Origin of the sequence: Brevundimonas faecalis (assembly GCF_040549405.1) — a bacterium.
GTDB classification, from domain to species: Bacteria; Pseudomonadota; Alphaproteobacteria; order Caulobacterales; family Caulobacteraceae; genus Brevundimonas; species Brevundimonas faecalis.
This window is the reverse complement of record NZ_JBEPTF010000007.1, coordinates 54,953-112,623: the sequence shown is the minus strand read 5'-3', so window position 1 is coordinate 112,623 and position 57,671 is coordinate 54,953. Positions and strand designations below refer to the sequence as shown.

44 protein-coding genes and 1 tRNA gene (2 of these 45 running past the window's edge) are annotated in these 57,671 nt (G+C 67.9%); 37 read left to right on the top strand and 8 right to left on the bottom strand.

Translation table 11 applies throughout. The features are described from left to right. The 9 genes from ilvD to leuB form a co-directional block, all read left to right on the top strand. On the top strand, positions 1-291 hold the 3' end of the coding sequence (ilvD, locus tag ABIE19_RS17440) for a dihydroxy-acid dehydratase (RefSeq protein ID WP_435521160.1). Its footprint begins 1,464 nt before the window's first position; 291 of the gene's 1,755 nt are visible here — the last part of the coding sequence; its start codon lies off the left edge, out of view; its stop codon occupies positions 289-291. A gap of 3 nt (positions 292-294) precedes the next feature. Next, positions 295-1,308 carry a ketol-acid reductoisomerase gene (ilvC, locus tag ABIE19_RS17435; protein ID WP_354090520.1) on the top strand — a complete coding sequence of 338 codons (1,014 nt, stop codon included), beginning with the start codon at positions 295-297 and terminating at the stop codon, positions 1,306-1,308. 130 nt (positions 1,309-1,438) lie between these two features. After that, on the top strand, positions 1,439-3,058 hold the full coding sequence (gene ilvG, locus ABIE19_RS17430; protein WP_435521162.1) for an acetolactate synthase 2 catalytic subunit: 1,620 nt from the start codon (positions 1,439-1,441) through the stop codon (positions 3,056-3,058). Positions 3,059-3,060: 2 nt separating this feature from the next. Next, a complete protein-coding gene (locus tag ABIE19_RS17425) occupies positions 3,061-3,324 on the top strand; it encodes an ACT domain-containing protein (RefSeq protein WP_354090517.1) in 264 nt (87 codons plus the stop codon). Further along, complete coding sequence (locus ABIE19_RS17420) at positions 3,324-4,580, top strand: 2-isopropylmalate synthase (RefSeq protein ID WP_354090516.1); 1,257 nt, start codon at positions 3,324-3,326, stop codon at positions 4,578-4,580. Before ABIE19_RS17425 ends, ABIE19_RS17420 begins: the two co-directional genes overlap by 1 nt. Next, complete coding sequence (locus tag ABIE19_RS17415) at positions 4,564-5,532, top strand: branched-chain amino acid transaminase (protein WP_354090515.1); 969 nt, start codon at positions 4,564-4,566, stop codon at positions 5,530-5,532. Before ABIE19_RS17420 ends, ABIE19_RS17415 begins: the two co-directional genes overlap by 17 nt. Continuing rightward, entirely contained in the window at positions 5,519-6,931 is a 1,413-nt protein-coding gene (gene leuC / locus ABIE19_RS17410) for a 3-isopropylmalate dehydratase large subunit (protein WP_354090514.1), read from the top strand. Before ABIE19_RS17415 ends, leuC begins: the two co-directional genes overlap by 14 nt. Further along, positions 6,924-7,517, top strand: coding sequence for a 3-isopropylmalate dehydratase small subunit (gene leuD, locus ABIE19_RS17405; RefSeq protein ID WP_354090513.1), 594 nt, complete (start codon positions 6,924-6,926; stop codon positions 7,515-7,517). Before leuC ends, leuD begins: the two co-directional genes overlap by 8 nt. After that, positions 7,514-8,614, top strand: a complete 1,101-nt coding sequence (gene leuB / locus ABIE19_RS17400; protein WP_354090512.1) for a 3-isopropylmalate dehydrogenase — start codon at positions 7,514-7,516, stop codon at positions 8,612-8,614. Before leuD ends, leuB begins: the two co-directional genes overlap by 4 nt. 52 nt (positions 8,615-8,666) lie before the next feature. Here the strand turns inward: leuB and ABIE19_RS17395 are convergent, their stop codons facing one another. Beyond that, the gene (locus ABIE19_RS17395) at positions 8,667-9,260 is read right to left on the bottom strand and encodes a TetR/AcrR family transcriptional regulator (RefSeq protein ID WP_354090510.1); all 594 of its coding nucleotides are present in this window, start codon (positions 9,258-9,260) and stop codon (positions 8,667-8,669) included. 161 nt (positions 9,261-9,421) lie between these two features. Here ABIE19_RS17395 and ABIE19_RS17390 point away from each other — a divergent pair, with 161 nt between their 5' ends. From ABIE19_RS17390 to ABIE19_RS17370, 5 genes are all read left to right on the top strand, one after another. After that, on the top strand, positions 9,422-10,615 hold the full coding sequence (locus ABIE19_RS17390) for an efflux RND transporter periplasmic adaptor subunit (RefSeq protein WP_354090509.1): 1,194 nt from the start codon (positions 9,422-9,424) through the stop codon (positions 10,613-10,615). A 7-nt stretch (positions 10,616-10,622) separates the two neighbouring features. Further along, entirely contained in the window at positions 10,623-13,898 is a 3,276-nt protein-coding gene (locus ABIE19_RS17385) for an efflux RND transporter permease subunit (RefSeq protein ID WP_354090508.1), read from the top strand. Then, on the top strand, positions 13,898-15,337 hold the full coding sequence (locus ABIE19_RS17380; protein ID WP_354090507.1) for an efflux transporter outer membrane subunit: 1,440 nt from the start codon (positions 13,898-13,900) through the stop codon (positions 15,335-15,337). Before ABIE19_RS17385 ends, ABIE19_RS17380 begins: the two co-directional genes overlap by 1 nt. 229 nt (positions 15,338-15,566) lie before the next feature. After that, positions 15,567-16,700 carry a glutamate 5-kinase gene (gene proB / locus ABIE19_RS17375; protein ID WP_354090528.1) on the top strand — a complete coding sequence of 378 codons (1,134 nt, stop codon included), beginning with the start codon at positions 15,567-15,569 and terminating at the stop codon, positions 16,698-16,700. Beyond that, the gene (locus ABIE19_RS17370; protein ID WP_354090506.1) at positions 16,697-17,959 is read left to right on the top strand and encodes a glutamate-5-semialdehyde dehydrogenase; all 1,263 of its coding nucleotides are present in this window, start codon (positions 16,697-16,699) and stop codon (positions 17,957-17,959) included. Before proB ends, ABIE19_RS17370 begins: the two co-directional genes overlap by 4 nt. A gap of 9 nt (positions 17,960-17,968) precedes the next feature. Here the strand turns inward: ABIE19_RS17370 and ABIE19_RS17365 are convergent, their stop codons facing one another. Then, positions 17,969-20,359 carry a membrane-bound PQQ-dependent dehydrogenase, glucose/quinate/shikimate family gene (locus ABIE19_RS17365; protein ID WP_354090505.1) on the bottom strand — a complete coding sequence of 797 codons (2,391 nt, stop codon included), beginning with the start codon at positions 20,357-20,359 and terminating at the stop codon, positions 17,969-17,971. Positions 20,360-20,541: 182 nt separating this feature from the next. Continuing rightward, the gene (locus ABIE19_RS17360) at positions 20,542-23,346 is read right to left on the bottom strand and encodes a M16 family metallopeptidase (protein ID WP_354090504.1); all 2,805 of its coding nucleotides are present in this window, start codon (positions 23,344-23,346) and stop codon (positions 20,542-20,544) included. Between the two features lie 263 nt (positions 23,347-23,609). On the opposite strand from ABIE19_RS17360, the gene ABIE19_RS17355 reads away from it, so the two are divergent. The 6 genes from ABIE19_RS17355 (at position 23,610) to ABIE19_RS17330 (ending at position 33,961) form a co-directional block, all read left to right on the top strand. Further along, positions 23,610-25,043, top strand: coding sequence for an NAD(P)-dependent oxidoreductase (locus tag ABIE19_RS17355; RefSeq protein WP_354090503.1), 1,434 nt, complete (start codon positions 23,610-23,612; stop codon positions 25,041-25,043). Further along, positions 25,040-29,566 (top strand): glutamate synthase large subunit, encoded by a 4,527-nt coding sequence (gltB, locus tag ABIE19_RS17350; RefSeq protein ID WP_354090502.1) that lies wholly within the window; start codon positions 25,040-25,042, stop codon positions 29,564-29,566. The genes ABIE19_RS17355 and gltB overlap by 4 nt, the downstream gene beginning before the upstream one ends. A gap of 38 nt (positions 29,567-29,604) precedes the next feature. Beyond that, entirely contained in the window at positions 29,605-30,936 is a 1,332-nt protein-coding gene (locus tag ABIE19_RS17345; protein ID WP_354090501.1) for an ammonium transporter, read from the top strand. 31 nt (positions 30,937-30,967) lie between these two features. Beyond that, positions 30,968-31,621: a DUF1345 domain-containing protein gene (locus tag ABIE19_RS17340; protein ID WP_354090500.1), complete on the top strand. Its 654-nt coding sequence runs from the start codon at positions 30,968-30,970 to the stop codon at positions 31,619-31,621. A gap of 130 nt (positions 31,622-31,751) precedes the next feature. Further along, entirely contained in the window at positions 31,752-32,171 is a 420-nt protein-coding gene (locus tag ABIE19_RS17335) for a hypothetical protein (RefSeq protein ID WP_354090498.1), read from the top strand. 320 nt (positions 32,172-32,491) lie between these two features. Then, entirely contained in the window at positions 32,492-33,961 is a 1,470-nt protein-coding gene (locus ABIE19_RS17330) for a DEAD/DEAH box helicase (RefSeq protein WP_354090527.1), read from the top strand. Positions 33,962-34,041: 80 nt separating this feature from the next. Here ABIE19_RS17330 and ABIE19_RS17325 read toward each other — a convergent pair whose 3' ends face one another. Next, the gene (locus ABIE19_RS17325) at positions 34,042-35,343 is read right to left on the bottom strand and encodes an OmpP1/FadL family transporter (protein WP_354090497.1); all 1,302 of its coding nucleotides are present in this window, start codon (positions 35,341-35,343) and stop codon (positions 34,042-34,044) included. 401 nt (positions 35,344-35,744) lie between these two features. Here ABIE19_RS17325 and map point away from each other — a divergent pair, with 401 nt between their 5' ends. From map to ABIE19_RS17300, 5 genes are all read left to right on the top strand, one after another. Further along, entirely contained in the window at positions 35,745-36,566 is an 822-nt protein-coding gene (gene map / locus ABIE19_RS17320; protein ID WP_354090496.1) for a type I methionyl aminopeptidase, read from the top strand. 26 nt (positions 36,567-36,592) lie between these two features. Continuing rightward, positions 36,593-37,324 carry a RadC family protein gene (gene radC, locus ABIE19_RS17315; RefSeq protein ID WP_354090495.1) on the top strand — a complete coding sequence of 244 codons (732 nt, stop codon included), beginning with the start codon at positions 36,593-36,595 and terminating at the stop codon, positions 37,322-37,324. Continuing rightward, the gene (locus ABIE19_RS17310; RefSeq protein WP_354090494.1) at positions 37,321-37,845 is read left to right on the top strand and encodes a GNAT family N-acetyltransferase; all 525 of its coding nucleotides are present in this window, start codon (positions 37,321-37,323) and stop codon (positions 37,843-37,845) included. Before radC ends, ABIE19_RS17310 begins: the two co-directional genes overlap by 4 nt. Before the next feature lie 66 nt (positions 37,846-37,911). Next, a complete protein-coding gene (locus ABIE19_RS17305; RefSeq protein WP_354090493.1) occupies positions 37,912-38,154 on the top strand; it encodes a BolA/IbaG family iron-sulfur metabolism protein in 243 nt (80 codons plus the stop codon). Between the two features lie 3 nt (positions 38,155-38,157). After that, a complete protein-coding gene (locus tag ABIE19_RS17300) occupies positions 38,158-39,069 on the top strand; it encodes an aldo/keto reductase (protein ID WP_354090492.1) in 912 nt (303 codons plus the stop codon). A gap of 7 nt (positions 39,070-39,076) precedes the next feature. On the opposite strand, the gene cysQ is transcribed toward ABIE19_RS17300, so the two are convergent. After that, positions 39,077-39,874: a 3'(2'),5'-bisphosphate nucleotidase CysQ gene (gene cysQ, locus ABIE19_RS17295; RefSeq protein WP_354090490.1), complete on the bottom strand. Its 798-nt coding sequence runs from the start codon at positions 39,872-39,874 to the stop codon at positions 39,077-39,079. Between the two features lie 87 nt (positions 39,875-39,961). Between cysQ and chpT the strand changes: the two genes are divergently transcribed. From chpT to ABIE19_RS17280, 3 genes are all read left to right on the top strand, one after another. Then, the gene (gene chpT, locus ABIE19_RS17290; RefSeq protein ID WP_354090489.1) at positions 39,962-40,651 is read left to right on the top strand and encodes a histidine phosphotransferase ChpT; all 690 of its coding nucleotides are present in this window, start codon (positions 39,962-39,964) and stop codon (positions 40,649-40,651) included. Positions 40,652-40,729: 78 nt separating this feature from the next. Next, positions 40,730-41,122 (top strand): response regulator, encoded by a 393-nt coding sequence (locus ABIE19_RS17285; RefSeq protein WP_354090488.1) that lies wholly within the window; start codon positions 40,730-40,732, stop codon positions 41,120-41,122. Further along, positions 41,119-41,934 (top strand): CheR family methyltransferase, encoded by an 816-nt coding sequence (locus tag ABIE19_RS17280; RefSeq protein WP_354090487.1) that lies wholly within the window; start codon positions 41,119-41,121, stop codon positions 41,932-41,934. Before ABIE19_RS17285 ends, ABIE19_RS17280 begins: the two co-directional genes overlap by 4 nt. Before the next feature lie 6 nt (positions 41,935-41,940). Here the strand turns inward: ABIE19_RS17280 and ABIE19_RS17275 are convergent, their stop codons facing one another. Then, positions 41,941-43,302, bottom strand: a complete 1,362-nt coding sequence (locus tag ABIE19_RS17275; protein WP_354090486.1) for a metallophosphoesterase — start codon at positions 43,300-43,302, stop codon at positions 41,941-41,943. A 250-nt stretch (positions 43,303-43,552) separates the two neighbouring features. On the opposite strand from ABIE19_RS17275, the gene ABIE19_RS17270 reads away from it, so the two are divergent. From ABIE19_RS17270 to ABIE19_RS17260, 3 genes are all read left to right on the top strand, one after another. Next, complete coding sequence (locus tag ABIE19_RS17270; protein WP_354090485.1) at positions 43,553-45,799, top strand: TonB-dependent receptor; 2,247 nt, start codon at positions 43,553-43,555, stop codon at positions 45,797-45,799. 116 nt (positions 45,800-45,915) lie between these two features. Further along, the gene (locus ABIE19_RS17265; RefSeq protein WP_354090484.1) at positions 45,916-47,802 is read left to right on the top strand and encodes a M20/M25/M40 family metallo-hydrolase; all 1,887 of its coding nucleotides are present in this window, start codon (positions 45,916-45,918) and stop codon (positions 47,800-47,802) included. Positions 47,803-47,921: 119 nt separating this feature from the next. Continuing rightward, positions 47,922-48,944 (top strand): NAD-dependent epimerase, encoded by a 1,023-nt coding sequence (locus tag ABIE19_RS17260; protein ID WP_354090483.1) that lies wholly within the window; start codon positions 47,922-47,924, stop codon positions 48,942-48,944. Between the two features lie 59 nt (positions 48,945-49,003). Here the strand turns inward: ABIE19_RS17260 and ABIE19_RS17255 are convergent. Then, positions 49,004-49,079, bottom strand: a tRNA-Ala gene (locus ABIE19_RS17255). Between the two features lie 122 nt (positions 49,080-49,201). On the opposite strand from ABIE19_RS17255, the gene ABIE19_RS17250 reads away from it, so the two are divergent. The 5 genes from ABIE19_RS17250 (at position 49,202) to hisS (ending at position 53,910) form a co-directional block, all read left to right on the top strand. After that, positions 49,202-49,507 (top strand): YggT family protein, encoded by a 306-nt coding sequence (locus ABIE19_RS17250; RefSeq protein ID WP_354090482.1) that lies wholly within the window; start codon positions 49,202-49,204, stop codon positions 49,505-49,507. A 135-nt stretch (positions 49,508-49,642) separates the two neighbouring features. After that, positions 49,643-50,521 (top strand): 3-hydroxybutyryl-CoA dehydrogenase, encoded by an 879-nt coding sequence (locus ABIE19_RS17245; RefSeq protein WP_354090481.1) that lies wholly within the window; start codon positions 49,643-49,645, stop codon positions 50,519-50,521. After that, positions 50,521-51,084: a hypothetical protein gene (locus tag ABIE19_RS17240; RefSeq protein ID WP_354090480.1), complete on the top strand. Its 564-nt coding sequence runs from the start codon at positions 50,521-50,523 to the stop codon at positions 51,082-51,084. Before ABIE19_RS17245 ends, ABIE19_RS17240 begins: the two co-directional genes overlap by 1 nt. A gap of 82 nt (positions 51,085-51,166) precedes the next feature. Then, entirely contained in the window at positions 51,167-52,363 is a 1,197-nt protein-coding gene (locus ABIE19_RS17235) for a DUF418 domain-containing protein (protein ID WP_354090479.1), read from the top strand. A gap of 53 nt (positions 52,364-52,416) precedes the next feature. After that, positions 52,417-53,910 carry a histidine--tRNA ligase gene (gene hisS / locus ABIE19_RS17230; protein ID WP_354090478.1) on the top strand — a complete coding sequence of 498 codons (1,494 nt, stop codon included), beginning with the start codon at positions 52,417-52,419 and terminating at the stop codon, positions 53,908-53,910. Positions 53,911-54,261: 351 nt separating this feature from the next. Here the strand turns inward: hisS and ABIE19_RS17225 are convergent, their stop codons facing one another. Beyond that, on the bottom strand, positions 54,262-56,388 hold the full coding sequence (locus ABIE19_RS17225) for a M13 family metallopeptidase (RefSeq protein ID WP_354090477.1): 2,127 nt from the start codon (positions 56,386-56,388) through the stop codon (positions 54,262-54,264). A gap of 154 nt (positions 56,389-56,542) precedes the next feature. On the opposite strand from ABIE19_RS17225, the gene ABIE19_RS17220 reads away from it, so the two are divergent. Next, positions 56,543-57,671, top strand: partial view of a cation:proton antiporter domain-containing protein gene (locus ABIE19_RS17220; RefSeq protein WP_354090476.1) — the 5' portion only. The gene runs 728 nt beyond the window's last position; the window shows 1,129 of its 1,857 coding nt (coding positions 1-1,129); its start codon is at positions 56,543-56,545; its stop codon lies beyond the right edge, outside the window.

Sequence of the window (57,671 nt, the reverse complement as noted above, 5' to 3'; positions counted from 1 at the left end):
TCGCCGGAAGCCGCCGTCGGCGGCCCCATTGCTCTCATTCGCGATGGCGATCCAATCGTCATCGACGTCACCAACCGCCGGATCGATGTGCTCGTCGATCTGGAGGCGCGCCGGGCGGACTTCGCCCCCAACCGGGTCCGTCCGGCGCAAGGCGTTTTCGCGAAGTATCGCGCCGCCGTCGCCTCCGCCTCGCAAGGGGCCGTGACCATTCCCAACCCGCCGCCGGCCCAGATCCCCGCAGATCTGGCGCCCGCCTCCCATTCCAACGCTGCGATCTCCGAGGACGCCTGACCCATGGCTATCACCATCTACACCAATGACGACATCAAGCCCGGCGCCATCGCCGGTCAGCGCATCGCCGTCATCGGCTACGGCTCGCAGGGCCGCGCCCATGCGCAGAACCTGCGCGATTCCGGCCATGACGTGATCGTCGGCGTCCGCGAAGGCGGCACGGGCTGGAAGCATGCGACCGCCGACGGCCTGGCCACGGCAGAGCCCGCCGAGGCGGTCCGCGGCGCGGACATCATCGCCATCCTGACGCCCGACATGATCCAGAACGAGATCTATCGCGACGTCATCGAGCCGAACGCCAAACCGGGCGCCGCCCTGCTGTTCGCCCACGGCTTCTCGATCATCTACGACCGCATCACGCCGCGCGACGACATGGACGTCATCCTGGTCGCGCCCAAGGGTCCGGGCGATCTGGTCCGTCGCGAGTTCGCGCGTGGCCGGGGCGTTCCTTCCCTGTTCGCCATCGAGAAGGACGCGACCGGCAAGGCCCGCGACCGCGCCATGGGCTACGCCAAGGGCATCGGCGGCGCGACCGGCGGCCTGCTGGAGACTAGCTTCCGCGAAGAGACCGAAACCGACCTGTTCGGCGAACAGGCCGTCCTGTGCGGCGGCGCCAAGGAGTTGGTCATCTCGGGCTTCAACACCCTGGTCGAAGCCGGCTACCAGCCCGAGATCGCCTATTTCGAATGCCTGCACGAGCTGAAGCTGATCGTGGACCTTTTCTACGAGGGCGGCATCTCCAAGATGCACCACTTCATCTCTGAAACGGCCAAGTGGGGCGCTGTCGCCTCCGGCCCGCGCGTCGTCACCGACGAGACCCGCGCCCGCATGAAGGAGATCCTGGCCGAGATCCAGGACGGCACTTTCGCCAAGAACTGGATCGCCGAGAACGAGGCCGGCAAGCCGCAATACCAAGCCTGGCTGGACGCCGATCGCCAATCCCACATCGAGCAGACGGGCGCCCGCCTGCGCGAGCGCATGGCCTGGCTGCAGACCCCCAAGTCTGAAGCCGCCTGACCCACACATATTAAAGAGGAAGACCGACCCGATGAGCGCCGCCGCGCCCGCCCTGAAAACCGCCTCCGTCCCGGCGACCGTGCACGACACGGCCACCGGCGCGCGCCTGCTCGTCTCCAGCCTGGAGCGAATGGGCGTGGAGGTGGTCTTCGGCTACCCCGGCGGCGCCATCATGCCGATCTACGACGCCCTGACCGGCACGGGCCTGAAGCACATCCTGGTCCGTCACGAACAAGGCGCGGCCTTCGCCGCCGACGCCTATGCCCGCGCCTCGGGCAAGGTCGGCGTCTGCATGGCCACCTCCGGCCCCGGCGCCACCAACCTGATCACCGGCATCGCCAACGCCATGATGGATTCGGTGCCGATGGTCTGCATCACCGGCAACGTCCCTCAGGGCGTCATGGGCACCGACGCCTTCCAGGAGATCGACATCCTGGGCGTCACCCTGCCGATCGTGAAACACTCTATATTAGTGCGCGACGCGTCGGAGATCCCGGCCGCAGTCGAACAGGCCTTCCACATCGCCGCCTCGGGTCGCCCTGGGCCGGTCCTGGTCGACCTGCCCAAGGACGTTCAATTCGCCGAGACCATCGCCCCATTCGGCTTCAACATCCCCAATGAGATCGTCGAGGTCGATCACGACGCGATCACCGAAGCCGAGCGCTTCATCCGCGCCGCCGAGCGCCCGCTGATCTACATCGGCGGCGGGGTGAAGATCGGCCGCGCTGTTGAGGCCGTCCGCGCCTTCGCCGAGGGCACGGGCATCCCGACCGTCTCGACCCTGAACGCCCTGGGCACGGTTCCGACCGATGCTCCCGGCTATCTGGGCATGCTGGGCATGCATGGCACGCGCGCCGCCAACGAGGCGGTCCAGGCGTCGGACCTGCTGATCGTCCTGGGCGCTCGCTTCGACGACCGCGCCACGGGCAAGTTGGCCGAGTTCGCGCCCCACGCCCGCGTCGTCCACTTCGACATCGACGCCTCCGAGATCGGCAAGCTGCGCGAGACGCACGTCGCGGTCGCCGGCGAACTGAAGCCCGGCGTCGAGGCCCTGACCGCCCGTATGGCCGCCGCCCCTCTGGCCATCGACCCCTGGGTCATCCGCTGCGCCTCCGCAGCCGCCCATCACGCCCCCCGCTATGACGCGCCGGGCGAAGGCGTCTATGCCCCCGCCCTGCTGAAGCAGCTGTCCGAAGCCGCCGGCGACCGCTTCGTCGCCGCCTGCGACGTCGGCCAGCATCAGATGTGGGCCGCCCAACACTGCCGCTTCTCCAAGCCGGAAGCTCACATCACCTCGGGCGGCCTGGGGGCCATGGGCTTCGGCCTGCCCGCCGGTCTGGGCGCCAAGCTGGCCGACCCATCAGCCACGGTCGTCACCATCGCCGGCGACGGCGGCTTCATGATGAACATCCAGGAGTTGGCGACGCTGAAGCGTTACGGCGTCGCCCTGAAGATCGTCCTGCTGGACAACTCATCCCTGGGCCTGGTGCGTCAGTGGCAGGAACTGTTCTTTGAGGAGAACTATTCCGAGGTCGATCTGTCCGACAATCCGGACTTCGTGAAGGTGGCCGAGGCCTTCGGCGTCGAGGCCTTCCGCATCGACCAACGCGATCAGGTCGAGGCCGGCATCGCCCGCCTGCTGGCCGCCGACGGCCCCTGCCTGGCCCACGTGGTCATCAACCCCAAAGAGAACGTCTGGCCCCTGGTTCCGCCGGGCAAGAGCAACGCTGAAATGATGGAAGGCGCATGAGCATGAGCGACACCATTCACATCCAGATCGACCGGGCCGACGGCTCGCTTCAGCGTCTTATCGGCCTGGTGGAACGTCGCGGCTTCCACATCGACGGCATGAGCATGGCCCCAGTTTCTGAAGAAGGGGGCGCCTCGCGCCGCATCGCCCTGACCGTGCGCGGCCGCGACGCCGCGCGCTCCATCGACAACCTGGGCTGCCAGATCGACCGCCTGTTCGGCGTTTCGCGCATCGCGGCCCCCGCCTTCCAGTCCGAGGCCGCGTAATGTCCCGAGTAGAACGAGTATCCAGAACAGCCGAGATCGCGGCGTCCGATCCCAACCGCGTCATCATCTTCGACACCACTCTGCGCGACGGCGAGCAGGCCCCCGGCTTCTCCATGTCGGCCGAGGCCAAGCTGAAGATGGCCCACGTCCTGCGCGACCTGGGCGTGGACGTGATCGAGGCCGGCTTCGCCGCCGCCTCGCCGGGCGACGAGGAATGCATCCGCCGTGTCTGCGGCGAGATCGAGGGACCGGTCTTCGCCTCGCTGTCGCGCGCCAACGAGAAGGACATCGACGCCTCCTTCCGCGCCCTGGCCCCAGCGCCGAAATCGCACCGCCGCTGCCACGTCTTCCTGGCCACCAGCCCGATCCATCGCTCGGCCAAGCTGCGGATGAGCACCAACGAGGTGCTGGCCACGATTTCGCGCACGGTGGAATACGCCGCCTCCATGTTCGACGACGTGGAGTTCTCGGCCGAAGACGCCTTCCGTACCGAGCCGGAGTTCCTGGCGGAGGCCCTGACAGCCGCCGCCGACGCGGGCGCCCAGACGCTGAACGTGCCCGACACCGTCGGCTATGCGACGCCGGAGGAGGCGCGCCAGCGCTTCGCCTATCTGGACGGGATCATCCGCCCACGCCACGCGGACATCATCTTCTCCTCGCACTGCCACAACGACCTGGGCCTGGCCGTCGCCAACTCCCTGGCCGCCGTCGAGGGCGGGGCGCGTCAGATCGAGGGTGCGATCAACGGCATCGGCGAGCGGGCGGGCAACGCCTCGATCGAGGAGGTCATCATGGCCCTGCGCACCCGTGCGGACCGCTATGGCGTCAGCGTATCCGCCGAGAGCCGCCATCTGGTGCGCGCCTCGCAGACTCTGCGCGAAGTGACCGAAACCGTCATTGCCCGCAACAAGGCGATCGTCGGCCTGAACGCCTTCGCCCACGAGGCCGGGATCCACCAGCACGGCATGATGGCCGACAGCCGCACCTACGAGATCATGCGTCCCGAGGACGTCGGGTTCGAGGGCAGCTACTTCGTGCTGGGCAAGCATTCCGGCCGCCACGCGGTCGGCAAGCGGGCCGAAGCCCTGGGCCATGTGCTGGAAGGCCAGCGCCTGGCCGACGTCTTCGCCGGCTTCAAACAACGCGCCGACCAGATCGGCGAAATCAATGACGCGGAGCTGACCGCCATCATCGCAGCTGTGACGGCCGCTGGCGCCTCCGCACAAATGGACAAGACCTATGCAGCCGCTGGCTAAGACCATCTGGATGAATGGCGAACTGACGACGTGGGAAAAGGCCACGGTTCACGTCATGAGCCACGCCCTTCACTACGGCACCTCGGTGTTCGAGGGCATCCGCGTCTACGACACCCCGAACGGTCCGTGCGGCTTCCGCCTGACCGACCATGTGCGTCGCCTGTTCGACAGCGCGCGCATCTATCACTTCCCCATGCCCTTCGCCGAGGACGAACTGGTCCAGGCCTGCAAGGACGTGGTTCGCGCCGAAGGCCTGCGTTCGGCCTATCTGCGCCCGCTGGCCTTCCTGGGCGAGTGCGGCATGGGCGTCAGCCCTTCGCCCGAGGCGATCCGCACCGACGTCATGATCTCGGCCTTCGCCTGGGGCGCCTATCTAGGCGAGGAAGCTCTGGAGAAGGGCGTCGACGCCTGCATCTCCAGCTGGAACCGCGTGGCGCCGAACACTGTCCCGGCAGGCGCCAAGGCAGGCGGCAACTATCTGTCCTCCTATCTGATCGGCCGCGAAGCCCGCGTGCGCGGCTTCGGCGAGGGCATCGCCCTAGGCGCCGACGGCCTGTTGTCCGAGGGCGCGGGCGAGAACCTGTTCATCGTCAAGGACGGAGTGCTGATGACCCCGCCCGCCGCCGCCTCCATCCTACAGGGCATCACCCGCGACAGCGTGATGAAGCTGGCGCGCGGCCTGGGCTATGAGGCGCGCGAACAGGTCCTGCCGCGCGAGGCCCTCTATGTCGCCGACGAGGTCTTCATGACCGGCACGGCGGCCGAGATCACGCCGGTCCGCTCCATCGACGGCATCCCGACGCGCGCCAACGGTCCCGGCCCCGTCACCAAGGCGGTCAACAAGGCCTTCCGCGGCCTGTTCGACGGCACGACGCCCGACCGCTTCGGCTGGCTGGAGCCCATCCACGAGACTGCGACCGCCCCCAGGGAGCGCGTGCATGAGCCAGCCTAGGACTCTGTATGAAAAAGTCTGGGACCGGCACGTCGTCGTGCCGGAAACAGTCGAAACGCCCGGGGTCATGTATGTGGACCTGCACCTGGTCCACGAGGTCACCTCGCCCCAGGCCTTTTCCGAAATCGAGGCGCGCGGACTGAAGGTCCGCCGCCCCGACCGCACCTTCGCCACCCTGGATCACTCCACCCCCACCCTGCCCGTCGGGCCGGATGGTCAACGTCCCTATTTCACGGCCGCCGCCAAGGTCCAGGTCGAGACCCTGGAAGCGAACTGCGCCCGGCACGGCGTCGAATTGGCGGGCTGGGGCTCCGACCAGCGCGGCGTGGTCCATGTCATGGGTCCTGAACTGGGCCTGACCCAGCCGGGCATGACCGTGGTCTGCGGCGACAGCCATACCGCCACCCACGGGGCCTTCGGGGCATTGGCGTTCGGCATCGGCACTTCGGAGGTCGGGCACGTCCTGGCCACCCAGTGCCTGCTGCAGCGTCGCGCCAGGTCCATGCGCGTCACCGTCGACGGCGCCTTGCGTCCCGGCGTATCCGGCAAGGACGTGGCCCTGGCCGTCATCGCCGCCATCGGCTTCGGCGGCGGCACCGGCTACGTCATCGAATACGCCGGCGAAGCCGTGCGGTCGCTGGACATGGAAGGGCGCATGACCCTGTGCAACATGTCCATCGAGGCGGGTGCCCGCGCCGGCATGATCGCTCCGGATCAGACGACCATCGACTGGCTGCGCGGCCGTCGTCACGTCCCCGCCGACTATGAGGTCGCCGCCGCCGGCTGGCTGGACCTGGCCACCGACCCTGGCGCAACCTTCGACAAGGAGGTCGTGCTGGACGGCGGCGCCATCCGGCCCATGGCCACCTGGGGCACCACCCCTGACGCGGGCGCCCCCGTCGGCGCTCCCGTGCCGCAACCGCGCTCGGATTCGGACCGCAAGGCCATCGACTACATGGGCTTCACGGCAGGCGAGGCGACCACTGGACACAAGGTCGACGTGGTCTTCATCGGCAGTTGCACCAATGGCCGCCTGCCCGACCTGCGCGCCGCCGCCGAGGTCCTGCGCGGCCGCAAGGTTCAGCCGGGCGTACGCATGCTGGTCGTCCCCGGCTCCGAGGCCGTCCGTCGTGACGCAGAGGCCGAAGGCCTGGACAAGGTCTTCACCGAAGCCGGCGCCGAATGGCGCATCCCCGGCTGCTCCATGTGTATCGCCATGAACGGCGATTTCGTCGCCCCCGGCCAGTTGGCGGTCTCGACCTCCAACCGCAATTTCGAGGGCCGTCAGGGCAAGGGCGCCCGCACCATCCTGGCCAGTCCGGCGACCGCCGCCGCCAGCGCCGTGGCCGGCGTCCTGACCGACCCGCGCGCCTATCTGTCGGAGGCCACCCATGTCTGAAGCGTTCACAACGCTGACGTCGAAGACCCTGACCCTGAGCCAGGCCAATATCGACACCGACCAGATCATCCCGGCGCGCTTCCTGACCACCACCACGCGCGAAGGCTTGGGGGCCCAAGCCTTCTATGACTGGCGCTATGAAGCCGACGGAACGCCCAAGCCGGAATCCGTGCTGAACCGTATCGATCCTGCCGAGCACCGCATCCTGCTGGCCGGCCCCAACTTCGCCTGCGGCTCGTCGCGCGAGCACGCCCCCTGGGCCCTGCTGGACTACGGCTTCCGGGCGGTGATCTCGACGGAAATCGCCGACATCTTCACCTCCAACGCCCTGAAGAACGGCTTCCTGCCCATCGTCGTCGATCAGGCGACCTGGGACGATCTGGCCGCTCACCCGGAGCAGGCCGTCACCATCGACCTGGAAGCCGGCGAGATTCGGCGCGGCAACGTCGCTCCCGTCCCGTTCAAGGTTGAAGCCTTCGCTCGCCAATGCCTGCTCGACGGCGTCGACACTCTCGGCTGGCTGCAATCCAAGCTGCCCTACATCCAGACCTACGAATGCTTCCGCGAACCGGAGACCGCCGCATGACCGCCCCCCGCACCTTCAACATCGTGGTCCTGCCCGGCGACGGCGTCGGACCGGAAGTCGCCCTGGCCGCCCAGCGCGTCCTGACCAGCATCGGCGACATCTATGGACATCGCTTCGAGTTCGCCGAGCACCTGATCGGCGGCGCCGCCATCGACGCCACGGGCGAAGCCCTGCCCGAAGAAACAAAAGCCGCCTGTCTGGCTTCCGACGCCGTCCTGCTGGGCGCGGTCGGCGGGCCCAAGTGGGACGGAGGCAAGGTTCGTCCGGAACAGGGGCTGCTGGCCATCCGCAAGGCCATGGGCCTGTACGCCAACCTGCGCCCGTTGCAGGTCTCGCCGGTCCTGGCGCACCGCTCGCCGCTGAAGAAGGAGATCGTCGAGGGCGTCGACCTGATCGTCTTCCGCGAACTGACCAGCGGCGTCTATTTCGGCGAGCGCACCCGCACCGAGACCCAGGCCTCGGACCTGTGCGTCTATACGGTCGAGGAGATCGAACGCGTCGCCCGCGCCGCCTTCCAGGCCGCCGGCCAGCGACGCGGCAAGGTCACCTCGGTCGACAAGGCCAATGTCATGGAGACCAGTCGTCTATGGCGCGAGGTCGTGACCCGCATCCACGCCGAGGAATATCCGCAGATCACTCTGGAGCACGCCCTGGTCGACTCCATGGCCATGCACCTGATCCGCAAGCCGCGCGACTATGACGTCATCCTGACCGAGAACATGTTCGGCGACATCCTGTCGGACGAGATTTCGGTTCTGGGCGGCTCCATCGGCCTTCTGCCCTCAGCCTCTCTGGGCGCCGACGGCCCCGGCCTGTTCGAGCCGATCCACGGCTCGGCGCCGGATATCGCCGGCCGGGACCTGGCCAACCCGGTCGGCATGGTGCTGTCGGCGGCCATGATGCTGCGCCACAGCTTCGAACTGGAAGACGAGGCGGATTCGATCGAGGCCGCCGTGGCCGCGGTCCTGGCCTCGGGCGCCGTCACCGCCGATTTGGGCGGGGCCCTGGGCACGGTCGCAGCCACCCGCGCCATCGTCGACGCCATCCGCGCCATCCACTGGGCGGCGGCGCGCCACGTGCCGATGCACTGGGCCTGAGCCAAAACCGGAGAAATGAAGAAGGGCGGATCATTCGATCCGCCCTTTTTTATCAATCGTCGACCAATCCCTGAAGCGCCACGGCCATCCGCCGGGCCATCTCCGTCTTCTGTTCCTCGTCGAGAGAGGCGTAGCCGTCCGACAGTTCGCGGCCGATCGCCATTCCCATGATCAGGCCCGCCGCCAGACGCGCCCGGACCGGGGCGTTCTTTCCCCCGATCCATTGGGTCAGGGGATCGAAGAAGCGGCTGTTGGAGGTCCGCTGCACCACGTCCATCGCCTTGGTCGAACCGACCGAACGCAGCAGGATCAACAGACCCCGCATCTTAGCGCCCGCACCCTCGTCCTGACACGGCATGACCTCGCCGTAGATGATTTCCCGGGCCAGTCGCTCGCCGAAATCCTCACGCGAGCCGTCCATCAGATCCCGCCCGTTCTTGCAGCTGTCCAGGACGGCGACGAACAGGTCTTCCTTGGAGCCGAAGTAGCGACTGATCAGCGCAGCATCGACGCCGACGTCGCGCGCGATGTCGCGCATGCCGACGTCGTCATAGCTCTCGGAACAAAAGCGCTCGCGCGCCGCTTCCAGAATAGCTTGACGGGTAGCGTTTGCGTTACGCGGTCGGGGGGCGTCGCAAATGACCAATTAACCGCACTCCAAATAAACCTTACGGGCCATATGGCTTTGTCATCAGACGTTGACAAGCGCAAGCCTCATCGTCTTAAAGTCACCAATCGTTGACTGGGCGTATCCTCCCCCATGCCTTGTCGCGGCAATTCAAGCTACCTCCCAAGGAGAACGCGCCAATGCGCACGGTGAAGATCGCGGCCGCGTCCGTACTGATGACGGCCGCCCTCTATGGCTGTTCCAAGGGAGGCGAAGCCCCCGCACCCCAGGCTCCGCCGGTCACGGTGGCCACGCCCCTGGCCCGTCAGGTCGTCGACTGGGACGAGGTCACGGGTCGCTTCGAGGCCACGCGCTCGGTCGACGTGCGCGCCCGCGTCGGCGGCTACATCCAGGCTGTCCACTTCAAGGACGGCGACTTCGTCCGTCAGGGCCAACTGCTGTTCACCCTTGACCCGCGTCCGGCCCAGGCCGCCCTCACCTCGGCCCAGGCCCAACTCGCCCAGGCCCAGGCCCAGCTGACCCTGGCCCGCACCGAGTTCACCCGCGCCGAAGGCCTGCTGACTTCGCAGGCCGTGTCCCAGGCTGAAGTCGATTCGAAGCGCGGCGCCGTGGCCCAGGCCCAGGCCGCCGTCTCGGCCGCCAACGCCGCCATCCGCGCCCGCCAGTTGGACGTCGAGTTCACCCGCGTCACGGCTCCGATCGCCGGTCGCGTCTCGGATCGTCGCGTGGATCCGGGCAATCTGGTCGGCGGCGGCTCCTCGGCCGGCGACGTCCTGACTTCCATCGTCTCGTCCTCGCCGATCTACTTCGTCTTCGACGGCTCCGAAGCCCTGGCGCTGAAGTATCAGCGCGACGCCCGTTCGGGCGGCGCGGCTCCGATCCGCATCCGTCTGCAGGACGAGACCAGCTATGACCGCACGGGCACGCTGGACTTCACCGACAACGCCATCGATCCGGCCTCGGGCACCATCCGCCTGCGCGCCGTGGTCGCCAACGGCGACGGCTTCCTGAAGCCCGGCATGTTCGGCCAGGCCCAACTGGCCGGCGCCGGCGCCTATCAGGCCCTGCTGGTGCCCGACGCCGCCATCTCGACCGACGCCGCGCGCCGCGTGGTCATCGTCGTCAAGCCCGACGGCACGACCGAGCCCCGCGCCGTCCAGACCGGTCCCCTGGTCGACGGCTTGCGCGTCATTCGTTCCGGCCTGAAGCCGACCGACCGCGTCATCATCGCCGGCGGTCAGCGTATCCAGATGCCGGGCATGAAGGTCACGCCGAAGAACGGAACCATCGCCCCCGTCGCCCCGCAAGCGGGCGGCGCTCCCGTCACACAGGCGGCGCCGGCCTCCAGCGCCTCCTTCGCCAACGCGGGCTGATCCCCTAATGAACTTCTCCCGCTTCTTCATCGACCGCCCGATCTTCGCGGGCGTGATATCGGTGTTCATCACCCTCATCGGGCTGTTCGCCTATCCGATGCTGCCCCTGTCGCAGTATCCGGAGATCGCACCCCCGACGATCACCATCAACGCGGCCTATCCGGGCGCCTCGGCCGAGACTCTGGCCGAGACCGTGGCGGCCCCCATCGAACAAGAGGTCAACGGCGTCGAGAAGATGCTGTACCTGACCTCCTCGTCCACCTCGGACGGCGCCGTGGCGATCACGGTGACCTTCCAGCCGGGTACGGATCTCGATTCCGCCCAGGTGCTGGTGCAGAACCGCGTCGCCCTGGCCGAACCCAAGCTGCCCGAGCAGGTCCGCCAGATCGGCGTGACGGTCAACAAAGCCGAAAGCGGCTTCCTGATGATCGTCGGCCTGACCTCGCCTGACGGCAGCCTGGACAACGACTATGTCGGCAACTACGCCACCTCGACGCTGCGCGACCGCCTGCTGCGGATCGACGGCGTGGGCCAGGTTCAGGTGTTCGGCGGCGGCAACTATTCGATGCGCGTCTGGATCGACCCGGCCAAGGCGGCCGAGCGCGGTCTAACGGGTCCCGACATCGTCGCCGCCCTGCGCGCCCAGAACGTCCAGGCCGCCGCCGGCGCCATCGGCCAGCCGCCCTTCGCCACCAACGCCGCCGCCTTCCAGCTGCCGGTTCAGGTCCAGGGCCGTCTGTCCGATCCCGATCAGTTCGCCGAAGTGGTCATCAAGACCGACGCTCAAGGCCGCGTGACGCGCGTTCGCGACGTCGCGCGCGTCGAACTGGGCGCCCAGGATTACGGCATCCGCGGCTTCTTCGACGGCCAACGCGGCGTCGGCATCGCCGTCGTTCAGCAGCCGGGCGCCAATGCGCTCGGCACCGCCAACCGCGTCCTGGCCGAGGTCGAGGCCGTCAAAGCGGAACTGCCCGCCGGGATGAACATCTCCATCCCCTATAACCCGACGGAATTCGTCGCCGCCTCGGTCGAGGCGGTGCAGCACACCGTGTTCGAAGCCGTCGTCCTGGTGGCCATCGTCGTCCTGGTCTTCCTGCAGACCTGGCGCGCCGCCATCATCCCCATCGTCGCCATCCCCGTCGCCCTGGTCGGCACCTTCGCGGTGCAACTGGCCCTGGGCTATTCCATCAACTCCCTGTCGCTGTTCGCCCTGGTCCTGGCCGTCGGCATCGTCGTCGATGACGCCATCGTCGTGGTCGAGAACGTAGAACGCTACCTGCGACAGGGGCTGACGCCCAAGGAGGCCGCCTATCGATCGATGCAGGAGGTCTCGGGCGCCCTGATCGCCATCGGCCTGGTGCTGACGGCGGTGTTCGTCCCGACCGCCTTCGTCCCCGGCATCCCCGGTATCTTCTATCGCCAGTTCGCCGTCACCATCGCCTCTGCGGCGCTGATCTCGCTGCTGGTGTCGCTGACACTGTCCCCGGCCATGGCGGCGCTGCTGCTCAAGCCGCACGTCGACCATGCCAACGTCCGCAAGCCGGGCCTGTGGGGCGCGATCACCTACTACGTCCGCTGGGCCGGCGATAAGTTCAACCAGGGCTTCGACTGGCTGTCGGACAAGTACGGCCGCCTGACCGCTCGTCTGGTGCGCTCGCTGATGGTCGTCCTGATCATCTATGCGGGTCTGCTGGCCCTGACCGGCTGGCGCCTGGTCGACACGCCCTCGGGCTTCATCCCCGAGCAGGACCAGGGCTTCCTGATCGGCGTCGTCCAGCTTCCGGCCGGCGCCTCCCTTGACCGCACCGAAGCCGTGATGAAACGCGCCAACGAGATCATCCAGAAGACCGAAGGGGTCGACGGCACCGTCGCCTTCGCCGGTCTGGACGGCTCCAGCTTCTCGTTCGGCTCCAACGCCGCGACCATCTTCGTGCGCCTCGACGCCTTCGAGAACCGCACCAAGGAACAGGCTGCGACCGCCCTGGCCGGCGCCATCACCGGCGCCACCGGCGGCATCGAAGAAGCCAACATCTTCGTCATCGCCCCCCCGGCCGTTCAGGGCCTGGGCAACGGCAACGGCTTCAAGATGATGATCCAGGACCGTTCCGGCGCGGGTTACCGCGCGCTGGAAGGCGCCACCTTCGCCATGATGGGCGGCGCGGCCCAGATGCCCGATCAGGTGCAGCAGGTCTTCTCGACCTACAACACCGGCTCGCCCCGCATCGCCGCCGACGTGGATCGCAACAAGGCCCTGATGATGGGCGTCCAGCCCTCGGCCGTGTTCGACACCCTCGGCGTCTACCTGGGCTCGTCCTACATCAACGACTTCAACCTGCTGGGACGTACCTTCCGCGTCACCGCCCAGGCTGAACCGTCGGCGCGCGACGACATCGCCGACATCGCCAACCTGAAGACCCGCTCCGCCTCCGGCGCCATGGTGCCGATCGGCGCCGTCGCCAACCTGCGCGAGGACTCCGGTCCTGCCCGCGTCGTCCGCTACAACCTGTTCCCGGCTTCCGAGCTACAGGGTCAGGCCGCGCCGGGCGTCTCGTCCGGCCAGGGCATCGCGGCGATGGAGCAACTCGCCTCTCAAGCCCTGCCGCAAGGCTTCAGCTATGAGTGGACCGAACTGGCCCTGCAGGAGAAGCAGGCGTCGGGCGGGGCATCGATGATCTTCATCATGGCCGTGGTCTTCGTCTTCCTGGTGCTGGCGGCGCAATATGAGGCCTTCACCCTGCCGCTCGCGGTGGTGCTGATCGTCCCCATGTGTCTGCTCGCAGCCATGATCGGGGTGAACATCCGTGGACTGGACAACAACATCCTGGTCCAGATCGGCTTGGTCGTTCTGATCGCCCTGGCGGCCAAGAACGCCATCCTGATCGTGGAGTTCGCCAAGCAGGCCGAAGAGGATGAGGGCATGGATCGCTTCGAGGCGGCCGTCTACGCCGCCAAGGTGCGCCTGCGTCCGATCCTGATGACGTCCTTCGCTTTCATCTTCGGCGTCGTGCCGCTGATGCTGGCGACCGGCCCCGGCGCCGAAATGCGCCAGTCGCTGGGCACGTCGGTCTTCTCCGGCATGCTGGGCGTGACCTTCTTCGGTCTGATCTTCACCCCGGTCTTCTACGTCATGATGCGTTGGCTCTCCGCCAAGCTGCCCAAGACGCCGGAGAAGCCGCGCGAGCTGCCGACCACCTACGGCGCTCCGCCGCATGATCCGTACGACCCCAACGACCCCGCGCCGGACTCGCCGCAGCCGACGACCCCGCGCCTGGGAGACGCCTGATGAACCGCAAAGCCCTCTCGCTCCTGACCGCTTCCGGCGCCGCGCTTCTGCTCGCCGCCTGCGCGGTCGGGCCCAAGGCACCGGATCCCACGATCCCCGTCCAGGGCCAAGGCGCCTTCATCGGTTCGCAATCCGCCTCGGTTTCGACCGAGGCGGCCCGCGACGACTGGTGGCGGCTGTATGACGACGCGACTCTGGACGGTCTGATCCAGCAGGCCCTGACCGAGAACAACGAGCTGGAGGCGGCCGCGGCCAATCTGCGCGCCGTCCGAGCCTCGCTGTCCGAGGCGCGCTCGGGTCGTTTCCCGACCACCACGACCTCGGCGAACGCCAACCGCAGCCGGTCGTCGACGATCACCAACCCGGCCGCGAACGGCGCCAAGCTGCCGGAAGTCGAAACCTATGACGTCGGCCTGGACGTCTCCTATGAGGTGGATCTGTTCGGCCGGGTGGAATCTTCCATCCGCGCCGCGCGGAACGACGCCGCCGCCGCCGCCGCCGCCCTGGAGGTCATCCGGGTGACGGTGGCCGCCGAAACGGCCCGGGCCTATGCCGACACCTGCTCGGCCAACGCCCAGATCGCCGTGGCGGAACGCACCATCGACCTGCAGTCCAAGACCGTCGACCTGACCCAGCGCCTGCTGGACGGGGGATCGGGCAACGGCCTGGACGTCGCCCGCGCCCGCGCGGCCCTGGAACAGACTCGCGCGGGCCTCCCGCCCCTGCGAGCCCAGCGCGACGGCGCCCTGTATCGCCTGGCCACCCTGACCGGGCGCACTCCGGCTGAGGCCAGCGAAGCCGCGCGCGCCTGCCAGTCGCCGCCTCGCCTGTCGCACCCGATCCCGGTCGGCGACGGCGTGACCCTGCTGGCCCGCCGGCCCGACGTGCGTCAGGCGGAGGCCCGCCTGGCCGCCGCCGCCGCGCGCGTCAACGTCGCCACGGCCAACCTCTTCCCCAGCATCCGTCTGGGCGGTTCTCTGGGCTCCACGGCCCTGGACGGCTCGGATCTGGGCGAAGACGCCAACTTCCGCTTCAGCTTCGGCCCGCTGATCTCCTGGTCCTTCCCTAATGTCTGGGCGGCCCGGGCCCGGATCAAACAGGCCGACGCGCAATCGGACGCGGCCCTGGCGACCTTCGACCAGACGGTGCTGACGGCCCTGCAGGAGACGGAGACCGCGCTCAGCGCCTACGCCAATGAACTGGATCGCCGCTCGGCCCTGCGCATCGCACGGGATCAGGCGGCGACGGCGGCCCGCCTGTCGCGTCTGCGCTTCGACGCCGGCGCCGACAGCTTCCTGACGGTGCTGGACGCCGAACGGACCCTGGCCGGCGCCGACTCCTCCCTGGCCGCATCGGAGGCCCAGGTGGTCACCTACCAGATCGCCCTGTTCAAGGCCCTGGCTGGCGGTTGGGATCAGGCGCCCGACCCCGAAGCCTGACCGATCAGATCCCTTCTGATCCTGACGCCCGGCGGGTCGCCCCCGCCGGGCGTTTTCTTTTGCCCGTGGCCTCTTCAGCGATCGGACATCGTCGCCGAATATTTCACTGGTTAAGGGGTAAAAATCGTTCTCGTTGAAAATTTTCCACGGATCAAGCGTGACCTTCGCGTCGATCTTGCACTAGGGAGAAGGCGTGACCCAGGCCGCCGCCCTCTCCGATCCCGACGCTGTGACGCGCACCCCCGCCGTCGCCGTTGCGCATGCGCGCCGTCTGGTGATCAAGATCGGCTCCTCCCTGCTGTTCGACGCCGCTCGCCGCGCCGTGGCCGTAGACTGGCTGGCGTCCCTGACGTCCGACATCGCCGCGCTCCGCGCCCAGGGGAAGCAGGTCATTGTCGTCTCCTCGGGCGCCGTGGCCCTGGGACGCGGACGGCTGAACGTCGCGCCCGGCCGCCTGCAGGACAAGCAGGCCGCCGCCGCCGTCGGCCAGACCCTGCTGATGCACGCCTGGGAGGAAGCCCTGGCCCCCCATGGCCTGATCGCCGCCCAGGTCCTGCTGACCCGCGACGATACGGAACGCCGTCGCCGCTGGCTGAACGGCCGCGCCACCATCGAGACCCTGCTGGCCCACGGCGTGGTTCCCGTAGTCAACGAGAACGACACCGTCGCCACCGAGGAAATCCGCTACGGCGATAATGATCGTCTGGCCGCCCGCACGGCCCAGTTGGCGCGCGCCGACCTGCTGATCCTGCTGTCCGACGTCGATGGCCTGTACACCGCCGACCCGCGTCGGGATCCGGACGCGCGCCACCTGCCTCTGGTCGAAACGCTGAGCCCCGACATCCTGAGCATGGCCAGCGGCGCCAACGCCGAAGCCGGCGTCGGCACGGGCGGCATGGCCACCAAGCTGGCTGCAGCCCAGATCGCCCGTTCGGCCGGCTGCGCCACCATCATCGCCTCGGGCCTGACGCCGCATCCGCTGAAAGCCATTGCGGACGGCGCCCGCGCCACCCTGATCACCGCCCCGGCCACGCCCCTGGCCGCCTGGAAACAATGGATCGCCGGCAGCATGGCCCCCGGCGGTTCGCTGACCCTGGACGAGGGCGCCGTGCGCGCCCTGAAGGCTGGAAAAAGCCTGCTGCCCTCGGGTGTGGTCGCCGTCAGCGGCCGGTTTGAAAAGGGCGAAAGCCTGCGTCTGCTCGACCCGTCCGGCGCGGTCGTCGGGGTCGGTCTGGCCGCCTATCCCGCCGACGAGATCGCCCTGATCCGAGGCCGCCATTCAGACGAGATCGAGAGCCTGCTCGGCTATCGCGGCGCCTCGGTCGTGATCCATCGCGACGACTTGGTTCTGGAGGATCGATGACGGACGTCGCCGCCTTGATGTCGGACATGGGCCGCCGCGCCCGAGCCGCCGCCGACGCCCTTCGCGCCACGTCGCCGCAAGCCCGGACCGACGCCCTGACCCGGCTGGCCTCCGGACTTCGCGCCGCCGAGGCCGAGATTCTGGCCGCCAACGCCCGCGACATCGAGAACGCCCGCGCCTCTGGTCTGTCCGACGCCTTGATCGACCGCCTGGCCCTGACGCCCGCCCGCGTAGAGGGGATGGCCGTCGCAGTCGAGACCATCGCCGCCCAACCCGATCCGGTCGGCGCCGAAATGGCGCGCTGGACCCCCGCCAACGGCCTGGACATCGCCCGCGTCCGCACCCCGATCGGCGTCCTGGGCGTCATCTACGAGAGCCGACCCAACGTCACCGCGGACGCCGCCGCTCTCTGCCTCCGTTCGGGCAACGCCGCCGTCCTGCGCTGTGGATCGGACTGTCTGGAATCCTCGCGCGCCATCGCCGCCGTGATCGCCCAGACCGTGGCCGAGGCGGGCCTGCCCGCCGACGCCGTTCAACTCGTCCCCGTCGCGGATCGAGAAGCCGTCGGCGCCATCCTGTCCGGCCTCGACGGCGCGATCGACCTGATCATTCCGCGCGGCGGAAAAAGCCTGGTCGCCCGCGTCCAGTCGGAGGCGAAGGCGCCGGTGCTGGGGCACCTTGAAGGCCTGTGTCACACCTATCTGGACGCAGCCGCCGATCTCGACGTCGCCCGGCGCGTGACCTTGAACGCCAAGATGCGACGCGTCTCCGTCTGCGGCGCGACCGAGACCCTGCTGGTGGATCGTGCGGCCGCCGCCCGCCTGCTGCCGCCCGTCGCCGCCGACCTGATCGCCGCCGGGTGCGAACTGCGCGGCGACGCCGAAGCTCGCGCCCTGGTTCCAAGCATGATCGAAGCGGCGGAAGCCGACTGGACCTCCGAATACCTGGCTCCCGTCCTCTCCGTGCGGATCGTGGACGGAGTATCGGGCGCCGTGGACCACATCCGCCGCTACGGCTCGGGCCATACCGAGGCGATCATCACGACCGACGCCCAGGCCGCCCAACGCTTCGCCGACGGCGTGGACAGCGCCATCGTCCTGATCAACACCTCGACCCAGTTCGCCGACGGCGGCGAGTTCGGCTTCGGCGGAGAAATCGGCATCTCCACCTCCAAGCTTCACGCTCGCGGTCCGGTCGGGGCGGAACAGCTGACGACCTACAAATACCTGGTGCGCGGCCAGGGCCAGACGCGCCCGTAGACGGCGGCGTTATCCTTTCTCCGGCAGGGCGTAGGCGATCAGGTAGTCGCCTTCCGGCGTCTCCATGAAGTGATGCCCGCCGGCCATGATGACCAGATACTGACGGCCGTTCTGCTCATAGATCATGGGGTTGGCCTGGCCGCCCGCGGGCAGGACGTCGGACCACACCGTCTCGCCCGTCTCAATGTCGATGGCGCGGATCAGGTCGTCGGTCGCCGCCGCGATGAAGATCAGGCCGCCCGCCGTCACCGCCGAGCCCCCGTTGTTGGGCGTGCCGATCTCCAGCGGCAGCATGGAGGGAATCCCGAACGGCCCGTTCTTCCTCGCCGTCCCGAACGGGCGGTCCCACAGGGTCCGGCCTGTCTTGAGGTCGATGGCGCGGATTCCGCCGTAGGGCGGCTGCTTGCACAGCAGGCCGGTGAACTTGACCCGCCAGCCCGCATTCACGTCGATGGCGTAGGGCACGCCGATCTGCGGGTCTCCGGCTCCCTCGGCCTTCGGCTTCGACAGACTGCCGCCACGGTTCGCCAGTTCCTTCTCGCGCTCGATGTAGCGGGGATCATCGCGCGGGAACCAGCCCAGCTTGTCGGCCTCGGCGCGCGGCACCAGCCGGTTGTGGTTGGGCATGTCGTTGTAGTTGGCCACGATCACGCCGCGCGCCGGATCCACCGCCACCCCGCCCCAGTCCGAGCCGCCATTGTAGCCCGGATACTGGATGAAGTGCCGGTCCGCGGTCGGCGGCGTGAAGTATCCCTCATAGGACGCCTGGTGGAACTGGATCCGGCAGAACATCTGGTCGATCGGCGACATGCCCCACATGTCGCGCTCCGTCAGATCGGCCTTGCGCAGAGTATGGAACAGAGAGAAGGGCTGGGTCGGACTACGCTGCGACGGCTCCACGCCGCCCTGAGGCACGCGCCGCTCCTCCACCTTGTGCAGAGGCTGCCCCGTGCGCCGATCCAGGACATAGATGTCGCCCTGCTTGGACGGCAGGATGACGGCCGGCACGCCTCCGGGCAGATCGACCAGGGTCGCCTGGGAGCCCAGATCATAGTCCCAGACGTCCTTCCTCACGGTCTGGAAATGCCAGCGCGGCTTGCCCGTGGTCACATCCAGCGCCACCAGGGAGGTCGAATATTCATTCTCGGCCGGACGACGCAGACCGGAATAATAGTCCGCCGCCGAGTTGCCCATCGGCAGATAGACCAGACCCAGGGCCTCGTCCGCCGTCGCCGTCGTCCACATGTTCGGCGTGCCGGGCGTATAGGTCTGACCCTCCGGCGGCAGGGCGGTGATGTCGGGCCGCATCATGTCCCAGGCGAAGCGCAGCTGACCCGTGACGGCGTCAAAGCCTTGAATGACGCCCGAGGCGTTCCAGCGCTTCTGCCCGTCCAGAACCTGATGACCCGTAACCACCACGCCGCGCACGATCACCGGCGCTGAGGTGATGGAGACCATGCCGGGATAGGGGTTTCCCATCCCGGTCTTGATGCTGACGGCGCCATTGGTTCCGAACCCGGCGCAGGGCGCGCCCGTGCGGGCGTCCACGGCGACCAGACGCCCGTCCAACGTGCCTTCGATGATGCGCGTCGCACAGGGTTGGGCCGGATCGAGGTTGGGAACCACATAATGGGTCACGCCGCGACAGGCGGCCGTATAGGGAATCTGGTCGTCCGCGACCTTGGGATCATAGGTCCACTTCTGCTTGCCGGTATTCGCATCCAGGGCGAACAGCCGGTTGCGGCCCGAGCAGAGATAGAGGATGTCGCCGATCTTCAGCGGCGTGGTTTCCGCCCCGAAACGGTCCCCGGGCAGGTCGCCGGTCCGGAAGACCCAGGCCCGCTTCAGCCCCTTCACATTGTCCTTGTTGATCTGGGACAGGGGCGAATAACGCTGGGCGCTCTCCGATCCGCCCCAGGCGGGCCAGTCCGCCCCGACCTTGAGCACGGCGGGATCGACCACCCCGCCCTGCCCCGCCGCCGGCACCGGGCTTTGCACCCGCGCCTTGTCGGCCTGAGCCACCACCACGCCAGAGATCAGAGCCAGAACCACGATCAGGCCGATCCCGCCGAACGCCAGCCTGCCGCCCCCGCCCTCACGTTTCAAAGCGGGGAAGGACAGGACGACGAGAATCAGCAGCACCAGCGGCGCGATCACACGAGGGACCAGGGCCCAGCCGTTCAGTCCCGCCTCCCACAGCGCCCAGACGACCGTGCCGATGAAGATCAGAATGTAGAGCCAGGCGCCGGTCGCCTTCAGTAGGGCCAACAGCCCCCCGGAGAGGATCATCAGCAGACCGACGATCAGATAATAGGGCGAGCCGCCCAACATGATCAGTTGACCCCCGCCGATGGTCAGCGTCAGACCGATCAGGGCGATGACCACTCCCAGCAATCGCACCAGGACGCTTCCGAATCCGCGTCCACGTTCAATGGATGACATGGCTGTCGACTCCCGAGGGTTCAACTTGGCCTTGCCTCAACCCTCCGAAAGCCGGGCCGTTCCCGAAAGCGGCGAAAAAGCGACCAAAGAAAAGGGCGACGCCGCAGCGCCGCCCTCTCCGGTCATTCTGATGTGATCCGTCAGTTGACGGGACGACCCTCGACGTCGACCACCTGAACCTCGCCCAGGTTGAGGGCGCGGATCTTCGGCTCGATGGCGGCGCGATCGCCGACCACCACCCAGGTCGTCGGCCCGTCGCCGACCAGGGCGCGCGCCGCGACGGAGGCTTTCTGCGGCGTGGTCGCGTTCACCGAGGCGGCGTAACCGTCGTAGTAGTTCTCCGGCACGCCATAGACGACCATGCTAGTCAGATCGCCCGCCACGGCGGCGTTGGTCTCCCAGTTGCCGGCCATGCCCAGCACCAGGTTGGAGCGCACGGCGGCGATCTCGTCCTCGGTCAGGGGGCGCGAACCGACCACGTCGCTCAGCTCCTTGCGGATCTCGACCAGGCTTTCGGCGGTCTTGTCCGACTGGACCCCGGTCGAGACTAGGAACATCCGCTCGCCGCGCGTGGTGCGGATACCCGACCCGGCGCCGTAGGACCAGTGCTTGTCCTCGCGCAGGTTCATGTTGATGCGGCTGGTGAAGGCGCCGCCCAGGGCCGTGTTGGCCACATCGAAGGTCCCCTCGGTCGCCGCGTCGAAGGCCGGCGCCAGACGGCCGGCGGTGATCGACGACTGCGGCCCGGCGCGGTCCACGATCAGGACGCGCGGCGCCGACCGCGACGGCAGGGCCGGGGCGGCTGGCTTGACCGGCAACGGCGTCGAGGGCGCGCGCCAGGTACGGAAGGCCTTCTCCAGCGCCGGGGCCAGTTCGGCCTGGGTCGTGTCGCCGACCACCACCAGGGTGGCGTTGTCGGGGCGGAACCAGGTCGCGTGATAGGCCTCGGCGTCGGCGGGCGTCAGGGCCTGAACGCTGGCCTCGGTGCCCGAGGTCGGACGGCCATAGGGGTTTTCGGGACCAAAGACATTGGCCGCCAGAACCCGGCTGGCGATGGCGCCGGGGTTGCGGTTCGACTGCTGGATGCCGGACACCTGCTGAGCCTTGGCCCGCTGGAAGTCCTCGGCTCGGAAGGCCGGATTCTGGATGATGTCGGCGTAGAGGGCCAGCGAGGGCTCCAGCCGCGACTCGATCGCGTTCAGCGAGACATTGGTGTAGTCGACCGCCGAACCCGCGCCGATCGAGGCGCCGAGCAGCTGCATCTGATCGCTGATCTGCAGGGCCGTCAGCCGGTCGGTGCCGTTGGTCATGACGGCCGGCGCCAGCTGGGCCACGCCGTTCTTATCCGCCGGATCGGCCGCCGAACCCGCCTCGACGATCAGGTTCATGCTGACGGTCGGCACGCCAGTGCGCGGCGCCAGCACCACCTTCAGCCCGTTCGACAGGGTGAAACGCTCGAAGCTGGGGAAGTCGGCCTGGGGCGCAGCGCCCGGGTCCGGCATCTTGCTCCGGTCGGCGCCGGTCGCGGCCGTGGTGAAGTCGGGGAAGGGCAGGACTTCCAGGGCATAGCTGCCGTCGGTCAGCCAGTCGCGACCCGCGCCCGTCAGGTTGGCGGGCGTGGCGGTCAGCAGGCGCTCGTAGCTGGTCTTCCAGGCGCCCGGGTCGCCGAGGAAGACCTGGCTCTCGGCCAGGCGGTCGGACTTGCCGCCGAAGCCGCCGATGCGCTCCAGGCCGCGCACCAGACCGGCGCCGGTGACGGTGCGGGCGCGCTCCAGTTCCTCGGCGCTCGGGCCGTCGCGCAGCAGGCGGGCCATTTCCTCATCCACCACGCGCTCGATGGCGCCCAGGTCCTGACCCGGCTTGGCGGTGACCATGACCACGAACTGGCTGCCGATCTCGCTTTCCGAGGTGCCGGCGAAGACGCTGGTGGCGACCTGATCGTCGAACACCAGACGCTTGTGCAGGCGCGAGGTGCGGCCCGACGACAGGACCTGGCCCAGCAGGCCCAGATAGTCAGTGGCGGCGTCGCCCGCCGGCGGCACGTTCCACACCTTGTAGAGGCGCGGCTGGCCGACGCGGTCGTACATGATCTCGCGCTGCGCCCCCTCCATCCGCGCAATCATGCGCTGCGGCTGTGTGACGGGCGGGCCCGAGGGAATGTCGCCGAAATAGTGCTCGACCTTGGCGCGAGCTTCCTCGGGCGTGATGTCGCCGGCCAGGACGATGACGGCGTTGGCGGCCCCGTAATAGTCGCGGAACCAGCCCTTCACGTCGTCCAGGCTGGCGGCGTCCAGATCGGCCATCGAGCCGATGACGGTGTGGCCATAGGGGTGGTCGGCCGGATAGGTGGCCTCGGTGATCGCGTCCCAGACGCGGCCATAGGGCTGGTTCTCGCTCTGGCGCTTCTCGTTCTGGACGACGCCGCGTTGCTCATCCAGGCGCGCCTGGTCGATGGCGCCCAGCAGGTGGCCCATGCGGTCGCTTTCCAGCCACAGGACGCTGTCCAGCGCCGAGGTAGGCACGTTCTGGAAATAGTTGGTGCGATCGGTGTTGGTGGTGCCGTTCTGATCGGTGGCGCCCAGCAACTCGGTCGCCTTGAAGAAGTCGTTGTTGAAGTTCTCCGACCCGTTGAACATCAGGTGCTCAAACAGGTGGGCGAAGCCCGAACGGCCGACCGGCTCGTTCTTGGACCCCACATGATACCAGATGTTCACCGCCACGATCGGCGCCTTGTGATCCTCATGGACGATCAGAGTCAGGCCGTTCGGCAGCACCATCTTGGTGAAGGGGATGTCCACGTCCGGCAGGGCCGGAAGGGCTGCGGCGGCGGCCCGGTTCTGGACGGCGGGCGGCGCGGCGGGCGCCGGAGCGGCGTGAGCGGCGGCGGCCAGAAGGCTGACGGCGGCCCCGCCCAGAAGGGCCAGGCGGCGAGCGGCGATGGTCATGAGGTCCCCCAATGCGATGTCGCGATGGCGAGACCGTAACGACGCTACGCCTTCAGAAACCAACCTTTCCAAAATTTAATCCGCCCCGGCGGCCATCACGCGCCTTCCAGATCGAAATTTCGCGCTGCGACGCACACCGATAATCGGTCGTAACATGCACTACACACAAGCTACACCACGACTTCATGCCCAAACTCATCATTTTCAGGCTTTAGTGAGAAAAATATTTGCACACCTGCCCCATGTTTCGCTTTAATGAGCAGATGCAAAAAGGCGGTCGTTCCAACCCTGGTGGTTTTCTGATTGAGCAGCGTCGGCTGGAGAAACAGCCCGCTGAGTTGCGCGTGCGCGCCTTTACGGAGATCACGCTCAAACCCACCGCCGACAGCGGGACAGTCCAGGCGTCGCGCTGCACCGACTGCGGCGTGCCCTTCTGCCAGAACGCCTGCCCGCTTCAGAACAACATCCCCGACTGGCTGGCCCTGTCGGCCGACGGCGATCTGCGCGAAGCCTGGCGCGTCGCCTCGGCCACCTCGACGATGCCGGAAATCTGCGGCCGCATCTGCCCGCAGGACCGTCTGTGCGAGGGCGCCTGCACCCTGCAGCAGTCGGGCTGGGACGGCGTGACCATCGGTTCGGTCGAGGCCTGGATCGCGGATGCGGCCTTCGACAACGGCTGGGTCGAACCCATCCGCCCCCTGGCGGAACGCGGCCAGAGCGTCGCCGTCGTCGGCTCCGGCCCCGCTGGTCTGGCCGCCGCCGACCGCCTGCGCAGCGAGGGCTACGCCGTCGTCGTCTATGACCGCCACGACCGCGCGGGCGGCCTGCTGACCTACGGCATCCCCGGCTTCAAGCTGGAAAAGCGCATCGTCCAGCGCCGCATCGATCGTCTGGTCGAGGGCGGGGTCGAGTTCGTGCTCAACACCAATGTCGGCGTCGATGTGACGATGGACGAACTGCGGTCGCGCCATGACGCCGTCCTGCTGGCCATGGGCGTCTATCAGGCCCGCACCCTGGCCGTGCCGGGCCGGGGTCCCAACGACACCGTCGCCGCGCTCGACTTCCTGATCGCCCAGAACCGCGTCGACTGCGGCGACGCCGCCGATGCGTCCGCGCCCCACGCCGCCGGTCGCGACGTCGTCGTCGTCGGCGGCGGCGACACGGCCATGGACTGCGTCCGCACCGCCATCCGCCAGGGCGCCGCCAGCGTCGTCTGCCTCTATCGCCGCGACCGTGAAAACATGCCCGGTTCGGCCCGCGAGGTGCAGAACGCCGAGGAGGAAGGCGTCCGCTTCGAATGGCTGGGCGCGCCCAAGGCCCTGATGTCCAAGGGCGAAGCTGTCGTCGCCGTCCGCGCCCAACGCATGGCCCTGACCGAGGCCTCGGCCGGCGGCCGTCGCGACATCGCCCCTGTGCCCGGCTCGGACTTCGACCTGCCCGCCGACCTGGTGATCGAGGCTCTGGGCTTTGAACCCGAGGCCTTCGCCGAGCAGCTCGACGCAGGGCTCGGCCTGACCAGATGGAACACCCTGCAAGTGGCGCGTGGCGGTTTCGCCACCACCCTGCCCGGCGTGTTCGCCGCCGGAGACGCCGTGCGCGGCGCCTCCCTCGTCGTCTGGGCCGTGCGCGACGGCCAGGACGCCGCGGCCGAGATCGACCGCTACCTGCGCGCCCGCACCGAGGAAGCCGCGGCATGACCGACGCCACGCAACAGAACTGGCTGGCCCAGTATGAAGAGAACCGCGCCCGCCTGATCGAGAGCGGCGCCTATGACCCGTCGTCGGAACGCGACGCCTGCGGCGTGGGTCTGGTCTGCGCCATCGACGGCAAGCCGCGCCGCGAAATCGTCGAGATGGCCATCAAGTCGCTGAAGGCCGTGGCCCACCGCGGCGCGGTCGACGCCGACGGCCTGTCCGGCGACGGCGCCGGCGTCATGATCGAACTGCCCCAGGCCTTCTTCGCGGCCCAGGTGCGCGCCGTCGGCCAGACCCTACGTCCCGGCCCCATCGCCGTGGGTCAGGTCTTCCTGCCGCGCACAGACCTGGGCGCCCAGGACCACGCCCGCGCCATCGTCGAGGCCGAGGCCATCCGCTCAGGCTTCTACATCTACGGCTGGCGCCAGACCCCGCTGGACCTGTCGGTCGTCGGCGTCCGCGCCGACGCCACCCGGCCCGAGATCGAGCAGATCATGCTGGCCGCCCCGGAGGGCATGGAGATCGAGGAGCTGGAACGCGAGCTCTTCCTGTGTCGCCGCCGCATCGAAAAGGCGGTGCAGGCGTCCGGCCTGAACGGCTTCTACCTGTGCTCCCTGTCAGCCCGCTCCATCGTCTACAAGGGCATGGTCCGCGCCGAGCTGCTGGGTCAGTTGTATCACGACCTGAACGACCCCACGGTCGAGGCCGGCTACGCCGTCTTCCACCAGCGCTACTCGACCAACACCTTCCCCGAATGGAAGCTGGCCCAGCCCTTCCGGATGTTGGCCCACAACGGCGAGATCAACACGCTTCAGGGCAACCTGAACTGGATGCGCGCCCACGAGATCCGCATGGCCGCATCGGCCTTCGGCGACCGCGACCAGGAGGTCAAGCCGGTGGTCCAGCCGGGCGGTTCAGACTCGGCGGCGCTGGACAATGTCTTCGAGGTTCTGGTCCGCGCCGGTCGCCCAGCCCCCCTGGCCAAGGCCCTGCTGGTTCCCGAGGCCTGGTCCTCGGACGACGTGGTGATGAAGCCCGAGCACCGCGCCCTCTACGCCTATTGCAATGCGGTGATGGAGCCGTGGGACGGTCCCGCCGCCCTGTGCGCCGTCGATGGTCGCTGGGTCGTGGCGGGCAAGGACCGCAACGGCCTCCGCCCCCTGCGCGCCGTGGAAACCGTGGACGGCCTGCTGCTGGCGGGCTCCGAAGCCGGCCTGGTTCCCCTGCCCGAGGGCCGCATCAAGCGTCGCCTGCACATCGGCCCCGGCAAGCTGATCGCCGTCGATCTGAAGCATGGCCGCATCTACGACGAACACGAGGCCGTCGACGCCCTGGCCGCCGCCCAGCCCTATGAGCAGTGGCTGGAGAACATGGTTGATCTGGAGCCGATCATCGGCCCCGGACCCGAGCCGCGCGCCGCGACGGGCGAGGCCCTGATCCGTCGCCAGATCGCCGCCGGCTTCAGCCGCGAGGATCTGGACCTGCTGCTGGACGCCCTGGTCCGCGACGGCAAGGAGGCGGTCGGTTCCATGGGGGACGACGCTCCGCCCGCCGTCCTGTCCAGCCTGCCCCGCCCCCTGGCCCACTACTTCCGCCAGAACTTCAGCCAGGTGACAAACCCGCCCATCGACCCCCTGCGCGAAGCCGGGGCCATGAGCCTGAAGACCCGCTTCAAGAATCTGGGCAACATCCTGGCCCAGGACGAGGCCCAGACCGAGGTCTTCGTCCTGGACAGCCCTGTCCTGACCACCGGCATGTACCAGCGCCTGCTGGGCGTCGTCGCCGACGGCTCAACCACGGTGATCGACTGCACCTACCCGGTCCCGGCTGAGGGCGACCGCTCCGGCGCCGGCCTGCGTCAGGCCCTGGACCGCATCCGCGACGAGGCCGAGGCCGCTGCGCGCGAGGGCGCCACCCTGATCGTCCTGACCGACGAGCACGCCTCGGCCGAGCGTCTGGCCGCGCCCATGATCCTGGCCACCGCCGGGACCCACGGTCGCCTGATCGCGGCGGGCCTGCGCACCTATTGCTCCCTGGTCGTGCGGTCGGCCGAGACCCTGGACCCCCACGCCTTCGCCGTTCTGGTCGGGGTGGGCGCCACCGCCGTCAATCCGTGGCTGGCGCAGGAACTGTTCCAGGAACGTCTGGATCGCGGCGCCTATCCGGGCCTGACGCTCCACGACGCCTGCCTGAACTACAAGCACGGCATCGAGGCCGGTCTGCTCAAGGTGCTGGCGCGCAAGGGCATCAGCATCATCTCCGCCTATCGCGGCGGCTGCGAGTTCGAGGTCCTGGGCCTGTCGCGAGCCCTGGCCGCCGAGTTCTTCCCCGGCGCCCCCTCGCGCATCTCCGGCATTGGCCTAGCCGGTCTGGAGCAGGCGGCGCTCAAGCGTCACACCGTGGCCTTCGGCGCAGCCGTGCCTTCCCCCTCGATGGGCGGCTTCTTCCGCATCCGTGCGGGCGGCGAGGCCCACGCCCATGACGCCAAGACCATCCACCTGTTGCAGGACGCGGTGAACCGCGGCGACTACAAGCGCTTCAAGCAATACTCCGAGGCCGTCCGCGAACAACCGGACCTGGCCCTGCGCGACCTGCTGGACTTCAAGGACGGCCTGACCCCGGTCCAGCTGCACGAGGTCGAGAGCGTCTCGGACATCCGTCGCCGCTTCCTGTCCCAGGCCATGTCCCTGGGCGCCCTGTCGCCTGAGGCGCATGAGACCCTGAACATCGCCATGAACCGGATGGGCGCGCGCGCTGTCTCCGGCGAGGGCGGCGAGGACCCGGCGCGTTACGTCCCGCGCCCGAACGGCGACAACGCCAACTCGGCGGTCAAGCAGGTGGCCTCGGGCCGCTTCGGCGTCACCGCCGAATACCTGAACCAGTGCCGCGAGATCGAGATCAAGGTGGCCCAGGGCGCCAAGCCCGGCGAGGGCGGCCAGTTGCCCGGCTTCAAGGTCACCGAGTTCATCGGCCGGATGCGCCACGCCGTTCCGGGCACCACCCTGATCAGCCCGCCGCCGCACCACGACATCTATTCGATCGAGGACCTGGCCCAGTTGATCTACGACCTGAAGGCGATCAATCCCGACGCCAAGGTCACGGTCAAACTGGTCTCGGCCACCGGCATCGGCGCCATTGCTTCGGGCGTGGCCAAGGCCAAGGCCGACGCCATCCTGATCGCTGGCCACAACGGCGGCACAGGCGCCTCGCCCCAGACCTCGGTCAAGCACGCCGGGATGCCGTGGGAGATCGGTCTGGCCGAGGCGCATCAGGTGCTGAGCCTGAACCACCTGCGCTCGTCGGTGTCCCTGCGCGCCGACGGCGGCATCCGCACCGGTCGCGACGTGGTCCTGGCCGCCCTGCTGGGGGCCGAGGAATACGGCATCGGCACCTCGGGCCTGATCGCCATGGGCTGTCTGATGGTGCGCCAGTGCCACTCCAACACCTGCCCGGTCGGCGTCTGCTCGCAGGACGAGCGCCTGCGCGCCAAGTTCACCGGCACGCCCGAGAAGGTGGTCAACCTCTTCACCTTCATCGCCGAGGAGGTGCGCGAGATCCTGGCCTCCATCGGCGCCCGCACGATCGACGAAATCGTCGGCCGCACCGACCTGCTGCGTCAGACCCGGCGCGGCGGTTCGCACCTGGACGACCTGGACCTCAACCCCCTGCTGATGAAGGTTGATGTCGACCGTCCCGGCCGCTGGGCCGACAAGGTGCGCAAGCCCGTCCCCGAGAGCCTGGACGCCCAGGTGCTGAAGGACGCCCAGGCCTTCCTGGAACGCGGCCAGACGCTGGAGCTGTCCTATCCGCTGAACAACACCCAGCGCACCGCCGGCGCCGGCGTTTCGTCCGCCATCGTCCGCAAGTTCGGGCCTGAGGGTCCGCAAGGGCGTCTGAAGCTGAAGCTGGAAGGCATAGCCGGTCAGAGCTTCGGCGCCTTTGGGGCCAAGGGCCTCATCCTCGACGTCACGGGCGAGGTCAACGACTATGTCGGCAAGGGCCTGTCCGGCGCCGACATCCACGTCCGCCCCCACGAGTGGCGCGAGGATCAGCAAGTCTGCGGCAACACCACCCTCTATGGCGCGACCTCGGGCCGTCTGTTCGTGGCGGGGGCGGCGGGCGAACGCTTCGCCGTCCGCAACTCCGGCGCCGAAGCCGTGGTCGAGGGTCTGGGCGCGCACGGCTGCGAATACATGACGGGCGGTCGTGTGGTCGTCCTGGGCTCGGTCGGCTGGAATCTGGCGGCGGGCATGAGCGGCGGCGAGCTGTTCGTCCTCGACGCCGACGGTCGCGCGGCTCAGGCCCTGAACGGCGACATGGCCGGGGTGGGTCGCATCGACGCCGAGGCCGAGGCCCGGCTGAAAGCCCTGATCGAGGCCCACGCCGCCGCCACCGCCTCGCCCCTGGCCAAACGCGTCCTGGCCGACTGGACGAAGTTCGCGCCGCGCTTCGTCCGCATCGCGCCCAAGACCGTCCTCGCCGCCGAGGCCGCCAACACCGACGTCAGGCTGGCCCAACCCGCCTGACGTCATCCCTTCCGCAGCGTCTTCTCCCCGAGACCTTCATGATATCACCGACGATCACCAAGGCCGCAGCATTCTGTTGCGGCCTTTTCGCCTTTGCGCTTGCGGCGCCCGCCTTGGCCGCAGCGCCCGCGTCCGCCCTTCTGGCGCATCAGGTCCCGCTGGCGCTGGACGGTCCCGGCACGGCCTGGATTCTGACCTCGACGGCCCTGGTGCTGATGATGACCCTGCCGGGTCTGGCCCTCTTCTACGGCGGCATGGTCAGGAAGAAGAACCTGATCGCCACCATCGCCCATTCCACGGCGGCCATGGCCATCGTCACCGTCCTGTGGTTCGTCGCCGGCTACACCCTGTCCTTCGGCACCAGCGGCGGCCCCGCCAACGGCTTCATCGGCAGCCTTCAGGCCCTGTTCCTCAACGGCGTCGGGGTCAAGACGGCCCACGCCCTGACCCCCGGCCTGCCCGAGTTCCTGTGGATCAGCTACCAGCTGACCTTCGCCGTCATCACCCCGGCCCTGATCGCGGGCGCCTTCGCCGAGCGGATCAAGTTCTCGGCCAGCGTCCTCTTCTTCACCCTGTGGCACCTGATCGTCTATGCGCCGATCTGCCATCAGGTCTGGGGCGGCGGCTGGATGGGCGAGCTGGGCGTGCTCGACTTCGCCGGCGGGGCCGTGGTCCACGTCAATGCGGGCGTGGCCGGTCTGGTCTGCGCCATCGTTCTGGGCCCGCGTCACGGCTGGGGTCGCGACAACATGGCCCCGCACAACCTGGCCTTCACCGCCATTGGGACAGGCCTGCTGTTCGTCGGCTGGATGGGCTTCAACGGCGGCTCGGCCGCGGGCGCCAATGAGATCGCCGCCGTCGCCGTCTTCAACACCCTGCTGGCGCCCGCCGCCGCCGCCGTCGGCTGGATCGCGGTGGAGTGGACGCTGAAGAAGAAGCCGACCCTGCTGGGCCTGTTGACTGGCGTGGTCGCCGGCCTCGTCGCCATCACCCCCGGCGCCGGCTTCGTCGATCCGAAAGGCGCCTTCTTCATTGGGTTGATTTCGGGCCCGATCGCCTATGTCGGCGCGGTCTGGCTCAAGCACAAACTCAAGTACGACGACAGCCTCGACGCCTTCGGCGTGCACGGCGTCGCCGGCATCGCGGGCGCCCTGCTGACCGGGGTCTTCGCCAACGCCGCCATCAACCCTCTCGCCGAAGGGGCCACGGTCTGGAAGCAGGCTATCGGCTTGGGCGGCGCCATGGTCTGGAGCGCCGTCGGCACCTTCATCGTGCTGATGATCTGCAAGTACACCGTCGGCCTGCGCGTGGAGAAGGAGGCCGAGATCGAGGGCCTCGACTACAGTCAGCATGGCGAGGTCCTGCACTAGCCGCGCTGTCAAAAGCGGGCGATCATCGTCCATGCTCTGGATCGTCCGCCCATTCCGCCTGCACGCCGCCCTGTGGCTGGGTCTTCTCATCCTGGGGGCGACTCTCCTGCTGACTCCGGACAGGTGGGACTGGACCATGCGCGTCGTCGCAGCCTGGGACGCAGGCGTCGCGGCCTTCCTCGCCCTGACCTTCGCTCGCCTGATGCGCGCCCGCTCCGTCAACGCCATCCGCAGACGCGCCGCCGAACTAGACCAGGCGGGCGGCGCCGTCCTGCCGCTCAGCCTTCTGGCCGCCGCCGCCAGCGTCTTCGTCCTCGTCATGGAGACGGCGAACGGCGGAAAGCCCACGATGGCCGAGGCCCTCTTCTCCGTGGCCACCATCGCCCTGTCCTGGGCCTTCATCCACCTGATCTTCGCCCTGCACTACGCCCACGGCTTCTACGCCCCGGCGGAGGACGGAAAGGGCGACCGCGAAGGCCTGATCTTCCCTGGCGAGGAAGAGGCCGACTATTGGGACTTCCTGCACTTCGCCATAATCATCGGCGTCGCCAATCAGACCGCCGACATCCAGATCAGCAGCCGCGCCCTGCGCCGCATCGCCTCGGTGCACAGCTTGATCGCCTTCGTCTTCAACACCGTGATCCTGGCCCTGGCGGTCAATATGGCGGTGAGCCTGCTGGGCTAGACCGCAGACCGACGCCTGCGACATTCTGTCCGCCCTGTGGCCCGCCTGCACTACCGTCGCTGCATCCCGGCTGTTAGAAAACATGGGTAGGCGTACGACACGGGGGTGTCTCAGGAGCGGGATCAAGACCATGCTCAACGTCAAACGCGCTGAAATCCTCGGCAGCACGGCTCTGGCCGCCGCCATATTGTTCCACACCTTCGACCTGGATCAGCAGGCGAGGGCTCAATCACAAACCCAGCCGGCCGCGCCCTGTTGCGAGAAACAGGGCGGAGCACAGGCCGACGCCGTCATTCGCGGCGGCGCTGTTCAGAAGGGCCGAGAGACCGGACGAGCCGCCGCCCCGGAAGACGCCTGGACGGTCAAAATGGGCGGCCACCGTCCAGAGGCCGCGGTCCAGACCGACCCCGCCGATCCGGCGACGACGCCTTCAGCCCCCTCGGCCGAGCGCAAGAGCATCAGCGAAAAGGGTCTCCCTCGCGCCGCGCCGCCGCCTGACGTTGCAAAAAGCATCAGCGAGAAGGGCGTGAGCGGCACTCGAAACCACTAGGTTTCCACGACCTCGACACAAGAGCGACCGGCGGCTTCGCCAGCCGCCGGTCGCCGTCGCCTTGTCTCCGCCGCAATCCGCCCCTATCTACGTTGCACCGCACTATGCGGTAACCGGCGCGCTCCAGCGCGTGAGGGTCTGATTTCGGACCTGTCTGTAGAAGCGCCCGGCTCCTCAAGATCATTCGTCGCCACATCACGCGGGGCGGCGCCCGTTCCCGGCCCTTGAGGCCAGGCGACGTGCGTCCTTCCCCCGGCATGCCCGGTCGCGCGCGTCGTCGTTCGTGAAAGACTGACGTGAGCAACACCACCTTCGAATCCATGGGCCTGAACAAGGCCATCCTCCAGGCCCTGTCCTCGACCGGCTATGAGAAGCCGACGCCGATCCAGGCCAAGGCCATTCCCGACGTCATGGCGGGCAAGGACCTGCTGGGCATCGCCCAGACCGGCACCGGCAAGACGGCGGCCTTCGCCCTGCCCATCCTGCACCGCCTGGCCGAGAACCGCATCCCGCCGCGCCCGCGCACCACGCGCGCCCTGATCCTGTCGCCGACGCGCGAACTGGCCACCCAGATCGGCGAGAGCTTCAAACAGTACGGCGCCCATCTGGGCTTCCGCGTCGCCGTCATCTTCGGCGGCGTGAAATACGGCGCCCAGGAACGCGCCCTGCAACAGGGTCTGGACGTCTTGGTCGCCGCGCCGGGCCGCCTGCTGGATCACATCCAGCAAAAGACCCTGGACCTGTCGACCTGCGAGATCTTCGTCCTCGACGAGGCCGACCAGATGCTGGACCTGGGCTTCATCAAGCCGATCCGCCAGATCGTCAGCCGCATCCCGGCCAAGCGCCAGAACCTCTTCTTCTCGGCCACCATGCCGTCGGAGATCGGCAAGCTGGCCGGCGAGTTGCTGAAGGACCCGGTCAAGGTCCAAGTCACGCCGCAATCGACCACGGTCGAGCGCATCAAGCAGTCGGTGATCCACATCGAACAGGGCCGCAAGCGCGCCCTGCTGACCGAACTGTTCAGCGACCCCGCCTATACGCGCTGCCTGGTCTTCACCAAGACCAAGCACGGCGCCGACAAGGTCGCGGCCTATCTGGAAGCCGGCGGCGTCGAGGCCGGCGCCATCCACGGCAACAAGAGCCAGCCGCAACGCGAGCGCGCGCTTGAAGCCTTCAAGAACGGCAAGCTCCGCGTCCTGGTCGCCACCGACATCGCCGCGCGCGGCATCGACGTGGACAAGGTCACCCATGTTGTGAACTTCGAGCTTCCCTATGTGCCGGAAGCCTATGTCCACCGCATCGGCCGCACGGCCCGCGCGGGCAAGGACGGCACGGCGATCAGCTTCGTCGCCGGCGACGAGATGAAGCTGCTGAAGGACATCGAGAAGGTCACGCGCCAGAAGATCCCGGCCGTCGACCGCCGCAACGACAAGGCCCTGGCCCAACTGGACGCCTCCATCATGGCCTCGGGCGTGGCCAAGAAGGCCACCCTGCCCGAGCGTGAAGGCCGGGGCGACGGCGAAGGCCGCGGCGGTCGTCGCAACCCGCGTCGCGAAGGCGTCCGTCCCGAAGGCGGCGGCCAGCCGCATCGCCAGCGCAAGGGCGGCCGGGATCGCACCCACCACGCCGAGCGCCCGGCGGCCGCCTATGATCCGATGGCGAGCGAACGTCCCAAGTCCTCGCCTCGCGCCCAACCCGCCGCCGAGCCCAAGCCGGTCGGCGAACTGAAGCGCCGCCCCCGTCGTCGCCGCCCGTCCAACGGCGGCAAGGGCTACGGCTCGCAGGGCTGAGACGCTCCCTAGCCTAATCGGCAAAGAAAAACGGCGGCTCCGCAAGGAGCCGCCGTTTCCATTTCAAGCTGCAGTCCGGATCAGAAGGCCCAGCGCGCGCCCATCGAGGCCACCAGGGCCGAGCCTTCGGCCTCGCCGCGCAGGTGCGAGGTCACGGCCGCGGGCGTGCCGCCGTAGAAGGTGCGGTCGTCGTGGATCGTCGAGTCGCTGAAGGCGATGTAGGTCAGACCCGCATCGAAGGTCACGCCCGGCGTCACCTCGGTCGAGCCGCCCACCGAGAACAGCCAACGGTCGGCGTCCGGGATGCGGGCCGTGCGCAGGCTGTCGCGGGTCGGGGTCGGGTCATAGCCGACGCCGGCGCGCAGGGTGGTCTTGTCGCTGAGGGCGTAGTCGACGCCGATCGCGCCGGTCGTCACGTCCTTGTAGTTCTGGTGGATCGAGTCGCCGCCGTTCGGGTACTTGACGTTGATGGCGTCGAACTCCGACCAGCCGATGCGGTTGACCTGGGCGTTCAGGGTCAGCTTGTCGTTGACGGCGTAGCGGACCGAGGCCGAGGCGAACCAGGGCGTGTTGAAGCTGGCCGTACCGCCAGTCGAGACGCTGTTGGGCGCCAGCGGACCGGTCAGGACGATGTTCACATCGCCGTCCAATTCATGCTCGATCTTCGAGCGGTAGGACAGGCCGAAGTCCCACGGACCCTTGTGCACCTGGGCGCCGACGTTCCAACCGAAGTCCCAGCCGTCGCCTTCCAGCGAGGACGAACCGTCCGGCAGCAGGGGCGAGACCGAGGGCATGGCCGAGGTCAGCTTGGCCTTGACGTACTGGGCGTTCAGGCCGACGCCGATGTCCAGCCAGTCGTTGACCTTCATGGCGCCTGTCAGGCTGGCGTCGCCCGAGCGCAGTTCCGAGGTCAGGGCGTCGTAGCGGGCGAAGGAGCCCTGCTCGTACTTGGTGGTGAAGTTGTAGGGCGCAGCCACCGAGACGCCGACGGCGAAGCGATCGCCGATCGGCGTGGCGAAGGCGAAGTTCGGCACCAGGCCGCTTTCGATCGGATCGACCTCGGTGTTGCGGGGATCGCGCACCGGCACGTTCACGCCTCCCGGATAGGTGACGTAGGAGCCGGCGTTCTTCACTTCGGAGTCGATGCGGATGGCGTGCATGCCGACGGCGACTTCACGGCCGCTGCGGGCGATGGAGGCCGGGTTCCACCACAGAGAACCGACGCCGCGGTCGGCCGCTTCGCCCGAGAAGGCGCGACCGGCGCCGCGCACCGATTGTTCCTGAAGATAGAAGGAGCCTGCGAAGGCGGGCGCGGCGACGCCGGCCATCAGGACCGACGTCAGGGCGAGGCCGCCGAGGCGGGCCATGTTCCTGGTGTTCATACTCTTTGACCTATGTAAGTCGTCCCGCCATTACATGATGCGGCAGGACGTTGTTCGGGGAGAAACGCAAGGCTAGCAGTCACAGCGCACATGTCATGAAAGCGTTGCGCTCTTGCCGTTTGTCCGACCACATATCGGCGAAACCGTGGCGACTTTGTCGCACATTTCCGCACCTTCAATAGGTAACGCTAGGGCAAGATGAATACCTGAAAAACGAAGTTCTTTAGAACTATTGTCTTCCGTTAGGGAAGGATCAGCACAAGATCACCCCACACAATCCAGCCAGCGAACGGCCGGCCGCCTGACGGGCTTGAGGTTTTGTGCTAGGATCGCCATCTGAAGCCCTGAAAGTCCCAGCGTGCGCCGTGCGTCAGCCCCCGCCGCCGCCCCGAAAGCAGATCATGTACGAGACCCCCGAACTGGAAACCGACGCCTTCGTCCGCAGTCACGAAATCCGCATCCACGACGCGGAGGCCTTCGAGGGCATGCGCAAGGCCGGCCGTCTGGTCGCCGAGGCCCTGGACATGATCGGCGAACATGTGAAGCCCGGCGTCACGACAGGCGAACTGGACGATCTCGTCCGTGAGTTCACCCTGGATCACGGCGGCGTCCCGGCCTGTCTTGGCTACAAGGGCTACACCAAGACGATCTGCACCTCGATCAACCACGTGGTCTGCCACGGCATTCCCGGCGACAAGGTTCTGAAGGAAGGCGACGTGGTCAACATCGACCACACCGTCATCGTCGACGGCTGGCACGGCGACAGCAGCCGCATGTATCCGGTCGGAGAGATCAACGCCCGCGCCAAGCGCCTGGTCGAAGTCACCTATGACTCCCTCGACCTGGGCCTGGCCCAGATCAAACCGGGAAACACCTTCGGCGACATCGGCTTCGCCATCCAGAAGTTCGTGGAGGCCCAGCGGATGAGCGTGGTCCGCGACTTCTGCGGTCACGGCATCGGCCGCGTCTTCCACGACAGCCCCAACGTCCTTCACTACGGCCGCCGCGGCGAGGGCGCCGTGCTGAAGCCGGGCATGTTCTTCACGGTCGAGCCGATGGTGAACCTGGGCAAGCCGGCGGTGAAGGTCCTGTCGGACGGCTGGACGGCGGTGACGCGCGATAAATCCCTGTCGGCTCAATGCGAACACACCATCGGCGTGACCGAGGACGGGCTGGAAATCTTCACAGCCTCGCCCAAGGGCCTGTTCCGTCCGAAATTCTGAGCTAGTCTCCCCCTTGGGGGAGGCTGATGCTCGAGCAAACGCCGGAAAAGCCGAAGGCAAAGCCGCACCATGCCGGTCATCGCGAGCGGCTGCGCGAACGCGCGCGCGGCGCGGGCCTGTCTCACCTGCCCGACTATGAACTGCTGGAACTCTTTCTGTTCCGCAGCCAGCCGCAGGGCGACGTCAAGCCGATCGCCAAGGCCCTGCTGACCCGCTTCGGCTCCCTGGCCGCCGTCCTCGCGGCTTCGGTCGAGGACCTGATGACCGTCCGCGCCGAGGATTCGCGCGGCCGCTCCAAGGGCGTCGGCGCCGAGACCGCCCTGGACCTAGCCGCTCTGCACGAGGTCTCCCGGCGCCTCGCCCTGGAAGAGGCGAACAAGCGCACCGTCATCTCGTCCTGGACCGCCCTCCTGGCCTATGTGCGCCTGTCATTACAGCATGAGCCGCGCGAGCAGTTCCGCGTCCTCTATCTGGATAAGAAGAACCAGTTGATCCTGGACGAGATTCAGAACCGGGGCACGGTCGACCACGCCCCTGTCTATCCGCGCGAGGTCGTGCGTCGGGCGCTGGAGCTGTCGGCCAGCGCCATGATCATCGTGCACAATCACCCCTCGGGCGACCCGACCCCCAGCCGCGCCGACATCGACATGACCCGACAGGTCGTGGAGGCCGCCCGCGCCCTGGGCCTGCAGATACATGACCACCTCATCGTCGGCCGCGAAGGCGTGGCCAGCTTCAAGCAATTGGGATTGATGTGACCGTCCTCGTCACCGACCGACTGACCCTGTCGCCCGTCGCCGTCGGCGACATGGAAGCCCTGAGCGCCCTCTGGGCCGACGAAGGCTTCACCCGCCACATCATGGGCCGCGCCCTCTCGGAAGAAGAGGTCTGGTTTCGCCTGCTGCGCGATCTCGGCCACTGGCAGGCCAAGGGCTACGGCAACTGGTCGATCCGCGAGACGGCGACGGGCGCCTATGTCGGCAGCGTCGGGGTCCTGGACTATCGGCGCGAGATCGACCCGCCCTTCGACGCTCCCGAACTGGGCTGGGGCGCCGCCCCCGCCTTCCAGGGCAGAGGCATGGCCCAGGAAGCCCTTCAGGCGGCCCTGGCCTGGACCGACGCCTACCGACCAGAACCGCGCACCGTCTGCATGATTTCGCCCGAGAACACGCCCTCGGTCCGGCTGGCGGAACGCGTCGGCTACCGCACTTACGGCGAGGCGGACTACAAGGGCTCGCGCGTGGTTCTCTACGAACGTCCGCGTGCTTCAATCAGCTGACAGGATGATCGCCGAACATTAAGCTTTGCCCTCTAGATTGAAGCCTGACTGTACTCGGAGTCCTCCATGCCCATGTCCGCCGACGCCCTGCGCGCCCATCTGGTCGAGGCCTTCCCCGACGCCGACATCGCGATCGAGGACCTGGCCGGCGACGGCGACCACTATCGCGCCCGTATAGTCTCCGAGACCTTCCGCGGCCTGCCCCGCGTCCGTCAGCACCAACTCGTCTATGCGGCCCTGAAGGGCGGCATGGGTGGAGAACTACACGCCCTCGCGCTCGAAACCTCCGTTCCGACCGAGGCGGCCTGACCCATGCGCTATCGTCCGTTCGGCGCATCCGGGGCGGCGGTTTCCAACCTGACGCTGTCCCTTGGGCCGAGCGCGCTCGCCCAGGGCCGAAGCCGTCTGGCAGACCTGATTTTCGTCGCGCTCGAGGCTGGGGTTAACAGCTATCATCTGGAGAACGCCGACCCGGACCTGGCCCAGGTCGTCGGCGAGACCCTGGGCCATGTCGAACGTCGCCTGGTCACGGTCAGCGTCGCCCTGGGCGTCGGCGACGGTCGCCCGAAAACACCTCGCGACTTCTCGGCTGAAGCCCTGGCCGCTTCCGTCGAGCGCGTCCTGCACGCCTCAGGCCTCGGCTGGATCGATGTGGCTGTTCTGAATGAACCCGCCGAGGACGAACTGCCCCAGACTTCCCTGGTCGCCCTCAAGACCATCCGCAAAGCGGGTCACGTCCGACTGCTGGGCGTCTCGGGCGACAGCCCGGTGATGGACGTCTATGTCTCGACCGGCGCCTTCGACGTCCTCTACACGCCTTTCCACGTCAATGTGGAATGGCGCATCCGGTCGCGCATCCGCGCCGCCCGCGAACGCGACATGGCCGTCTTCACCTATGACTACTTCCCCGAAAGTCTGTCGACGCCTCGCAAGACCGCCGGCGCGCCCGCGAAGAAGGGTCTGTTCGGCCTGGGCCGCGCCAAACCGCAGGAAGGCGGTCTGGTCGACGCCGGTTCCTTCGCCTTCCTGCACCAGACGCCCAACTGGGACGCCGAATCCATCTGTCTGGCTTACACCCTGACCGATCCGGCCGTGGCCAGCGTTCTGGTCCACGCCGTCGAGCCCGGGCGTCTGGAAACCCTGGCCGCCACGCCCGAGCGCGATCTGCCGCCGGGCCTGCCGGCCCAGATCGAGATGGCGCGCGTCGGATCCGCCGCCACCTAGACCGCTTTCAGCCGCCCACGGCGGTGAAGGGCCCGTTCAGGAAACCCGGCTTGCGATAGGTCAGGCGCCGCCCGTCCTCGCCCAGAACGCGTCCCCCGGCGGCCTCCAGCACCGCCTGTCCCGCCGCCGTATCCCACTCCGAGGTCGGGCCCGTGCGCGGATAGGCGTCGAAACGTCCCTCCGCGATCAGGCAGAACTTCAACGAGGAATCCATGCCCTGCCATTGGATGCAGCCATGCCGCGCCGCCAGGCGCGTCGCCTCCTCGTCCGTCAGACTATGGCTCAGCAAGGCGGTCCCGTCCGAAGCCCGGTCGCGCACCCGGATCGGCCGCCAGGCCTCGCCGAAGGCCCGCCGCACCGCTCCCTCGCCCGGCGCCGTGGACGCCCAGGTCAAGCCCGTCGCCGGCGCCGTCACCACGCCCGCGACGGGGACGTCGCCATGGATCAGAGCGATATTGACGGTGAAGCTCTCACGCCCTTGGACAAAGCCCTTGGTCCCGTCCAGCGGGTCGATCAGCCAGAACCATTCGCCGACCCTCTCCGGCGTCCCATCAGCCGCCGCAGCCTCCTCGGCCACGGCCTCCACCCCAGGCCAGCGTTCGGCCAGACGCGTCAGGATCAGGGCTTCCGCCGCGCGATCCGCCTCCGTCACAGGGCTGGCGTCGGCCTTGGTCTCGACCGCCGTCCCGCTGCGCCAATAGGGCAGAATCACCTGGGCCGCCTCCTCGGCGATGTCGGCGATGACGGAGGAAAGGAGACCCGACGCCAGGTCGGTCTCGAGGCTGTTCAGGGGCGCTTGGGTCATGTCTCCGCCTCGATAGACCATGCGGATGGTTTCACGAACCGGCAAATCAGGTCAGCTTCGGCGTTTTCGATCATAGCCGTCCGCCCGATGACCTTTACCGACGATTCCGCCGTCCGCCCGTCCGAACTCGCCATTGTGGAACTGCCCGCCGGCGGCGTCGAACTGGCCGCCTATATCGCCGGAAAGCTGTGCCACGACTTCATCAGCCCGGCCGGCGCCGTCATGTCGGGCCTGGACCTGCTGGAAGACCCCACAGCCCAGGATATGCGCGACGACGCCATGGGCCTGATCCGACAGAGCGCCAGGAAGATGGTCGCCCACGTCCACTTCGCCCGGGTCGCCTTCGGCGCCGCCACGACATCGGAGCAATTCACCTCAGCCGAGTTGTGCAATCTGGTGAAGGGTCTGGCCGAGGGGGGACGTTCGACGCTGGACTGGCGCATTCCGGACCAGGCCGTCTTCACCAAGGCCCAGGCCCGCATCCTGGTCAATCTGGCCTGGATGACCCTGGGCGCCCTGCCCACCGGCGGTTCCGCCGTCGTCACGACCCGCGAGGAGAACGGCTGGATCCATCTGATCGGATCGGCGGAAGGCGCCCGCGCCCGCCTCAAGCCCGAAGCCATGACCGGCCTGAAGGGCGAGCGTCTGGTCGAAGGCCTGGCGGGTCAGTGGATCCAACCCTATTGGTTGTGGCTGGCCGTCAGCGAGGCTGGCGGCCGCCTGGACGTCGCCGCCGAGGAGGGGCGCGTCGGCCTGATCGCCGCCCTGCCGACCTAGAGAACCCTCGCCCCAATCGTCCGTTAACCTCCCCGAACCATGATGTGTGAAACGCACGGCCGTTTCGCGCGCAACGAGATGAAGCCCTTGACCTCCAGGACCTGCCTGATCGTCGACGACAGCCGGATCATCCGGAAGGTCGCGCGCCGTATCATCGAAGGCCTCGGCTTCGAGGTCGACGAGGCCGCCGACGGCGCCGAAGCCCTGTCCTACTGCATGGGCGCCATGCCCCATGTCGTCCTGCTGGACTGGCAGATGCCGGTGATGGACGGCCTGACCTTCCTGCGACGCCTGCGGGACCTGCCTGGCGGCCGCGCGCCCAAGGTCCTGTTCTGTTCGGTGGAGACCCGCGCCGACCGCATCGCCGAAGCCCTGTCCGCCGGCGCCGACGAATATGTTATGAAGCCCTTCGACGGCGAGATTCTGCATTCCAAGCTCGCCGAAGCGGGAGCTGTTTTGTCGCCGCCATGACGCCGGAAGATTTCGACCGTCTGCAGACCTTGCTCGCCACGCGCGCCGGTTTCCGGCTGACGCGGGACCGGCTGCACCTGGCCGAACACCGCCTCGGCCCGGTGGCGCGCCGCGAGGGCTATCATAACGTCGAGGCCATGCTGGAGACTCTCTGGAGCAAGCCGGTCGCCTCCCTCGGCTGGTCCGTCATTGAGGCTCTGCTGAACGGCGAGACCTGGTTCCGACGCGATCGCCCGGTCTTCGACGTCTTTTCGCGCGAGTTGATGCCCGCCCTGGTCAAGGCTCGACCGGGCGGCAAGGTCCGCCTGTGGTCCGCCGGCGCCTCGACCGGCCAGGAAGCCTATTCGCTGGCCATGACCGCCCTGGAACTGGGCGCCGACGTCGAGATCACGGCGACCGACCTGTGCAAGCAGGCCATCGATAAGGCCGCCTCCGGCCTCTACACCCCGTTCGAGGTCCAGCGCGGCCTGTCGGCGCGAACCATGTTGCGCTGGTTCGAACAGGTGGAGGATCACTGGCGCGTCCGCCCCGAACTGCGGCGCGTCGTCCGGTTCGAGCGCGGCAACCTGCTGGACGATCCGTCGGACGACGGCCGCTACGACGTCATCTTCTGTCGTTACCTGCTGACGGACCTGGAGCCCGCTCGGCGAGCCCAGGTTCTCGACATCCTGGAACGCCGCCTGGTGGACGACGGCTGCCTCTTCCTGGGCCTGGACGAACGACCCGAGGCCGACAGCGTGGCCTTCCGTCCCGTGGCCGGTCGCCGAGGCCTCTACGTCAAGACGCCTTCGGCGCTCAGCCGCGCCGCCTGACGGACATCAGCCGCCCAACAGGCCCTGGATCGCCACGGCCCTGACCGTCGCGCCGGGAACTTCGGTGAAGACCAGGTCGCTCACGCCGAAATATTCGGCCTGGTTCAGAGCGCACCAGTCCGTCGTGACGATGCGGACGCTGGCGCGCCTCGCCGTATCCTCCGTCCAACCGTAGACGAAATCACCCGTCCTCTGGCTGAAGGGCATGGGCCGATCCTGGTTGGCCCGCGCCATCAGGGCAGGCCATCGGTCGGCCGCGACCTCGGCGACCATCAGCTTGCCGTCGAAACGCACCACGGCGTCGAAGGCGTAACGCGTCACAGGACCGGCCGGCAGGCCTGTGCCCAGGGTGGTGTGACCGATGAAGCCCGCGTCCGCGCCTGCGGCCTGGGCAAAGGCCGCGGCGACTGCACGGCCCGTGTCGCCCAGCGACAGGGCGCGGGAGGAAGTTCCCAGAACCCGCCTCTCCTCCTCCGTCAGATGCCGGGCCAGGGTGGTTTGGATCAGGTCCGCCAGGACAGGCGAAGCCGGACCGTCCAGGCCCACCGTCCGCGACTGCGCCGTCGCCGATCCGTCCTCGAAGATCTCCACCGCCGTATAGGCGTTGGCCCATGATCCGGTGTGGACGTAGGCGCTGCGACCCATCGGCTCCTGGAACAGCAGATGGTTGTGTCCCCCGATCATCAGGGCGCCGTCGGGCAATAGCGGCAGGACGCCGCGATCCCCGGCCACCCCCGCGTGGCTCATCACCATCATCAGGTCGGCGCCTTCCAGCAGGCGCGTCAGTTCCGCCTGCGCCCAGGCGCCCGGCTCCGGAATCGACAACTGGTCGCGGCTGGCCTTGGGATAGGTGTTCAGGGAATTCGTCCCCGCGCCCACGACCCGCAGCTTGCGTCGGCCGAGCGCCAGTTCGACCGAGGCCTCCGCATAGGGTCGGCCGGTTCGCGCATCGATCAGATTGCTGATCACAGCTATCCCCAGCGACTGCATCCGGGCCACGACCTCGTGCAGGTCCGTGATCAGGTCGTTGTCGTGATTGCCCAGGTTGAATACCGTGGGCGCCAGTTTCGGCAGGGCCTCCAGAAAGGCCCAGTCGATCACCCCGCCCGAGCGCACCGAGACGAGATTGCCGTGCTCGAACAGGTCGCCGTCGACAGCGATCACGTGGGGAAGGGTCGAGGCCGCCACCTCATGTTCCAGGGCCGCCAGAAGCTGACCCATGCGCTCATAGGCGGAATGAATGTCCGACATGGCCAGGATCCGCACAGCAGGGTCCTGCTTGCCCGTCCAGCCGCCCAGGGCGTGCGCGGCCGCTCCTGCGACGACCAGTTGGAAAAGGCGACGACGGTGAAGAGGCGTGATCGACATCTGAAGTCCCTGACAGGGCGCGTCCGGCGCGTCGAGAGACTTCTCGCCGGTGAATACGGCGCAGCCTCGTCGTTTGGCACGACATGCTGCGACGCACAATGCCCACAGGGCTCGAACCCGCCGCCGCACGCCAAGTTTTCTTCCAACGTGTCCTTGTCGCGAAACCTTCATCGAACAGACGTTCTCGACACTGGAAAAACCGGAGCCGTGGCCATAGGGGGCAGCCCAGTTTTCACGAGGATGCTCCCCCATGTCCCGTCGTTTCGCCGCCCTCGCCGCATCGGCCAGCGGCCTCGCCCTTCTGATCGCCGCTCCGGCTATGGCCCAGGACGCCGCCGCTTCCGCTGAACAGGCTTCGTCGGTCGGCGATATCGTCGTCACCGCACAGCGCCGCAGCGAGAACATCCGCGACGTGCCCTTCGCCGTCACGGCGATGAACGCCGAAACCCTGAACGCCGTGAACGCTGGCGGCGGCGACATCCTGCAACTGTCCGGCCGCGTGCCGAGCCTGCAGGTCGAGAGCTCGAACGGTCGTTACGCTCCGCGCTTCTATATCCGCGGCCTCGGCAATGTGGACTTCGACTTCACCGCATCCCAGCCGGTTTCGGTGGTGATGGACGAAGTGGTCCTGGAAAGCGTCTACCTGAAGGGCTTCCCCCTGTTCGACGTGAAGCAGCTCGAAGTGCTGCGCGGTCCCCAGGGCACCCTGTTCGGCCGCAACACTCCGGCCGGCGTGATCAAGATCGACACGACCAAGCCGGGTCAGGACTTCACCGGCTTCGGCTCCATCACCTACGGCAACTACGGCTCGACCCGCGCCGAAGCGGCCGTGACCCTGCCCGCGTCGGACACCCTGTCGGTGCGCGTCGCCGCCCTGTGGAACCACCGCGACGACTACATCAACAACGCCTATGACGCCCCCTTCGCCAAGAAGGACGGCAAGGACCTGGGCAATTTCGACGACGTGGCCGGCCGCATCCACGTCGCCTGGACCCCGACCGACCGCCTGTCGACCCTGCTGACCCTGCAGGCGCGCGACTATGTGGGCACGGGCACGATGAACCGCGCCAACGTCCTGACCAAGGGCTCGAACAAGCTGAACGACCACTTCGACCGCGAGACGGTCTGGTACGACGGCGGCCGCAACAACTTCCAGAAGCAGCAGACCACCTCGCAGTCGCTGCAGGTCGCCTATGATTTCGGCCCCGCCACCCTGACCGGCGTCATCGGCTCCTACCAGGGCTGGTCGCAGGGCGACGGCGACATCGACGGCGGCGTCGCCTCGGCCCCGGTCGGCTCGCCGCACAAGACCCCGTTCAACGTCGAATCCGGCACCCTCTCCAGCGACCTGCTGCAAAACACCTATGAACTGCGCCTGGCCTCGAACGGCGCGGGCCGTCTGGGCTGGCAGGTCGGCACCTTCTATTGGGACGAGCGCATCAACCTGGTGTCCGGCACCTTCAACGGCACGGGCGGCATCATCCCCACCAAGGTCACCGACATCGTGCAGAAGTCGGACTCCTGGTCGATCTTCGGTCAGGCCAACTATCAGGTCACGGACGCTCTGAAGCTGACCAGCGGCGTGCGCTACACCGACGACAGCCGCGACTACCACGGCCGCATCACGGTCGGCACGCCGGCCAACGCCACAGGCCAGGTCTCGGTCGGCGACGAACAGGTCAGCTGGGACGTCAGCGCCCTGTACGAGCTCAACGACAACCTGAACCTGTTCGCTCGCGTGGCCAGCGGCTATCGCGGCCCGTCGATCCAGGGCCGCAACCTGCCGGTCCTGACCACGGCGGATTCCGAAACCGTCATGTCCTATGAAGCCGGCTTCAAGGCTCGCCTGTGGGACGGCCGCGCTCGCCTGAACGCCACCGCCTATCTGTATGACGTCAAGGACATGCAGTTCACGGCCATCGGCGGCATCGACAATTCCAACCGCCTGATCAACGCCGACAAGGGCCAGGGCTACGGCCTGGAAGTCGACGGCGACGTCTATCTGGGTGCGGGCTTCACCCTGGCAGGCGGCCTGGCCTGGAACCACACCGAGATCAAGGACAAGGACCTGCTGGTCGCCATCTGCGGCAACCACCTGTGCACCATCACCGATCCGATTGTGAAGGTCGGCGCCAATGACCGCGCCGCCATCGACGGCAACCCCTTCCCCCAGGCGCCGGAATATTCGGCCAACCTGACCCTGTCCTACGTCCGCCCCATCGGCGACAGCCAGGAACTGTTCGCCAGCACCGACTGGGTCATGCAGAAGGACTTCAACCTCTTCCTCTATGAGGCGGTCGAGTTCCATCAGGACACCAACTTCGAAGGCGGCCTGCGCGCGGGCTGGCGCGATCTGAACCGGGGTCTCGAAGCGGCTGTCTACGTCCGCAACATCACGGACGAAGCCAATGTCATCGGCGCCATCGACTTCAACAACCTGACGGCCTTCGTCAACGAACCGCGCATGTACGGCGTGGAAGTGTCGAAGCGCTTCTAAACCTCCCAGGTTTGAAGCCATCCGAGGGCGGCGGCGGGGCGACCTGCCGCCGCCCTCTTGTCATTCGACGTCGCCTCCCCTCCTACTGCGGGCCGGATCGGGGAGGATCTTTTCACATGCGGCTGGCCCTGCTGTTCGGATCGCTGACTCTGGCCTTGCTGCTGGCCGTCTGGACCACCCAGGTTCCTCGCCCTCGCGGCGCCGACGCCCCTGCAACCGCCTTTTCCGCCGCGCGGGCCATGACCGACATTGAGCAGATCGCACGCGCTCCCCACCCTGTCGGCTCCGCCGAACACGCGCGTGTCCGCGCCTATCTGACCGCACGCATGACCCGCCTGGGCCTGTCGCCCCAGGAACAGAGCGGGCCGCTGTCTCCCGGCGCCGTCCGTCGTCTGAAAGGGGCAGGCGGCGATCCGGACGCCGCCGACAACCAGGCCGTCAACCTGATCGGCGTCCTGCCTGGAAAGGACCGAACCCAGCCCGCCGTCGCCCTGATGGCCCACTACGACACCGTAGTCGGCTCGCCCGGCGCGGCCGACGATTCCACCGGGGTCGCCGCCGTGCTCGAGATCGTCCGCGCTCTCAAGGCGCGTGGACCCGTCGAGCGCGACATCGTGGTCGTTCTGACCGACGCCGAGGAACTGGGTCTGGACGGGGCCCGCATCTTCTTCGGCGACCATCCCTTGCGCGACCGCATCGGCGCCGTGGTCAATCTGGAGGCGCGCGGCGGCGGCGGCCGGGCCGCCATGTTCGAGACCGGACGCCGGAACGGACCGACCATCGACCTGTTCCAACGTTCCGCCGTCCGCGCCGACGGGGGGACCACCTCCACCTCCCTGGCCGTCTTCATGTATGAACACATGCCCAACGGCACCGACTTCACCATTCCCAAGGATCGGGGGATCGGCGGTCTGAACTTCGCCTTCATCGGCCGCCCCGCCCAGTATCATTCCGCCGACGCCACCCCCGCCAATCTCGACCAGGGCGCCCTGCAGCATCTCGGCTCCCAGGCGCTGGAGGCCGCCGACGCCCTGGTCCGGACCTCCGCCCTGCCGGGCAAGGGTCCGAACCGGGTCTACTCCGATGTCTTCGGCCGCCTGATGTTCAGCCATTCCGCGGCGACGGGTTGGGGGCTTCTGGCCCTGACCGCCCTGTTCGGCGCCTTCGCCGCCTGGCGCGCGCGACGCGCGACCGGCCTGACCGCGATCCAGGTCGGGCGCGGCCTGCTGGACGGCCTGTGGTTCCTGAGCCTCGGCCTCGTCCTGGCCCAGGCCGCGCGTCTGCTGGCCGGCCCCGTCGCCGGCCGCGCCGGCTCGCCCGAGGCCTATTACGTTCTCCTGCGCCGCCTGCCCTGGATGGAGGCCGGCGCCGCCCTGGCCGTCCTGGCCCTGGCTCTGTTCCTGCTGACCGACGCACGACGCGCCCGCCCGCGCATCCTGGCCGGCGGCGCCGCCGTCTTGACCCTGGTCGTTCTTCTGGTCGGCGGCTTCAGCCCCGTCATCTTGGGCGCAGGCGTGATCGCCGCCCTCCTCTCCCTGCTTCCGGGCCGAACGCCCCTGACGCCGTGGGGCGGCTGGCTGGGCGTCATCGCCCTGATCTTCCTGTTCGGATGCGCCCTCCAGGGCGCCGCGCCCGAGGCCGCCCTGCTCTTCATCTGGCCCGTCCTGCTGGCGGCCGGAGCCGCCGCCCTGGCCGCTCTGATCGACCCGCGTCTGGAGCGCCGCGTCGCCCTGATTGCACCTGCCGCCATCGGCGTTCTGAGCGGCGCCTGGCTGATGGGACTAGGCCACTTCGTCTTCCTCGGCATCGGCATGGACCTGCCCGGCGCCCTCGCCCTGATCGGCCTTCTGATCCTGCTCTTCCTGCGGCCGCTGGTTCCATCCGCAGGCGCCGTGCGGCCGCTTCTGATCGCCGCCGCCGCCTGCCTGGTCCTGGCCTGCGGCCTGAACCTGGCGGCCCATGTCGCAGAGCCCCGCTCAGCCGTGGCCGAGGCCTTGCCCTAGAGCGAAATCGGTTCAGGGGCGAAGGCGTCTGAACTCGGACATTCGCGCCAGGATCGATGCCGGAGCCGATAAGCTCCAGGCCGCTGGCGCAACCCCTTCGGAGCGTCTATCGCAACCCCATGTCCCATGACCCCGTTCTCGTCACCGGCTCGGCCGGCTTCATCGGCTTCCACACCGCTCGGCGGCTGCTGGAACGCGGCGAGACGGTCATCGGCCTGGACAACCTCAACGCCTATTACGATCCGGCGCTGAAGCAGGCCCGCCTGGCCCTGCTCCAGGAACACCCGAACTATCGCCACCACACCCTGGATCTGGCCGACCGCGCCGGCGTCGCCGCCCTGTTCGCCGAACACGAACCACGCCGCGTCGTCCACCTGGCCGCCCAGGCCGGCGTCCGCTACAGCCTCGAAGCGCCCGAAACCTATGTGGATTCCAATGTCGTCGGCTTTCTCAGCATCTTGGAGGGTTGCCGCGCGGTGAAGGCGGCCAACCTCGTCTTCGCCTCGACCAGCTCAGTCTTCGGCGCCAACGCCGCCCTGCCGTTCTCGGTGCGCGATCCGGCCGACCATCCGCTGACCGTCTATGCGGCGACCAAGCTGGCCAATGAGGCCATGGCCCATTCCTACGCCCACCTGTTCGGCTTCCCGGCCACGGGTCTGCGCTTCTTCACCGTCTACGGGCCATGGGGCCGCCCGGACATGGCCCTGTTCAAATTCACCCGCGCCATCCTCAAGGACGAGCCAATCGACGTCTATGGCGAGGGTCGAATGAGCCGCGACTTCACCTACGTCGACGACATCGTCACCGGCGTGATCGCCGCCCTGGACCGCCCCGCCGCCATCGACCCGACCTGGGACGCCAAGGCCCCCAACCCCGCCACCAGCGGCGTCGCCCCCTGGCGCATCCTGAACCTGGGCGCGGGTCGCCCCGTCCCCCTGATGCGCTACATCCAGGTGCTGGAAGAAAAACTGGGCCGCAAGGCGATGCTGAACCTCATGCCCATGCAGGACGGCGACGTGGCCGATACGGAAGCCGACGTGACCGACACGCTCGCAGCACTCGACTACGCCCCCACAACCCCGGTTGAGGACGGCGTCGGCCGCTTCGTCGACTGGTACTGCAACTTCTATCGCGAGAACTGAGGCACGACCGAACACAGGCCTGCAGGCCCGTCATGCTTCTGGATTTTCAAGGAAACGCCTGGTGGAGCCGAGGGGAATCGAACCCCTGACCTCGTCATTGCGAACGACGCGCTCTACCAACTGAGCTACGGCCCCGACCGACAGGCAGAGGCGGGACATAGAGGGCCGTCCGGGGGAGTGTCAACGGGTCGCGGAGGAATCCTTGGCGTTCCGCTCCGAGCCGTCTAGAAACGGCTGATCTCAAACAGGAGTTTCTCATGGGTTTCGCCCTTGTCTGGCTGGTGAACGCCGTCGTCACCCTGGTGATCTGGTGCATCATCATCTCGGCGATCCTGAGCTGGCTGTTCGCCTTCGACGTGATCAACCCGCGCAACCGCTTCGTGGGTCAGGTTTCCTACTTCCTCGACACGGTGACGCGTCCCATCCTGCGTCCGATCCAGAAAATCGTGCCGCCGCTGGGCGGGATCGACATCACGCCCATCATCGCCTTGCTGGCCCTGCAATTCCTGAGCATCGCCTTCAACCGCACCCTGGCGCCCGTCATCATGTCGACCCTGGGCTGACGCGCGAGCGTTGGCCCTCGGCCACGGCAAGCGGAGAATCCGCATTTCGGGCTCATTCCGCCCCTTGCGCGCAGCGGGCGTCATCCTAAGGTGCCCGCCTCTGGTCTCTCCGAGGCCGCATTCCACGCGTAATTCATGACCACGATCAGGACAGTCGCCGTCGTCGGCGCCGGGCAAATGGGTTCGGGCATCGCCCAGACAGTGGCCGTCGGCGGCTATGAGGTCCGGCTGTATGATCAGTCGTCCGAGCGCACCTCCCTGGCGCTGGGCGAGATCGCCGCCAGCCTGGGACGTCGCGCCGGGCGCGGCCTGATCACCCCGGCCGAAGCGGACGCCGCCCTGGCCCGCATCAAGCCGGCCGCCACCCTGGCCGAGGCCGCCCGGGCCGATCTGGTCATCGAGGCCGCGTCCGAGGACGAGGCCGTCAAGAAGGCGGTCTTCGCCGAGTTGACGCCCCTGGTCGGGCCGGACACCCTTCTGGCGTCCAACACCTCCTCCATCTCGATCACCCGCCTGGCGTCGGTCACGGATCGACCCGACCGCTTTATCGGCCTGCACTTCATGAAGCCGGCGCCGGTGATGAAGCTGGTCGAGATCGTGCGCGGCATCGCCACCTCGGCCGGCACCTATGAAGCCGCCGTCGCCTTCGCCGAGAGCCTGGGCAAGATCACCACCGAGTCCGAGGACTTCCCCGCCTTCATCGTCAACCGCATCCTGGTGCCGATGATGAATGAGGCCATCTATGTCCTGTACGAAGGGGTCGGCGACGTGACCTCGATCGACAAGGCGCTGAAGCTCGGCGCCAACCACCCCATGGGGCCGCTGGAACTGGCCGACTTCATGGGTCTGGACGTCGTTCTGGCCATCATGAACGTGCTGTACGACGGCCTGGCCGACAGCAAGTACCGCCCCTGCCCCCTGCTGGTGAAATATGTCGAGGCCGGCTGGCTGGGTAAGAAGAGCGGCCGCGGCTTCTACGACTATTCCGGCGAAACGCCGGTCCCGACCCGCTGATGTCGCGCCTTGACCGGATAGAGGACCTGCCGGGCCTCAAGCGTGTCGCGCCCAAGCGATCGACCCAGAGATTCGTCCTGGCCTGGCTGGCCGCCGCCGCCTGGCCGCCGCTGATCCTGACCCTTGTGGTCTGGCCGCCCGAGAACTGGGCCTCGGGCGTGGATACGGACTGGCGGCTGGTGCTGCTGGTCGTCGGCCTGATCGCCGCGCCCATCGGCCTACGCCTTCTGCTGCGTGGTCACGCCGAGAGCGGACGGCCGTCGACGCGTCTCGGCGTCGTCGCGCGTTTCATGGTGTTCGGCGGCCTGCTGGCGGCGGCGGTTCAGATCCTGATCGCCCTGATCATGTCCCTGTTGTCCGCCTTCTCGGCCCAGAGCCTGGTGCAGGGGCTGGGGGCCCTGGAGACCACCCTGCTGATCTTCGGCGTCGCGGGTCTGCCCTTGGCCATTCTGGTCGGCGTCAGCTACGCCCTCTGGGCCGGGCTGTGCGTGGCCTTCATCGCCTTTTCGCCCGCCCCGGTCGTCAAGGACCGCATGGGATTGATGCGCGACCGCGCTGTCTGAATCATGACGCGGAATTAAGACGACCCGCCCCAGGGTCGTCCGCCATGAAGACCGCTTTCGTTCCCGATGCGAGGCTGACGCCATGACTGATTCCGTGACGCCCCAGCCCGTCGCCGACAGCGATCGCATCCACACGCTGGACGTCCTGCGCGGCGCGGCGGTCCTGGGCATACTGGCGGTCAACGCCGTCGCCTTCGCCCTGCCCATGGCGGCGGAGATGGCGCCGGAACAATCCCCCTTCCCCCTGGTCGGCGCCTCTGCCGTCGCGAAGTGGGTCGTCGAGACCTTCTTCCATCAGAAGTTCGTCACCCTGTTTTCCATGCTGTTCGGGGTGTCGATCTGGCTGGTCGGCGGGAACGGACAGGAACCGTCGCGCGAACGCGTCCTGCGCCGCCGCCTGATGTGGCTGGCGGCCTTCGGCCTGATCCACGGCCTGGCCTTCTGGTACGGCGACATCCTGCTGCTCTACGCCTGGGCCGGCGTCTTCGTCATGCTGATGCGGCGGATGGAGGCGAGGCCGCTCATCCTGATCGGCGTCGGCGCGACCCTGGCCCTGGCCACCCTCCAGGCCGCCGTCGTCTGGGGCGCCGCCAGCGGGTTCAGCCCCTTGCAGGAAGAAGCGAACACCTCCGACGCCGTAGCCGCCAGCATCGCCGCCTATCGCAGCGGCTGGCCCGGCGCCCTGATCGAGAACCTGAAGTCCTGGGCCTTCCTGCAGAGCGCCAGCCTGATGGCCTATGTCTTCGCCACCATTCCCCTGATGATGCTGGGCCTGGGCCTGTTCAAGACGGGCTTCTTCCATGGCCGCATCCCGACATGGGTCTATCTGTCCCTGATCGGCGCGGGCGGGGCCGTCCTGACCCTGCTCGGCGTCCTGGAATGGCTGAACCTCGTCCAGGGTCGTGAACTCGGCGGTTGGAACGAAGTGGTCGCGTCCTATCCCCTGATCATCACCCTGGCCTACGCCAGCCTGCTGATCCTGCTGACGACGCGCGGCGTGGGCTGGCTGCGCAGGCTCCTGGCGCCGGTCGGACGCATGGCCTTCACCAACTACCTGACCCAGACCCTGATCATGACGACCCTCTTCTACATGCCCTGGGGGCCGCGCTTGATGGGACAGGTCGACTACCCCGGCCAATGGGCCGTCGTGATCGCCGTCTGGGCGCTTCAACTCGTCTGGTCGCCGCTGTGGCTGGCGCATTTCCGCATGGGGCCGCTCGAGTGGCTTTGGCGCTCCCTGTCCTATGGGCGTCGCCTGCCGCTACGCCGTCAGAGTTGAACCCAGGTTCGGCGCAAGTTGCAGGCGGTCCGCCGATGGCTTAATCGCGCGGCATGACCGACGAAGCCCCCATCCGCCCCGAAGCCCGCTCTCCTCGCGGATTCGCCGACCGTCGCGGCCGCGACCTGACCGCCGAACGCCGCATCGTCGCACGCGTGTCCGAAGTCTATGAGCGCTGGGGCTTCGAGGCGCTGGAGACCCCGGCCTTCGAGTACGCCGACGCCCTGGGCAAGTTCCTGCCCGACGCCGACCGTCCCAACGAGGGCGTCTTCGCCCTGCAGGACGACGCCGGGTCGGAGGAGCTGGGCGAGTGGATGGCCCTGCGCTACGACCACACGGCGCCCCTGGCCCGGTTCGCGGCCCAGAACTGGGAGACCCTGCCCAAGCCCTTCCGCCGCTACGCCTACGGCCCCGTCTGGCGCAACGAGAAGCCCGGCCCCGGCCGACTGCGCGAGTTCTGGCAGTGCGACGCCGACACCGTCGGCTCCGACCGGCCCGAGGCAGACGCCGAGATCATCGCCATGGGTTGCGAAGGCCTTCGCGCCGCCGGCCTGAGTGAAGGACAGGCTGTCATCCGGGTTTCCAACCGCAAGCTGTTCGACGGCCTGTTCGACGCCGGCGGGATCACGGATCCTCTGCAGCGCCTGACCGCCCTGCGAGCCGTCGACAAATATGACCGCCTGGGCCTGGACGGCGTTCGCGCCCTGTTGGGCGAGGGCCGCATGGACGATTCCGGCGACTACACCAAGGGCGCTCGACTGCCGTCCCCGGTGATCGGCGCGATCGAGGCCTTCCTGGCTTCGGCTGAAACGCCGGGCCTGAGCCGCGCGGGCGTTCTGGACGCCGTGGCCGCCTCCGGCGCCGGTCTGGGCGCGGCGGGCGAAGCGGCCCTGGCCGAACTGGCCGCCATCGACCGGGCCCTGACCGCCATGCGCGTGGGCGAGGCCGAGGTGAAGTTCGATCCGACCATCGTGCGCGGCCTCGAGTATTACACCGGCGCCGTTTTCGAGGCCGAGTTGCTGCTGGAGACCAAGGACGACAAGGGCCGCGCCGTGCGGTTCGGCTCCATCGGCGGCGGCGGTCGCTATGACGACCTGGTGGCGCGCTTCACCGGCCAGTCGGTTCCGGCCACGGGCTTCTCCTTCGGCGTGTCGCGCCTGGCCTCGGCCCTGCGCGCCGCCGGACGAGGCGCCGAGGACGCGACGCGGGGTCCCGTCGTGGTCATCGTCTTCTCCGAGGACGACATGCAGCACTATCTGGACGCGGCCTCCGAACTGCGCGCGGCCGGCATCGCCGCCGAGCTCTATCTGGGCCGCGCGGGCATGAAGGCGCAGATGAAGTACGCCGACCGTCGCGGGGCGCCCGCCGTGGTCATCCTGGGCGGCGACGAACTGGCCGCCGGCGAAGTCACCATCAAGGATCTGGACGCCGGGCGCGCCCAAGCCGCCGCCATCGCCGACAATGAGGCCTGGAAGGCCGCGCGTCCCGGCCAACAGAAGGTCGCCCGAAGCGCCCTGGTCGCAACCCTTCGAGGCATTATCGAATAGGCTTCGATAAAATCCACGTCGTCGATATGGGTTATCAACGTTTAGTCACAAAAGCGCGGTTTTTCGCTTTTCACTTGATTGACTTGAACCCTCCGATCACGTCATTTGGTCTCACTCAAGAGGCGCAGCGGACAACGCAGCGACATCTTGAAGGCGTTTCGGGGAGGAAACGTCCGCTCCAGAGAGAGCGAGAAGGCCCGCTGCGATGTATCCCCCGCAGCGGGCTTTTTCTTGCCTGACCCTCAGCTCGATACGGCAGTTATAAGCGCCGCTATCGAACGAGCTTCGATAGCGGCCCAAGAAAAAGGCCGGAGCGTTTCCGCGCCGGCCCTTCTTCATTTCAGGACGCGCCTACCAGATGCGGACGCGGTCTTCCGGCGCCAGGTAGTATTTCGTGCCCGGCTTGACGCCGAAGGCCTCGTACCAGGCGTCCACGTTGCGGACGGGGCCGATGACGCGGAACTCGGACGGGCTATGCGGATCGGTGGCGATCTGTTGTATCAACGCCTCCTCGCGGTACTTCGACTGCCAGACCTGGGCCCAGCCGTAGAAGAAGCGCTGATCCCCCGTCGTGCCGTCGATCACAGGCGCCGGACGACCGTTCAGGGACAGGTGATAGGCCTCCAGACCCACGGCGGTGCCGGCCGCGTCGCCGATGTTCTCGCCCATGGTCAGTCCGCCCTGGACCGGATGGCCGGGCAGGGGCTCGAACTGGTCGTACTGGGCGCCGAGGCGCTTGGTCAGGCCTTCGAAATTAGCCTTGTCCGCGTCGGTCCACCAGTTGCGCAGCACGCCGTCGCCATCGGACTTGGAGCCCTGGTCGTCGAAGCCGTGGCCGATCTCGTGGCCGATCACGCCGCCGATGCCGCCGTAGTTGACAGCCGGATCCGCGTTCGGATCGAAGAAGGGCGGCTGCAGGATCGCGGCCGGGAAGACGATCTCGTTATTGGCCGAGTTGTAATAGGCGTTGACCGTCTGGGGCGTCATGCCCCACTCGTCCTTGTCGACCGGCTTGTTCAGACGGTTGAGCTGATAGTTCCACTGAAACTGGCCCAGGCGTTGGGCATTGCCGAACAGGTCGTCGGCGCGGACCTCAAGAGCGGAGTAGTCGCGCCACTTGTTCGGATAACCGATCTTGACGGTGAACTTGCGCAGCTTCTCTTGCGCCGCCGCCTTCGTCTCCGCCCCCATCCAGGTCAGGTTGTCGATGCGGTGTGACAGGGCCGTGCGCAGGTTGGCGACCAGTTCTTCCATCTTGGCCTTGGATTCCGCCGGGAAGTATTCGGCGACGTACAGACGCCCCGCCGCCTCGCCCAGCGAACCTTCGGCGAAGCTGATGGCGCGCTTCTCGCGGCTGCGCTGCTCAGGCTGGCCCGACAGATCGCGCGAACGGAACTCCCACTGGGCGTCCGAGAAGCGCTTCGACAGGCTCGACGCCGCATCGTCGGTCGTGTGGAAGGCCTGCCAGGCCTGCAGGGTGTCGATCGGCGTCTCGGCGAAGATGGCGGCGATCTTGGGCATGGCCGTGTTCTGGCGCACGATCAGGCGGTCGATCGAGCCCAGACCCGCGGCGTTGAAATAGCCGGTCCAGTCAAAGCCCGGCGCTTCTGCGGCCAGGGTTTGGATGGTGTATTCGTTGTAGGTCTTGTCGCGGTTGCGGTTCTCGATCGGGGTCCAGTGGGCCTCGGCGATCTTGGTTTCCAGCGCCACGATGGCGGCCGCGTGACCGGCCGGATCAGCCCAGCCGATATTGGTCAGCATCCGCTGGATATAGGCCTGGTACTTCTCCTTCTTGTCCGCGAAGCGGGCGTCCAGATAGTAGTCGCGGTTGGGCAGGCCGATGCCGCCCTGGCCGGTCGTCACGGCGTAGCGGGTCGGATGCTTCTGATCGATGGTGATGCCGGTGCCGAAGAAGGAGGAGCCGACGCGGCCTTGGGTCTGCCCCATGTAGGCGGCGATCTTCTCACGCGTGTCGGCGGCGCGGATGGCGGCCAGATAGGGTTGCAGCGGCTGGGCGTCCAACTGCTCGATGCGCGCCTCGTCGATGTAGGAGCGATAGGCGTCGGCGATCTTCTGCTCGTCCGAACCGGCGACCAGGTCAGAGCGAGCGGCCAGACCCTGCACCAGGGCCTTCATCCGGTTGTCCGAAAGTTCACGCAGCAGAGCGAAGGAGCCGTAGGAGGTGCGGTCCGACGGAATCTGCAGCTTGTCGATCGCCGCGCCGTTGGCGAAGCGGAAGAAGCTGTCGCCCGGATCGACCGAGGTGTCCCGTCCGGCCAGATCGAAACCCCAGGTTCCGTACTTGGGTGCTTCCGTCCCCTGCCAACCACTCACCCCGCCCTGGGGCGCCGGAGCCTGGAACAGTTCGAACACGGTGCAGGCCTCGTCCACGCAGGCATGATCATGACCATCGCCGGCCAAGGCCGCGGCCGGGGTCAGAAGGGCGGCGACGGCGGCCCCTACAAGCAGCTTCTTCATTCACAGCAATCCTAAGACGGGCCCCAACGCCCATGTAGGCCGGACCCTAGTCCCGGCTCCGGCGTGCTGGCGTCTTAAAAAAAGTTCATGCCGCGCGCGAGCCCCGCTCGCCAGACTGTGATCACATGCGCACTATGGCTTGACTGGAGGCGCGATGACGCAAGGACACGGCGGCGAATACCGGGACCTGGTGGTCTTTCTGGCGGCGGCGGGCGTCGTCGTACCCCTGTTCAATCGTCTGAAGATCAGCCCTGTCCTCGGCTTCCTGGCGGCCGGCGTCCTGCTCGGCCCCGACGGCCTGGGCCGTTTCGCGGGCCAGGGCGGCTGGCTCAGTTGGCTGACCATCGGCGACCAGGCGCAGATTCGTCAGTTGTCGGAACTGGGCGTCGCCTTCCTGCTGTTCATGATCGGGCTGGAGCTGTCCTGGGAAAGGCTGAAAGCCATGCGCCGGCTGATCTTCGGCCTGGGCATGCTGCAGATCGCGCTATGCGCCACAGCCCTCGCGGTCGTCTTCATGGCCCTGGGCCAGCCCCTGGCCGGGGCGGCCGTCCTGGGCATGGGTCTGGCCCTGTCCTCCACGGCCGTGGTTATGCCCGTGCTGGCGGCCCAGGGACGGATCAACAGCGACACCGGCCGAGCGACCTTCGCCGTCCTCCTGGCCCAGGACCTGGCGGTGGCCCCCATACTGATCACCGTGACGGTCATGGCGACCTTGGCCCAAGGCAGCGTCATGGGCGCCGACGCCGAACCTGCCGCCCTGGGTCGAGCCCTCTTCACCCTAGCCCCTGCGGCAGGCGGTCTCTTCCTCATGGTCCTGCTGGGGCGCGTGGTGTTGCGCCCCATGTTCCGATCAGTCGCCCGCGCCCAGCACAGGGGCGAGGGACGTGAGCTTTTCGTCGCCGCCTCGCTTCTGGTCGTCGTCGCGGCGGGCCTGGGCGCTCAGGCCGTCGGCCTGTCGATGAGCCTCGGCGCCCTGGTGGCGGGCATTCTACTGGCCGAAACCGAATTCCGGCGCGAGGTCGAGGTCGCCATCGACCCCTTCAAGGGCCTGTTGCTCGGCGTCTTCTTCATCGGCGTCGGCATCGGCCTGGACCTCGACGCCGTCGCCGCTGACCCGGCCACGGTTCTGGGACTGGCCGCCGGACTGATCCTGCTGAAGGCCCTGGTCATCTTCGTCCTGGCGCGCGCCTGGGGCCTGGCCGCGCGCCCCGCCATCGAGGCCGCTCTCGTCCTGGGCCCGGCGGGAGAATTCGCCTTCGTCGTCCTGTCCACGGGTCTGGTCG

Excerpts from the sequence above, each read along its gene's own strand:
- ilvC (WP_354090520.1), top strand. The coding sequence starts at position 295 with ATGGCTATCACCATCTACACCAATGACGACATCAAGCCCGGCGCCATC.
- ilvG (WP_435521162.1), top strand. The coding sequence starts at position 1,439 with ATGGGCGTGGAGGTGGTCTTCGGCTACCCCGGCGGCGCCATCATGCCG.
- ABIE19_RS17425 (WP_354090517.1), top strand. The coding sequence starts at position 3,061 with ATGAGCGACACCATTCACATCCAGATCGACCGGGCCGACGGCTCGCTT.
- ABIE19_RS17420 (WP_354090516.1), top strand. The coding sequence starts at position 3,324 with ATGTCCCGAGTAGAACGAGTATCCAGAACAGCCGAGATCGCGGCGTCC.
- ABIE19_RS17415 (WP_354090515.1), top strand. The coding sequence starts at position 4,564 with ATGCAGCCGCTGGCTAAGACCATCTGGATGAATGGCGAACTGACGACG.
- leuC (WP_354090514.1), top strand. The coding sequence starts at position 5,519 with ATGAGCCAGCCTAGGACTCTGTATGAAAAAGTCTGGGACCGGCACGTC.
- leuD (WP_354090513.1), top strand. The coding sequence starts at position 6,924 with ATGTCTGAAGCGTTCACAACGCTGACGTCGAAGACCCTGACCCTGAGC.
- leuB (WP_354090512.1), top strand. The coding sequence starts at position 7,514 with ATGACCGCCCCCCGCACCTTCAACATCGTGGTCCTGCCCGGCGACGGC.
- ABIE19_RS17390 (WP_354090509.1), top strand. The coding sequence starts at position 9,422 with ATGCGCACGGTGAAGATCGCGGCCGCGTCCGTACTGATGACGGCCGCC.
- ABIE19_RS17385 (WP_354090508.1), top strand. The coding sequence starts at position 10,623 with ATGAACTTCTCCCGCTTCTTCATCGACCGCCCGATCTTCGCGGGCGTG.
- ABIE19_RS17380 (WP_354090507.1), top strand. The coding sequence starts at position 13,898 with ATGAACCGCAAAGCCCTCTCGCTCCTGACCGCTTCCGGCGCCGCGCTT.
- ABIE19_RS17370 (WP_354090506.1), top strand. The coding sequence starts at position 16,697 with ATGACGGACGTCGCCGCCTTGATGTCGGACATGGGCCGCCGCGCCCGA.
- ABIE19_RS17360 (WP_354090504.1), bottom strand. The coding sequence starts at position 23,346 with ATGACCATCGCCGCTCGCCGCCTGGCCCTTCTGGGCGGGGCCGCCGTC.
- ABIE19_RS17355 (WP_354090503.1), top strand. The coding sequence starts at position 23,610 with ATGCAAAAAGGCGGTCGTTCCAACCCTGGTGGTTTTCTGATTGAGCAG.
- gltB (WP_354090502.1), top strand. The coding sequence starts at position 25,040 with ATGACCGACGCCACGCAACAGAACTGGCTGGCCCAGTATGAAGAGAAC.
- ABIE19_RS17345 (WP_354090501.1), top strand. The coding sequence starts at position 29,605 with ATGATATCACCGACGATCACCAAGGCCGCAGCATTCTGTTGCGGCCTT.
- ABIE19_RS17340 (WP_354090500.1), top strand. The coding sequence starts at position 30,968 with ATGCTCTGGATCGTCCGCCCATTCCGCCTGCACGCCGCCCTGTGGCTG.
- ABIE19_RS17335 (WP_354090498.1), top strand. The coding sequence starts at position 31,752 with ATGCTCAACGTCAAACGCGCTGAAATCCTCGGCAGCACGGCTCTGGCC.
- ABIE19_RS17330 (WP_354090527.1), top strand. The coding sequence starts at position 32,492 with ATGGGCCTGAACAAGGCCATCCTCCAGGCCCTGTCCTCGACCGGCTAT.
- ABIE19_RS17325 (WP_354090497.1), bottom strand. The coding sequence starts at position 35,343 with ATGAACACCAGGAACATGGCCCGCCTCGGCGGCCTCGCCCTGACGTCG.
- map (WP_354090496.1), top strand. The coding sequence starts at position 35,745 with ATGTACGAGACCCCCGAACTGGAAACCGACGCCTTCGTCCGCAGTCAC.
- radC (WP_354090495.1), top strand. The coding sequence starts at position 36,593 with ATGCTCGAGCAAACGCCGGAAAAGCCGAAGGCAAAGCCGCACCATGCC.
- ABIE19_RS17305 (WP_354090493.1), top strand. The coding sequence starts at position 37,912 with ATGCCCATGTCCGCCGACGCCCTGCGCGCCCATCTGGTCGAGGCCTTC.
- ABIE19_RS17300 (WP_354090492.1), top strand. The coding sequence starts at position 38,158 with ATGCGCTATCGTCCGTTCGGCGCATCCGGGGCGGCGGTTTCCAACCTG.
- cysQ (WP_354090490.1), bottom strand. The coding sequence starts at position 39,874 with ATGACCCAAGCGCCCCTGAACAGCCTCGAGACCGACCTGGCGTCGGGT.
- chpT (WP_354090489.1), top strand. The coding sequence starts at position 39,962 with ATGACCTTTACCGACGATTCCGCCGTCCGCCCGTCCGAACTCGCCATT.
- ABIE19_RS17285 (WP_354090488.1), top strand. The coding sequence starts at position 40,730 with ATGAAGCCCTTGACCTCCAGGACCTGCCTGATCGTCGACGACAGCCGG.
- ABIE19_RS17280 (WP_354090487.1), top strand. The coding sequence starts at position 41,119 with ATGACGCCGGAAGATTTCGACCGTCTGCAGACCTTGCTCGCCACGCGC.
- ABIE19_RS17275 (WP_354090486.1), bottom strand. The coding sequence starts at position 43,302 with ATGTCGATCACGCCTCTTCACCGTCGTCGCCTTTTCCAACTGGTCGTC.
- ABIE19_RS17270 (WP_354090485.1), top strand. The coding sequence starts at position 43,553 with ATGTCCCGTCGTTTCGCCGCCCTCGCCGCATCGGCCAGCGGCCTCGCC.
- ABIE19_RS17265 (WP_354090484.1), top strand. The coding sequence starts at position 45,916 with ATGCGGCTGGCCCTGCTGTTCGGATCGCTGACTCTGGCCTTGCTGCTG.
- ABIE19_RS17260 (WP_354090483.1), top strand. The coding sequence starts at position 47,922 with ATGTCCCATGACCCCGTTCTCGTCACCGGCTCGGCCGGCTTCATCGGC.
- ABIE19_RS17250 (WP_354090482.1), top strand. The coding sequence starts at position 49,202 with ATGGGTTTCGCCCTTGTCTGGCTGGTGAACGCCGTCGTCACCCTGGTG.
- ABIE19_RS17245 (WP_354090481.1), top strand. The coding sequence starts at position 49,643 with ATGACCACGATCAGGACAGTCGCCGTCGTCGGCGCCGGGCAAATGGGT.
- ABIE19_RS17240 (WP_354090480.1), top strand. The coding sequence starts at position 50,521 with ATGTCGCGCCTTGACCGGATAGAGGACCTGCCGGGCCTCAAGCGTGTC.
- ABIE19_RS17235 (WP_354090479.1), top strand. The coding sequence starts at position 51,167 with ATGACTGATTCCGTGACGCCCCAGCCCGTCGCCGACAGCGATCGCATC.
- hisS (WP_354090478.1), top strand. The coding sequence starts at position 52,417 with ATGACCGACGAAGCCCCCATCCGCCCCGAAGCCCGCTCTCCTCGCGGA.
- ABIE19_RS17225 (WP_354090477.1), bottom strand. The coding sequence starts at position 56,388 with ATGAAGAAGCTGCTTGTAGGGGCCGCCGTCGCCGCCCTTCTGACCCCG.